This is a genomic window from Rhodovulum sp. HP10 (assembly GCF_047553435.1).
Classification (GTDB): Bacteria; Pseudomonadota; Alphaproteobacteria; order Rhodobacterales; family Rhodobacteraceae; genus Rhodovulum.
Map to the genome: position 1 here is coordinate 2,200,937 of NZ_CP180201.1, position 54,064 is coordinate 2,255,000.

A 54,064-nucleotide genomic window follows, 5' to 3' on the forward strand; every position below is an offset into this window, starting at 1 on the left:
CGATTGCTGGTTCCAGCTTTCGGAGGCCAGCGTCGACGGGTTCCGCTCGCTCAACGCGACCATCTCACTGGCGCTGATCCTGGCCATCCGGGCCGGGACGCTCTGCGCCGAACTGCGATCCGACAACGAAGACTGAGGAAGTCCCATGTCCAGTCAGCCCTCTCCGATCTACGACATCATCACCATTGGCCGGACCTGTGCGGATCTTTATGCCGACCAGGTCGGCTGCAGCATGGAAGACGCCCGGAGCTTCTCGAAATATGTGGGCGGTTGCCCGACCAATATCGCGATCGGCGGGGCCCGGCTGGGGCTGAAGACCGCGCTTCTGAGCCGGGTCGGCAATGACCAGATGGGGCGCTTCGTGCGCGAGACGCTCGAGGCCGAGGGGGTCGAGACGCGCGGCCTTGCGACCGACCCCGAGCGGCTGACGGCGCTGGCCTTTCTGGGCCTCGAGGACGACCGCAACTTCCCGCTGCTCTTCGTGCGCACCGATTGCGCCGATGCGGCGCTGACCGAGGCCGATATCGACCCCGATTTCATCCGCTCGGCCGCTGCCATCGTCGTCACCGGAACGCATTTCTCGAAGCCCCATCTCGAGGCCGCCTCGTTCAAGGCGATGCGGATCGCGCGCGAGGCCGGGCGCAAGGTGATCTTCGACATCGATTACCGCCCCAATCTCTGGGGGCTGCTGGGCGCGGGCGACGGCGATATCCGCTTTGTCGCCGATGCGGCGGTGACGGCACGGGTCCAGAGCATCCTGCCCGGCTGCGATGTGGTCGTGGGCACCGATGACGAGGTGCGCATCGCCGGAGGCGCGACCGATACCCGCGAGGCGCTGGTCAATATCCGCAAGCTCACGGCGGCGATGATCGTGCTCAAGACCGGGCCGAAGGGCTGCCTCGTCTTCCCCGACGCCATTCCCGAGGATCTCGAGGAGGGCATCTCCTCGCAGGGCTTCCCGGTCGAGGTCTTCAACGTTCTGGGGGCCGGAGACGGCTTCATGGCGGGCTTCCTGCGCGGCTATGTGCGCGGTCTGGCCCTTGAGGAATGTTGCCGCATCGCCAATGCCTGCGGTGCCTTCGCGGTGTCGCGGCATGGCTGCGCGCCCGCCTATCCCAGCTGGGAGGAGCTGCAGTTCTTCCTCGAGCGCGGCGTCGTCAACCCGCGGCTGCGCGAGGATGCCGATCTGGAACATGTCCACTGGGCGACAACGCGGCGCGGCCACTGGGACAATGTCTGCGCCTTCGCCATCGACCATCGCGTCCAGCTCGAGGACATGGCCGCGCAATGCGGCGCCGATCCGGCGCGGATCGCCCGGCTCAAGGATCTCGCGCTTGATGCGATTCTGGCGGCGCGTCGCCCGGACATCATGCTCGGCACCCTGCTCGACAGCACCCATGGTCGGCAGGCCCTGTTCCGGGCCGAAAAGGAAGCCGTCTGGATCGGCCGCCCGGTCGAGCTGCCCGGCTCGCGCCCGCTGAAATTCGAGGGCGCGGCCTCGCTTGGCGCCGAGGTCGCCTCCTGGCCCCGCGATCACGTCATCAAATGCCTCGTCTTCTACAATCCCGACGACCCCGAGGTCCTGCGCCGGACCCAGCTCGACCAGCTGCACCGCCTGGCCTCGGCCGCGCGGCTCAGCCGCCACGAATATCTGATCGAGGTGATCGGCACGGCCGAAGGCAAGCGCGGCGAGACCGCCACCGCCGAGGCGATGCAGCAGATCTATGACGAGGGCATCCGCCCCGACTGGTGGAAGCTGCCCGACCAGAGCGCGGCCGGATGGGCCGGGGTCAGCGCGGTGATCGAGCGCAATGACCGCTGGTGCCGGGGCGTGCTGCTCCTGGGCCTGGATGCCCCGGCCGATGTCCTGACCCAGAGCATCGCCCGTGCCGCAGCCTGCAGCCATGTGCGCGGTTTCGCGGTCGGCCGCACCATCTTCGGCGCCGCGGCCCGGGCGTGGCTGGCGGGCGAGATCGACGATGACGTCGCGAAGGCGCGGATGCAAAGCCGTTTCGAGGAACTCATCGACTGCTGGCAGGCTGCGCGTCAGGCGAAGGCCGCCTGAGCCCTAGGCCCTGGACCCTGAGCCCTGGGCAAAGGCGGCAACCGGGCCCCGCAGATCGGACAGGGACAGCGAGCCATGCGCTGCCTTTGGTCATCGGGATGAATGATGCCCTTTCTCCGCCCGGAGCGCCGTTCCGGTTGGGGGGCGCGCGGGATTGCGAAAGGGAATCCATTTTCGGATCGCGGCCTTCGCCTCTGATCCTGCCTGCCCGGCCTGCAGCCAGATGCCTCCCAATGTCGGGGCGGCGGGTTGAAAAATGCTCCGGGGGACAATCCCTTGCCTCCATCGCGATGCTGAGGCTGGATCGGCGCAACCCGCCGGTCCGCGCTTTGACGGAGACCTTCCCTCCAGCAGCGCAAGAAATGCAAGCGGAAGGCGCAATATAGCCGCGGGCTCCACCGCAAGGATACCCGGATCGGCACCCGTTTCGCCGCCCTCAGGGATCGGCTTTCCCGGCAACGCGGCGCGACCGTTGCGGCGGTCCAGTCCCATTTGCAGCCTGCCTTGCCGCGACCGTCATCCTCTGACCGTCAAGATGAGCTCTGGCCCTGGAGGTGACGCCCGGGGGCTTTTGCAACGCCTGCTGTCGTGGAGGGCCCCGCGCGATCGTTGGCTGACGTGTGCCGAGGCAGCACGGCTGCTGCGGGCGGCGAGGAACCATCCGAAATCCCGGCACCTCGCACCCTTCATCCTCGTGGCGCTCTATACCGGCACCAGGAAAGAGGCGATCCTGGCACTGCGCTTCGCGCCCCACACTCTCAAGCACACCGCGGTCACATGGGCGATGCACAAGGGCGTCCCGCTCGCGGATGCTGCGGGCTTCTTCGGGACCACCGTCGCAACGCTCGAATCGGTATACCTGCACCACCACCCGAGCTTCCAGGAAGCCACAGCAAAGGCTCTGGATGGCTGGAAATGAGGGGGTTTCTTTGCAGCGGGAATTTTCGTGAAACTCTAAACCGCTGATTTTATTGGTCGGAGTGAGAGGATTCGAACCTCCGGCCCCTGCCTCCCGAAGACAGTGCTCTACCAGGCTGAGCTACACTCCGACCGCGTGACGGGGGACTTAACGCGGTCCGCAGACTTTGGCAAGAGCTCATTCCGGGGTCTCTTCGAGAGGCAGAAGCACCGGGGCCGGAGCGAGCCAGGCGCGGTCGGTGGCATCTGACGCGGCCAGGGCCGTGAAGACCCGCATGCGGCCTTTGCCCTGGAGCCCGACCGCGCCATCGCCGGGCGGGGTGCACGGGGTTTGTCTGGAATAAAAGGGTGCCGCGCAGTCCGGCGAGGCGCGCCCAAGGCGAGCGCATGGGGCTGTCACTACCGCGCTCGGGATGCGAATGACTGTCCGTCAGGTTCGGCCCGCCCCCGGCCCGGGCAGCGGCGGGGTGCCCCGGTCGTTTAGGGGGGCGCCGGGGCCGAGGCGGGAAGGGGCCGGTGTCGGTCAGGGAGGCGTTGCGAAGCCCCGGTCGGCCAGCAGGATGTCCGGCATCGATGCGACGGGGCGTGGCGCCATCCGGCCCTTGCGAAGAGGAGCCCCTCACCCTGACCGATGAGGAGAGGCATGATCCAGCGAGCCGCATTGCGCCGTAGAAGACCAGGATCTCTGTCGCATTTTCATGGATGCGGAGGCGCGTCGGCAGATCACTCCAGCGGACACAGATCGCGAACCGTTAGCGCGATTCCCGCCCCGGGGCGGGCGAGGCTGGGGAAACGTTGCGCAGGAAGCTGCGATGCCCGCCCTGCGCCCGCATTTGCGGCGCCCGGGGCGGCGGGGCAGGGCGCGCGCAAGCAGGCGCGCGCCCCGTGTCGGGTCAGAGGCTCGCGTCAAGCGCGGCGAGGATCGCGTCGCCCATCTGAGAGGTCGAGACAGGGGTGCCGCCCTCGGACTGCATCAGGTCGGCGGTGCGGACGCCATCGGCCAGCACCTTCTCGACCGCCTTTTCCAGACGGGTTGCCTCGGCGCCCTGATCGAAGGAATAGCGCAGCGCCATGGCAAAGCTCAGGATGCAGGCAATGGGGTTGGCCTTGCCCTGGCCCGCGATGTCGGGGGCCGAGCCGTGAACGGGTTCGTACATCGCCTTGGGCCGGCCGTTCTCCATCGGCGCGCCGAGGCTTGCCGAGGGCAGCATCCCGAGCGAGCCGGTCAGCATCGCGGCCACGTCCGACAAAAGGTCGCCGAAGAGGTTGTCGGTCAGGATCACGTCGAACTGCTTCGGCCAGCGGCAGAGCTGCATGCCGCCGGCATCGGCATACATGTGGCTCAGTTCCACGTCGGGATAGCTTTCGTCATGGACCTTCTGGACGACCTCGCGCCAGAGGATGCCCGATTCCATCACATTGGCCTTCTCCATCGAGCAGACCTTGTTGCCGCGCTTCCGCGCCAGCTCGAAGGCCGAGCGCGCCACGCGGTCGATCTCGGCTTCGGTATAGCGCTGGGTGTTCAGACCGACGCGCTGGCCGCCTTCCTCGATGATGCCGCGCGGCTCGCCAAAATAGATGCCCGAGGTCAGCTCGCGCACGATCATGATGTCGAGGCCCGAGACCACGTCGCGTTTCAGCGACGAGAAATCGGCCAGCGCATCGAAGCATTGCGCTGGGCGCAGGTTGGCGAAGAGATCCATCTCCTTCCGGAGCCGCAGCAGGCCGCGCTCGGGCTTCAGGCTGAAATCGAGATTGTCGTATTGCGGGCCGCCGACCGCGCCCAGCAGGACCGCGTCGACCTCTTGCGCCTTGGCCATGGTGGCGTCCGACAGCGGCTTGCCATGGGCGTCATAGGCCGCGCCGCCCACCAGATCCTCGGTCACGTCGAAGCTGAGACCGCGCTTGTCCCCGAACCAGTCGATGATCCGGGTGACCTCGGCCATCACCTCGGGGCCGATGCCGTCGCCGGGCAGGATCAGAAGGGTGTTGCTCATGAGCGGATGTCCTTGTCTTGAAGGGTTATGGGTGGGGTAGCGGGCCGGTCCGGAGGCGTCAAGGCAGGGCCAGATCGGCCCAGACGAGACGGTGGCGCGAGGCGGTGCGCACGGTCTCGGCCAGCGGGCCATCGGCGGGCCAGAAGACGCCCGCGCCGGTAACTTCGATCCCGGAAGAGGGCAGAACGTAATCGACGCGAAGATTTCCGGGGGCGTCCCCCTCGGGGGTATCGTCCCATTCGGCGGTGTCGCGCGCCGGATCGCCCCGCTGGGTGGCATTGGCACCGGTCTGCGGGGCTGCGGCGGCGCCCGGGCTCGTGGGCCGGGGATCGGTCAGGCGCGGATCGGCGAGGAAGGCACGCATCGCGGCGCTGCGCCCGTCGCCATCCTCGGGGTCGAGATTGGCATCGCCCAGCACCACGAAGGGGCCTTCGGGCGGCGGCACATCCAGCGCGCCATCGATATAGAGCGTCCAGAGCCGAAGCTCGTCGCGGTTCCTCAGCCCGTTCCGGTCCTCGGGGCCGTCGAAGACGGGCGGGCTGGCATGGAAGGTCAGCAGATGCAGGACGGTGCCGCCCAGATCTACCGGCACATCCCAATGCCCGGTGGTCGAGAGCCGCTGCACCGCCTGCGCCCCGGCCGAGGGAAAGGGGGTGCCGTCCATCTCGGGCAGGGTCGCGCCGGGCAGGTCGCGCCAGAGCATCGCCGAGAAATCGCGGACCTCATCGGTCAGGATGGGAAAGCGCGACAGGATCGCCATGCCGTCCTGCCCGGCGAAATAGCCGAAGCCCTGGGCATCGCCCGACCCGCCCACGCGGCCGTCGCCATCGAGATCGAGCCCGGTGCGCAGGCCGGTATTGGGTCTCAGCGCCAAGCGATGGGGATAGTCGAGATCGCGGGCGCGGAGCCGCTCGGCCAGCGCCGTCAGCGCCAGACCGTCGAGATCGTAATCGATGCCCTGCAGCGCAAGGATGTCGGGGCGTGCAGCGGCGATCACGTCGAGCACGGCCGCCACCTGCGGGTCCTTGTCCGAGAGGATGTCGCGCAGCATGAGGCCGGGGCCCTTGCGCGACAGATCTGTATTGAAGCTTGCCACGCGCAGATCGGCGGCGGCCGGAAAGGCGCAAAAAGCGGCAAGCAGGCCCGGCAGCAATGCGGCGGGCCTGCGCATCCGGGTCAGACCCAGGGCCGTTCCTGGGCCATCTTCGACTCGAATCCGTCGATGGCGGTCGCCTTATTCAGGGTCAGGCCGATATCGTCGAGCCCCTCCAGCAGGCAATGCTTGCGGAACGGGTCGACCTCGAAGGCGATCTCGACCCCGTCCGAGGTGGTGATCGTCTGGTTCTCGAGGTCGATGGTCATGCGGGCATTGGCGCCCTTCTCGGCATCCTTCATCAGGATGTCGACCTGCTCCTGCGGCAGCGGGATCGGCAGGATGCCGTTCTTGAAGCAGTTGTTGAAGAAGATGTCGGCAAAGCTGGGTGCGATCACGCAGCGGATGCCGAAATCCTTGATCGCCCAGGGGGCGTGTTCGCGCGAGGACCCGCAGCCGAAATTGTCGCCCGCGACCAGGATCTGCGTCTCGCGATAGGCGGGCTTGTTCAGCACGAAATCGGGGGTCTCGTTGCCGTCCTGATCATAGCGCATCTCGTCGAACAGGTTCACCCCCAGCCCCTCGCGCTTGATCGTCTTGAGGTACTGCTTGGGGATGATCATGTCGGTGTCGATATTGACCAGCGGCAGCGGCGCGGCGATACCGGTGAGTTTCTCGAATTTATCCATTCGTTTCAGGTCTCCTAGGGCCGGACGCGCCGCATGCGGGCGGCAGGGTCAGGCAGGTGTTTCAACATGGCGCGGCCGCCGCGCGACGATCCCGAAGGCGATCAGGCCGATCCCGTCCACGATCAGCTCGATCCCCAGCAGCAGCCCCAGAAGCGTGGTGGCGGCAGCAAAGAAGTTCGAGAAGATCAGGACCCCGATCAGGACCGAGGCGGCCCCGGTCAGAAGCAGCAGCCAGAACAGGTTGGTATGGCGGAAGGTGAAGGACAGCATCGCCCGCATGACGCCCATGGCCATGAAGAGCAGGCCAAGCAGAAGCGTCATCCAGGCGGCTCCGACCAGCGGGTTGATCAGGATCGACAGGCCCGCCAGCAGGAACAGAATGCCGACGAAGCCGTTGAGCCAGCGGTGACTGTCAGGCCCGCCTCGCATCACCGTGATCGTCTGGAGCAGACCGGCAATCAGGAACACGAGCCCGACGATCTGCGTTGCCGCGATGGTGGCGGCGAAGGGGTTGGCCAGCGCCACCACTCCGCCGATTAAGAGCGCGAGGCCGATGAGCGTGTAGATGAGCCAGTTTTTCATGGGAACCTCCTTGATGTAAGATTGTGTCGCCAGATCAACAGCCAGGGCGACCGATGGGTTCCCACGCGCGGATCCCGCCCGGCGGCCGCCCGGGCCGCCTTGAAACTGGGAGGAATCCGGCGCTTCATTGCCTTCGACGCCTTTGGTTCAGACAGTCTCGGCCAGCAGCTCGCGCACGTCGGTCAGGTGCCCCGTGACCGCCGCAGCGGCCGCCATGACCGGGCTCATCAGATGGGTGCGCCCGCCCCGGCCCATGCGGCCCTCGAAGTTGCGGTTCGAGGTGGCGGCACAGCGTTCGCCCGGCGACAACTGGTCGGGGTTCATGCCAAGGCACATCGAACAGCCTGCAAGCCGCCATTCGAAGCCCGCCTCGGTGAAGACCTTGTCGAGCCCCTCTTCCTCGGCCTGCGCCCGCACCAGGCCCGAACCCGGCACGACCATGCCGCGCACGCCCGGCGCCAGTTTCTTGCCCTTCAGGATCTCGGCCGCGGCGCGCAGATCCTCGATCCGGCCATTGGTGCAGGAGCCGATGAAGACGGCATCGACCTTGATCTCGGTCAGCGGCGTGCCGGGTTTCAGCCCCATATAGTCGAGCGAGCGGCGCGCGGCCTCGACCTTGCCGCCCTGGAAGTCCTCGGGCGCGGGCACGGCGCCGGTGATCGGCAGCACGTCCTCGGGCGAGGTGCCCCAGGTCACCACTGGGGCGATGTCTTCGGCGCGGATCGTGATGACCTTGTCCCAATGGGCATCGTCGTCGGATTTCAGCGTCTTCCACCAGGCAAGCGCGGCTTCCCATTGCGCGCCCTTCGGCGCATGGGGGCGGCCCTTGACGTATTCGAAGGTGGTTTCGTCAGGCGCGATCAGGCCCGCGCGCGCGCCGCCCTCGATCGCCATGTTGCAGACCGTCATTCGGCCTTCCATCGACAGCGCGCGGATCGCCTCGCCGCAATATTCGATGACATAGCCGGTGCCGCCCGCTGTGCCGGTCTTGCCGATCACCGCAAGGGTGATGTCCTTGGCCGTGACGCCCGGCGGCAGCGTGCCGGTGATCTCGACCTTCATGTTCTTCGACTTCTTCTGGATCAGCGTCTGGGTGGCCAGAACATGTTCCACCTCGGAGGTGCCGATCCCGTGCGCGAGCGCCCCGAAGGCGCCATGGGTCGCGGTATGGCTGTCGCCGCAGACAACGGTCATGCCGGGCAGGGTCCAGCCCTGTTCGGGGCCGACGATGTGGACGATCCCCTGCCGGATATCCGAGACCGGGTAATAGACCACGCCGAAATCGCGCGCGTTCTTGTCGAGCGCCTCGACCTGGATGCGGCTTTCCTCGTTGTCGATCTTCGTCTCGCGCCCTTCGGTGGTGGGCACGTTGTGATCGGGCACGGCGATGGTCTTTTCGGGCGCGCGCACGGTGCGGCCCGTCATCCGCAGCCCTTCGAAGGCCTGCGGGCTCGTCACCTCATGCACGAGATGGCGGTCGATATACAGAAGGCAGGTGCCGTCCTCGGCCTGGTCGACCAGGTGGGCATCCCACAGCTTGTCATAGAGGGTCTTGCCGGTCATGGAATTCTCCGCGGCTATGTCACTTGGCAAATGGAGAAACGGGTGCTGACGCCGCCTCAAAGGCGGGCGAGCACCGATCGGGTCGCGCCGAAGAATCGCCAGGGCAGGCGCGCGCGGTCGTCCATGTCGAAGACGCGTTTCATGAGAGCGGGATACTCCTTTGCCCCGCGTCGATCAAGGGCATGCGCTTGTCGGGGCGGAGGAGCATCCTGACGATGTCGATGCATCCTCTGCCGCATATCTTGCGGCGATGACGGAATGCAGTCGTTCACGCCTGGTGCGCCCCATATCTCTGTTGCCCCCGCCCGACGCCCACCAGCGCCGCCGAGGCCCGGCGTTTCCATCCGGGGGCAAGGCTTCCGCCTTTGCGACGCCGTGCGGGCATGTCGTGATGCCGAAGGGCGACAAGGGCACTATCCCGACGGGGCCCGGTCGCCTGCGATCCCTGTGCCGCCTCGAACTCCACGCCTGAGAGCCGTTGCGGGAAGCCTTTGGCTTTCTGTCCTCCTGACCTAAGCTAGGACAAAAGGAGGCCCGATGGAGAGCGATCCCTCCCCGATCCTGCAGGAATTGCAGATGCTGGCCGAGCAGGCCCGGGGCTTCGGACAGAGCCTAACCCGCCCGGGCTGGCGGATGTATCAGATCGGCATCCTGCTGGGGCTTTTCGTAGTGGCGCAGCTGGGGACCTGGGCGTTTTACGGGCGGCTATATGGCTGGCTCCGGGCGCGCGAGGGCTGGCCGATCTGGCGTTTCCGTACCGCGCTGATCCTGCTGCGTCGGCTGCGGATCATCCTTCTGGTATGTCTGGCCTGGATCACGGTCTGGGCCATGCGCGAGCTGACATGGCCCTCGCGCAGCTATCTGGTGGCCATCAGTGCGACGCTGGCCACGGCCTGGCTTTTCGTCGGTCTGGCCGCGCGGCTGGTGCGCAACCCCTTCCTGCGGCGGCTCGTGACCTGGGGGCTCTGGGTCTATGTCACGCTTTACGTCATCGGCCTGGACGACGAGGCGGCGGCGCTGCTCGATTCGCTCCGGCTCGGCATGGGCGATCTGCACATTTCGGCGCTGACCCTGATCAGGGCCGCTGTGGTGACCGGCGTGCTCTTCACCGGCGCCCGCCTGATCGCCACCACCTCGGCCGCACGCATCCGGCGCGATGACGACATCTCGCCCTCGATGCGGGTTCTGATCGTCAAGATCCTGCAGATGAGCCTTTACGGCGCCGCGGTCTTCCTCGGGCTCAAGCTGGCCGGGTTCGACCTGACCGGCCTCGCCGTGCTGTCGGGCGCCATCGGCGTCGGGCTCGGCTTCGGCTTGCAGAAAGTGGTCTCGAACCTTGTCTCGGGCGTCATCATCCTGCTCGACAAGTCGATCAAGCCCGGCGACGTGATCTCGCTTGGCGACACCTTCGGCTGGATCAACGCGCTTGGTGCGCGCTATGTCTCGGTCGTCACCCGCGAGGGCAAGGAATACCTCATTCCGAACGAGGATCTGATCACCAGCCAGGTGGTCAACTGGTCCCATTCCAACGAATTCGTCCGGCTCGACATCTTCTTCGGCACCTCCTATGGCGACGACCCGCATCTGGTGCGCAGGCTGGCCATCGAGGCCGCCGCCGGCGTCGACCGGGTGCTGGCCGAGCGCCCGCCGGTCTGCCATGTGGTGGGCTTCGGCGACAGCTCGGTCGATTTCATCCTGCGATTCTGGATCGTCGATCCGAGCGAGGGCCTGACCAATGTGCGCGGCGCGGTGTTCCTCGCGCTCTGGGATGCGTTCAAGGCCAATGGCGTCACCATTCCCTTCCCGCAGCGCGAGGTGACGGTCCTGCCCGGCAGCCGACTTGCCGCAGAGCCTTTGCCCGACACCGTTTCCGACCAGTCTCTGTCGTCGAAATCATCGAAGGAGTCCTGACCGATGCGCCTTTCCGTCCTTCTGGCCGGGCTTGTCCTGGCCACTGCGTTATCCGGGGGCCTTGCCCGCGCCGAGACCTATCGCGGCTACCCGGAAGTTCCCTATACCGCCGAGCGCCTTTCCGGCGCGCTCGAGCTGCGCCATTACCCTGCGCGCACCATTGCCGAAGTGGTCGTCGACGGCACGCGATTTGCCGCCATCAATCGCGGCTTCAGCGAATTGGCGCATTATATCTTCGGCGAGAATGCCGCAGGCGAGAAGATCGCCATGACCGTTCCGGTTGGCCAGACCCGTACCGATCTGGGCTGGGCGATCCGCTTCACCATGCCCGAAGGCTCTGTTCCCGAAACCCTGCCCGAACCCGCGAAAACCTGGGTCAGGCTGCGTCGGCTGCCGCCCGAAACCCTTCTGGTGACGCGTTTTTCCGGCCGCGCCACGGCCGGGAAGCTGAATGCCGCCGGGCGCGAGCTGGTGGCCGAGGCCAGGGCGCGGGGGCTGCGCCTGAGCGGCGCCGCACGGCTGATGTTCTACGACGATCCCTTCACCATGCCCTGGAACCGCCGCAACGAGGTCGCCTATCTCGTGGCGCGATAACGCCGTCCGGCTGCCGTGCGCATTGAGATTTTAACCGCCCGATGCTAAATAGGACTCATGCCCAGCGCCGGGGCACCGACGGCGCGCCACGTAGGAGGACAATGTCCTGTCTCACAATCTTGAGGTGGCCTTTGACGGGGCCGCAGCAAACGCAGCCATGAGCGCGCTGCTTCCGGATGTGTCGAGCGAAGAGCTCCTCGAACGCATTCTCGCTTCTCTCGACGACGACAAGGCCGAAGACGTGGTCCGGATCGACCTGCGCGGCAAGTCCAGCGTGGCCGATTACATGGTCATCTGTTCGGGCCGCTCGACCCGCCAGGTCTCTGCCATCGCGCAAAAACTGAAGGACCGGCTTAAGGAAGAGCTGGGCCGCAGCTGCAAGATCGAGGGCGAGGATCAGGGCGACTGGGTGCTGGTCGATATCGGCGACGTGATCGTGCATGTCTTCCGCCCCGAGGTCCGCGAGTTCTACCAGCTCGAGAAAATGTGGATGCCCGCCGCGGCAATGGCCCCCGCCCGGGCCTGATGCGGGTTCATGTCTGCGCCGTGGGGCGTCTGCGCAAGGGCCCCGAGCGCGACCTGATCGAGGATTACACCGCCCGCTTCGACCGGACCGGCCGGGGCCTTGGCCTCGGCCCGCTGAGCTTTGCCGAGGTCGAGGACCGCAAGGGCGGCGGCGCTGCTGCCGAGGCCGCGCTCCTGAGCCGCGCCGTGCCACAGGGCGCGGCGGTTTGCGCCCTCGACGAGCGCGGCCAGACCCTCGGCTCGCCCGATCTCGCGGCGCTGCTCGCGCGCTGGCGCGATGCCGGGCGCGGCGATGCGGCCTTCGTGATCGGCGGCGCCGACGGGCTCGATCCGGCGCTGGTCGCCCGGGCGGATGCGGTGCTGTCCTTCGGCCCGATGGTCTGGCCCCATATGCTGGCCCGGACCATGCTGAGCGAACAGCTCTACCGCGCTGCCACCATCCTCGCCGGCCTGCCCTATCATCGCGCCTGAGCGTCTTCCCGGCCCGGATCCCCCTGAAACCGCAGCCGAAAGGCGCCACCTTCGGAAGATGAACCGCCCGGGGTCGCCGGTCCTGTGGCGCCCTGGCATCGAAGCCCGCTGTTGTTCTCTCGCCCCGTGCCTTTTAGAAGGGGCGCAACCGCAGAAGGGCCCCTTGCCATGACCACACCGAAACCCGTCGTTCTTTGCATCCTAGACGGCTGGGGCATCGGCCCCACCCATGACGACAATGCCCCGCTTCTGGCCGAGACGCCGAATTTCGACCGGCTGATGCAGATCTGCCCGCATGCCGTCCTGACGACTTTCGGTCCGGATGTCGGCCTGCCTACCGGGCAGATGGGCAATTCCGAGGTCGGACATACCAATATCGGCGCCGGCAGGGTGGTGGCGATGGATCTGGGCCAGATCGACCTGTCGATTGAGGATGGCAGCTTCTTCGCCCGGCCCGCCCTCACCGAGTTCATCGACAAGATGAAGGCCTCGGGCGGCACCGCGCATCTGATAGGTCTGGTCTCCGATGGTGGCGTGCATGGCCATATCGCGCATATCCTCGCGGCCGCCCGCTGCATCGCCGAGGCCGGGGTTCCGGTCGCGATCCACGCCCTGACCGATGGCCGTGACGTGCCGCCGCAATCGGCCGACCGTTTCATCCCCGAGCTTGCCGGGGGCCTGCCCGAGGGCGCCCGCATCGCCACCGTGATCGGGCGTTATTACGCCATGGACCGCGACAATCGCTGGGAGCGGGTGAAGCTGGCCTATCACGCCATGGCCAACGGGCTCGGCGAAGAGGTGGCCAGTGCCGCAGAGGCGGTGCAGAAGGCCTATGACCGGGGCGAAACCGACGAGTTCATCCACCCCTCGGTGGTTGCCGGCCATGAGGGAATGAAGGATGGCGACGGGCTGTTCTGCCTCAATTTCCGCGCCGACCGCGCCCGCGAGATCCTGCGCGCCTTCGTCCAGCCCGATTTCGACAATTTCGACACCGGCACCCGGCCGGATTTCGCGGCGGCGCTGGGGATGGTCGAATATTCGGTCGAGCATAACGCCTGGATGTCCACGGTCTTTCCCAAGCGCAAGATCGTCAACACGCTCGGCGAATGGGTGGCAAAGCAGGGGCTCAGGCAGTTTCGCCTCGCCGAGACCGAGAAATACCCGCATGTCACCTTCTTCCTGAATGGCGGCAAGGAAGCGGCCGAGACCGGCGAAGACCGCTTCATGCCCTCGAGCCCCAAGGTCGCGACCTACGACCTGGCGCCCGAAATGTCGGCCGAAGCGGTCGCCGACAACCTGGTCGAGGCGATCGAGGCGCGCTACGATCTGATCGTGGTCAATTTCGCCAATCCAGACATGGTCGGCCATACCGGCATTCTCGCCGCGGCGATGAAGGCCTGCGAGGTGGTCGACAAGGGGCTTGGCCGGGCACTTGCCGCGCTTGAGGAGGTCGGGGGCGCCATGATCGTCACCGCCGATCACGGCAATTGCGAGACGATGATCGACCCGGCCACCGGCGGTCCGCATACCGCCCATACGCTGAACCCGGTGCCGGTGATCCTGTTCGGAGGTCCGGAAGGGGCGCGGCTGCGCGACGGCCGGCTCGCCGATCTGGCCCCGACCGTGCTTCAGCTCATGGATCTGCCGAAACCGCCCGAGATGACGGGCGAGACCCTGATCGAGCGGTGAGACGGGCGGGCGGTCCGGGGCGTGCCCTTCTGATCGCCGGGGCCGTGCTGGCCATGCTTTCCGGCCCGTTCGGGTTTGCCCCGGCTCTGGCCGCCAGCGCCGATCCGGCCGAGACCGCCCGCGAGGCCGCCGGCGCCCTTCGCGACGCGACGGAACGGCTGCGGGCTGCGGGTGGCGCCCGGGACCGGGTCGCGGCCCTGACCGAAACCGTCCGTGCCTATGAGGAGGGGCTGGCCGCGCTGCGCGAGGGGCTGCGGCGTGCGGCCCTGCGCGAGCAGACCATCGCCGCCGTGCTCGATGCCCGGCGCGAGGAGATCGCCCGGCTGGTCGGCGTGCTCGCCGGGCTCGAACGCAATCCCGAGGCTCTGGTCCTCTTGCATCCGACCGGGCCGCTCGGCGCGGCGCGGGCGGGCATGATGCTGGGCGAGGTGACCCCGGCGCTGCAGGCCGAGGCCGAGGCGTTGCGGCGCCAGCTGGACGAGATCGCGCTGATCCGCGCCCTGCAGGAAAGCGCGGCCGAGGATCTGGCGGCGGGGCTTGCAGGGGTGCAGACCGCGCGCACCGAGCTCAGCCAGGCCATCGCCGACCGCCGCGACCTGCCGCAGCGCTTTGCCGCCGATCCCGGGCGGCTGGCCCATCTCGCGCTGAGCAGCGAGACGCTCGATGGCTTTGCCGAAGGGCTGGCCGAAGTCGGGGGGATGGCGCCCGAAGGCAGCGCGCGCCCGGGCTTCGAGGCCTTGCGCGGGAGCCTGCCCCTGCCGGTCGAGGGCACCCTGCTGCGCGGCTTCGATGAGGCCGACGCGGCGGGTGTGCCGCGCCCCGGACTGGTGCTGGCGACCCGGCCGCTGGCGCTGGTGACGACGCCCGTCGCGGCCACGATCCGCTATCGCGGACCGCTGCTCGACTACGGAAATGTGATGGTTCTGGAACCCGCCGAGGGATATCTGCTGGTGCTTGCCGGAATGGCGCAGGTCTATGGTGGCGAGGGCCAGGTCCTGCCCGGCGGCGCGCCGGTCGGGCTCATGGGCGGCGCCGATCCCAACAGGGCGGCGTTTCTGGACGCGGCGGCAGAAGGCGGTGGCAATGACCGGCCGGAAACGCTTTATATGGAATTGAGACAGGGCGGCAGCCCCGTGGACCCGGCGCCGTGGTTCGCGCGACAGTAAGGATTGAGGATGCCGATGAAGAAATTCGTGGTTGCCGCACTGGGCGGCGTGGTTGCCGGAACGCTCGTCGCCACGCAGGTGGCCGGCCCGCTTCTGGCCGATGAGGCCAAGTCGAACGGCTCGGTCTATGAACAGCTCGATCTCTTCGGCGATGTGTTCGAGCGGATCCGCTCGCAATATGTCGAGGAGGTCGACTCGACCAAGCTGATCGAAGCCGCGATCAACGGCATGCTGACCTCGCTCGATCCGCATTCGAGCTATCTGCCGCCGAAGGATTTCGACGACATGCAGGTGCAGACCCGCGGCGAATTCGGCGGCCTCGGGATCGAGGTCACCCAAGAGGACGGTTTCGTCAAGGTCGTCTCTCCGATCGACGGCACCCCGGCCGAGGAGGCGGGCATCGAGTCGGGCGATTTCATCACCCATGTGAACGGCGAGAGCGTGCTCGGGCTGACGCTGGACGACGCGGTCGAGAAGATGCGCGGCCCGGTCGGCAGCGAGATCGTCATCACCGTGGTCCGCAAGGGCGCCGACGAGCCCTTCGATGTCACCATCACCCGCGACACCATCAAGCTGACCGCGGTGCGGTCGCGGGTCGAGGGCGACACCGTCGTGCTGCGCGTCACCACCTTCAACGACCAGACCTATTCGAATCTCGAGAAAGAGTGGACCAAGTCGGTCGACGAGCTTGGCGGGATCGAGAATGTCGACGGCGTCGTGCTCGATCTGCGCAACAATCCCGGTGGGTTGCTGCCGCAGGCGATCAAGGTGTCGGATGCTTTCCTCGATGCGGGCGAGATCGTCTCGACCCGGGGGCGCGATCCGCAGGACAGCGACCGCTACAATGCCACCAAGGGCGATCTGACCGGCGGGCTGCCGATGGTGGTCCTGATCAATGGCGGCTCGGCCTCTGCCTCGGAAATCGTGGCGGGTGCGCTGAAGGACCATCGCCGCGCCATCGTCGTCGGCACCCGCAGCTTCGGCAAGGGCTCGGTCCAGACCGTGATCCCGATGAAGGGCGAGGGCGCGATGCGGCTGACCACGGCACGCTACTACACCCCCTCGGGCCGGTCGATTCAGGCGCTGGGCGTCGCCCCCGACATCGTGGTGGAACAGCCCCGGCGTGACCCGGCCGCCGCCGAGAAGACCGAGGATCAGCCCTCGTCGGCGCTGCACATGCGCTCCGAGGCCGATCTGCGCGGGGCGCTCGACAATGACAGCATGACCGAGGACGAGCGCAAGCAGGCCGAGGACGAGCTGGCCAAGGCCGAGGCTGCGGCGAAGCTGCGCGAAGAGGATTACCAGCTGGCCTATGCGGTCGACATCCTCAAGGGCCTCGCGGCGCTCGACCCCGAACACAAGTGACAGGAAGGGAGGGGGCCGGGTCGCACCGGCCCCGAAGGTATCGGATGACTCGCGAAGAGATCGAGAAACTGCCCTATCGCCCCGGCGTGGGGATCATGCTTGTGAATGGCGCGGGCCGGGTCTTCGTCGGCCAGCGCAAGGACTGGGCCGAACCGGCCTGGCAGATGCCACAGGGCGGGATCGACAAGGGCGAAGAGCCCGAAGAGGCGCTGTTGCGCGAGCTTTGGGAAGAGACCGGGGTGACCGCCGATCAGGTCGAGATCCTGGCCCGCACCGCCGACTGGATCGAGTACGACCTGCCGCCCGAGCTTCTGGGCAAGGTCTGGAAGGGAAGATATCGCGGCCAGAGGCAGCTCTGGTATCTGCTGCGCTTCCTCGGGGCCGACGATCAGGTGAACATCGCGACCGAGCATCCCGAATTCGAGGCCTGGACCTGGATCGACGCCGAGGCGCTGGTCGATCATATCGTGCCCTTCAAGCGCGCGCTCTATGAACGCGTGGTGGCCGAGCTCGCGCCGCGCATTCCAACGCAGGAAGGGGCCGCCTGAGGCGTTTCCGGCTGATCCGGGGCACATGCGGGGATGGGCCTCGCCCGCGCGCCTTCAGGCGTTGATGTCAAAGCCGGTGCAAGGCCGTCCTCCGATCCTCGAAAAGGCGACGGATCGCTCCGGGGGGGGCTCCTCGGGGCGCTTTCATTCAGCCGGCACGGGACGCCCCGGTGCCCCTCTCGAGGGACGAAGGGGCCTTCAGGCTTTAGATCTCTCGGCCGGATGTGTCGCGACCGGCCTGTCTGGCCGCCCGCGGGCCGCGCTAATCGCCTCTCGAGGCGGGGCCGACGGACGGTTCGGGGCGCCGGTCCGACGGCCGCCAACTGCTTGTCTCCGCGGTTCGAGCCGCGCACCAGGCGCTGGAATGGGGGCAAGGCCCATGGAACAGCTCTGTACGGCAGACCGGCGCAGCCATGAGCGCCGATCACAAGCTTCAACCGCAGCTCCGAGCCGGGCATTCGCGAGAGAGCCGGGTGGGACAGGGATCCGCCGGATCCTTGCAGGGCCAGACCCGAAGACCATCGTGAAAGCACGCCGGTCGTGGGCGCGCTCCAGTGAACAGGGTCGCATCATCCGGACGTCCGGGCCGGACAGAGCTGCCGTCGCTCCGATCCACCGGATGCCGGGCCCGTCCGCAGTTTCCTTCCGCAGGCAGCCCGGAAAGAAGGTTAAGCGGGCAGGTCGAGGTCAACGTCATCTCCATACACATGAGCAATTGTGTCGGCGTAGACGTCAGCCGCCGTGACGGGCACCAGACAGCCTCTCCAACGCTGATATCTTCCCTGAATCGCTGCGACAGCTTGCGGGCGCCTCATGGCCTTCATCAGATCTGTCACCGCCCCTATGCCGCCCGGTGTTCCGGCGCCTTCGCATCATTCGCCGACCTCGCTGGGCAGCAGCCCATTCATGGGCATTGTCCCATTGCACGGCGCTGGGTCCACAACTCCATGTCACGAAGTGCCCATCCCTTCATATGCAAAAGGCGCCGGAGCATCCGTCCCGGCGCCTCAATCAGCGTCTGTCAGAGATCACCACAAGGGCACCGGGTGACAGGTTTCACCCCTGATACCACTCGCGCAGACCTATGCTTTCGTTCGTGAATTCATGAGCTTACTCTGACCGAGACCCGCACCGGCCGGCAGGCGCTGCCCTTGGAGCCGCCACTCGGCGAAGGCGCCGCGGGCGAAGCGGGCGCCGGCGGCGGAACCATCGCTGCCGTCACCGGTATTGAGCGCGGGGGAAAGGTGATATACTAGAATGTCAGTTGCAACGGGGCTCGCATCCACCGCAGTCGTGTCCGACATCGCAGATGGCGGAGCGAGGACCCGGACGGTTTCAGGGAGTATTTCATGGCGCCGTGCAACCCCGGCAAGTTCTTTGCGCGCGATCCCGGCGCCCGGAAGATCGTTTCCGAGATCGCAGCCGAACCCGAGACCACCCCCGAACCGTCGATTTTCCCTGTTTCTCCGCATCGCGGCGGTCGTGGCGCGGAGCTGAATGCAGATGGAGGCAGGCTTGTCCGCTGACCGAATGACCCGTACCGCGAAGGCTCCCGATCCCGGCATCGTCCATCTTGGCCTCGGTGCCTTCTTCCGCGCGCATGGCGCGATCTATACCGAAGAGGCCATGGCCCGCTCGGGCGGCGCCTGGGGCATCATCGGCGTCTCGCTGAAATCGCCCGGCACGCGCGACGCGCTGGCACCGCAGGGCTGCGCCTATACCGCGCTCGAACTGGGCGCCGAGGGGGCCATCGCCCGCCAGGTCGAGATCATCCGCGAGGTGCTGGTCGCGCCCGAGGATCCGCAGGCGGTGCTCGAGGCGATGGCCGATCCGGCGATCCGCATCGTCACGCTCACCATCACCGAGAAGGGCTATTGCCACGACCCGGCGACCGGGGCGCTGAACCTCGACCATCCCGACATCGTGCACGATCTGGGCGCGGCCCATCCGCTCTCGGCGCCGGGCTATCTGGTGCGGGCGCTGCAGCTTCGCCGCGACCGGGGCCTCCGGCCCTTCACCGTTCTGACCTGCGACAACCTCCCCGAGAACGGCCGCCTGGTGCGGGGCGTGGTGCTGGCGCTCGCCGCGCGGATCGATCCCGCGCTTGCCGACTGGATCGGCAACGAGGGCCGCTTCCCCGCCACCATGGTCGACCGGATCGTGCCCGCCACCAGCGCCGAGGACATCGCCCGGGTCGAAGCCCTGACCGGATACCACGACGCCGCCCCGGTGATGCACGAGCCGTTCCGGCAATGGGCGATCGAGGATGATTTCGTCGATGATGCGCGGCCCGACTGGGGCGCGGTCGGCGCCGAGCTGGTGGCCGATGTCACCCCCTACGAACACATGAAGCTGAGGATGCTGAACGGCGCGCATTCGGCGCTGGCCTATCTGGGCTATCTGGCCGGGTACGAGACCATCTCGGACAGCGTGGCCGATCCGGCGCTGGGAGGCTTCGTGCGCCATCTCTGGGCCAAGGAGATCACTCCGTCGCTGACCCCGCCGCCCGGCGTCTCGCTGTCGGCCTATGCCGAGGCGCTGGCCGCGCGCTTCGCCAACCCCGCGATCCGTCACCGCACCTGGCAGATCGCCATGGATGGCAGCCAGAAGCTGCCCCAGCGCATCCTTGCCACCCTGTCTGACAATCTCGTCGAGGGCCGCGCGAGCCCCGGGCTGATCCTGACCGTCGCGGCCTGGATGCGCTATGTCGGCGGCATCGACGAGGCGGGCCAGCCCATCGATGTGCGCGACCCGCTGGCCGAGCGGCTGCGCGTGCTGAGCGACGGCGCCGACACGCCCGAAGGCAAGGTCGAGGCGCTGCTCTCGGTCCGCGAGGTCTTCCCGCAGGCGCTGTCCCTGACCCTCAAGCGCCAGCTTGCCGAGGCCTATTCCCGGCTTCTGAGCGAGGGCGCGCGGGTGGCGGCCAGCGCCGCTTGTGCCGAAACGGCAGAGGCGGACTGACAGGGCGGGGGGCCAGCGGCCGTGCCGGCCCCCGAATGCCCGCCGCATCTAGATTGTTCCGTCGCCTGATCGGGGTTGCCAAAGATCCGGAGCGCGCAGGCCCGCCCGCCTGCGCGTCAGGGCTGCGCCCGGCCCCGGACAGGAGGACCCGCAGATGACCGACTTCTTCCACGGTATCGACAAGATCGCCCATGAAGGCCCCGACAGCCCCAATCCGCTGGCTTTCCGCCATTACGATCCCGACGCGCTGGTGCTGGGCAAGCGGATGGAGGATCATCTGCGCTTTGCCGGGGCCTATTGGCACAGTCTCTCCTGCGCGCGCCGCCGTCATCCGTTCATCGCGAGGGCTTGGTGGGGGGGCGTTCCGCTCCGGCGACCCCGTCCCGGCGCCTCCCCTGCGATGCGCCGCCGCGCGATGGCGGACGGCGTGATGCCCGACATGATGGGCAAGCTGTGATGATGGGCAAGCGGCGCCGCGAGCTGGCCCGGATACTCAGTGCCACTGACTTGCGGCTCCGGCCCCAGATCCCGATCAGCGGCCATCTTGCCAGGGCGTCCCGCCTCTCTGACCATTGGGGCGACCGGGGCTGCCGGTGATGTCGTCGCCCGGCGCTCTCCGCGAACCTGTTCGGGGTCGACAGCGGGGGCCGGCCCGAACCGGGCTCTGGCCATATCGGAGGTCATGGCCGGAAGAGGGCGGCTGCCGCGGAAGCGATGGCTGACAAAAAGCGCTTCGGGCATCTGTCCTCGCGGGCGTTTTGGTCACGGGGGGGCCTGCCGGGGTTGCTGGGCGTCTTCTCTTGCCTTTCGACGCGGCCCGAAACCCGTTGGCATTATCGCCCCGATCTGCGATCACCCGGTCGACAGAGGCCGGAGCCCCCGAGATCGCGCACACGTAGCGCTGGTCGTTGAGCAGAGCGGGACAGGATCGTCGCTCGGGCCAATCGCGGTCCGAAACATGGGGCTGCGAAGGCGCGCGCCCGAGCAGATGCTTCGGGATCTTCCATGTGGTGCGCCGATGGCCTTCCTGACGAGACGGTCGGTGGCAAATCGGCCGGTGTGGTCGAAGATCGCGAAGAGCTTCGCCATGGCGCTGGCAACTGTCCGAGGCCCATGGTGGGCGCGTGCCTTCAGGGTCTGCATTTCGGCCTTCACGACTGGGTTCAAACCGGCGGCGCCTTCGATGGCGTGCCGCTGGACGCGTTGTCGCCTGGGGTGTTCCCTTCGACATCCGGCAGTCGCGAAATGCCGTGGCGACGAGATGCAGTGGCGATTGCGTCAGATCCGGAATTGCGTGCTCAGGCGCCTATGCCCGGGGGGCCGGTTGCGCGTGTCGGTCGGCGTGTCCCGTGCCATGTGCCAGCGCTGCGAGCGCGCGGCGCATGGCTGGCGCCAGCGGGCAGGGCGCTGGGGCGCGGCATCGATATGAACGAAGACGCCCTCGTCATCGCGGAAAAGCCCGATCTCGCAGCGCATCGGGCCTCGGCCCAGATGGGCGACCCTGATCGCGGCCCTGAGCCGGTCTGGAAAGGCTATCTCGGAATGATGGTGGCCGTCGGTCTCTGCCACGCGCCCGATTTTTGCGCCGCTCCGGATGTCGAGCCCCCTGCTTCTGACCGCCATCCGCAGACCGCGGTGGCGAGCCGCGCAGGATGCACCAAATTGCTCATGTGGCGGTAAATGTCCTTGTCTTTCCTGCGGGTGGCCATGCTGCGGAAGATCTTGAAATCGGCGCGGCCGGCAGGAGGCTCTCGGTCGGTCGTCGGTTGGGATCCTCCTGATCCTGCGGCTTCGCTCGTCTGCCAAGAACTTCTCCGGGGGGCTGAAATCGGCCGCCTCCGGTCCGGGATAAGGCGTTGTCTTCGCCCGGTTTCGGAGATCGGGGTGACGACCCCGCGGAAATGTCGCGAGGAACGCAGCCGCAATTCGCGGGCGCCCCGGTCATGGCCCGGCGCTGGTCCGAAGGCCCGAGTCCCCGGCCGCCGAAAGCGTATCCGCGCGGGATAGCACCTCTTCCGGCGGCCCGGCAACGCCACCGGCTGCCGGGATACGGGGAAGACGCGCGGGGCCATGTGCTTAGCGGGGTCAGGCGCAGGATGCGGCGCTGCCGGGGCCGTCTTCGGTCCTGTCGGGTTCGAACTCGGCGCGGAGCGCCTTGCGGCGGATCTTGCCGAAACCGTCGCGGGGCAGGGTGCGGCGCAGCTCGAAGCGCTTGGGCACCTCGGCCGGGGCGAGATGGGCGGCGCAGAAATCATGCAGTTCGGCCGGGTCGGGGCTGACGCCTTCTGCCGGCACGATGCAGGCCAGCACGCGCTGACCCCAGTCGCGATCCGAGATCCCCAGCACCACCGCATCGGCGACCTGCGGATGGCGCAGCAATTCGGCCTCGACCACCTCGGGATGGACCTTGACCCCGCCGGTATTGATCACGTCATCCGAGCGGCCCGCGAGATAAAGATAGCCCTCGTCGTCGAGCCAGCCCATGTCGCCGATGCTCTGGAACCCGTCCTCGTCGCGGCGGGGCTCGGGCGCGTCTGGGCCCAGATAGCGGCTGCGGCCGGACAGATCCTCGGGCCGCATGAAGATCTCGCCGCGCGCGCGCGGGCCCAGCCGCGCGCCCTCGGGGTCATAGATCCGGATCTCGGTCTCGAAGCCGCGCCCGACCGAGCCCTTGCGCGCCAGCCATTCGGTGCCCGTGATGACGGTCTGCCCGGTATTCTCGCCCGAGCCGTACATCTCGAAGACGCGCTCGGGTCCCAGCCGCTCGATCCAGGCGGCCTTGAGCCAGGCCGGGCAGGGCGCACCGGTGTGATAGAAGGCATGCAGGCTGTCGAGGGCCGCGCCGGTGGCCTCGAGCCGGTCGAGCATCCGCACCATCATCGTCGGCACCACCATGGCAAAGCCGACCCGGAAGCGGTCGATGGCCAGAAGTGCCCGGTCGGCGTCGAACTTCTCCATCAGGATCAGCCGGTTGCCCTCGAAAAGTCCGTTCTGTGCCCAGGTCTGCGGCGCGTTATGGGCAAGCGCCCCCGCGACCAGCTGCACCTGATCGGCGCGGAACCCCAGCGCGGGCGCGATCCGGCCCCAGCTGGCGCCGGGGATGCGGGTATGGGGCCGGTCGTCGGCCATCATCTTGGGCAGCCCGGTCGAGCCGCCCGAGAGCACGATCTTGCCCGGGCAGGACACCGCGTCCGCGACCGGGGTCGCGGGGGCGAAGGCGGCCAGCCGTTCCAGCGCGGCGCGGTCCAGATCGCCCCGGCCCGGGGTCTCGGCAATCCAGAGCCAGGCGCCGATCCGGGCCTTCAGCGCGGCGGCAAGCTCGGGCGCCAGATGCGGGTCGGCGACCAGCGTCGTCGCGCCCAGCCGCCAGACCGCCAGCGAACTCGCCAGATGGGTGGGCGTGTTGGCCAGCCCGATGCCGACCACATCGCCCTGAGCGACCCCGCGTGCCGCCAGCACATGGGCGATGCGGTCGACCGAAGCGTCAAGCGCATCCCAGCCGATCGCCTCTTCCTGCCCGTCGGCGGCCAGAAAACGGACGGCCTCGGCCGCGCCGCGCGCCTGCGCGAGCTGGCGCAGACGGGCGCCGAAGGCGATGGGCCGGGAGGCTGTCACGCGTCGACCTCTTCGAACAGGATCTCCTGGGCGCCTTCATACAGCACCTTGGGCCCGAGCTCGGCCAGTTTGTCGGTATTCGAGGTCAGGGTGATGAAATGATTGCCCGCAAGCTGGCCGAGCTTCGAGGCGAAATGCACGCCGCCATAGGCCAGCAGGATCTCGGTCTCGCTGATCCCGCCCGGATAGAGGATGATCTGGCCCGGCGCCGGGTAGCTGGTGTGGTTCTCGTAGCCGAGGCCGAAATCGGTCTCGCCCAGCGGGATCCAGACACCCTCGCCCGACCAGCGGACATGGACGACCTGGCCCTTGAAGGGCATCCTGGCGCGGAAGGCGGCGACGGTCTTTGGCGCGGCATCCTCGAAACGGGCGTCGAATTCGATCCCGGCGATGGTGACCTTGAGTTTTGTCATGGCAGTCTCCTTCAGTCGATGAGGCCGGCAAGGCGCGGCAGGAAAAGCGGAAGATCGGGGATCAGCGTCACCGCGACCAGCACGGCGAACAGCCCGGCCAGCGGCAGCGCGAGTTTCTTCGCCACCGACAGCACCGGTCGTCCGGCGACGCTGGAGGCCACGAAGAGCGACACGCCATAGGGTGGCGTCACCGTGCCGATGGCGCAGTTGAGGATGATCAGCAGCGAGAAGTGGATCGGGTCCACCCCCATCTGGGCGGCGATGGGCGACAGCACCGGCACGATGATCAGGATCGCGGCGATGGTCTCGAGGAACATGCCGACGAAGAGGAACAGCAGGTTCGCGATCAGGAGGAACATCAGCGTCGAGGAGGACACGCTGGCGATCCAGTTGCCGAGAAGCTGGGGCACGTTGGCATTGGCGATGAGCCAGGAAAAGACGCTGGCGGTGCCGATGATCAGCATTACCGCCGAAGACAGCGAGACGGTGCGCAGGATCAGGTCGGGCAGGCGCCTGAGGTCGAGATCGCGGTAGAGGAAGGCGCCGACCAGAAGCCCGTAAAAGCCCGAGACGGCGGCGGCCTCGGTCGGCGTGAAGACGCCCCCGAGAATGCCGCCGAGGATCAGCACCGGCATGCCGGCGGCGGGCAGCGCGGCCCAGCTGGTGCGGGCCAGCCGGGCGAAGGTGAAGGGCTCGGTCTCGCGATAGGCGGGGCCGCCCTTCCGGGCATGGAAATAGGCGATGACCATCAGGATCGCGATGCACATCAGCCCCGGCACCACGCCCGACAGGAACAGCGCGCCGATCGACACGTTCGACACGACCGCGAGGATCACCATGGTCAGGCTGGGCGGGATCACCTGGGCGATGGACCCGGCCGAGGCGATGATCGCGGCGCCGAAATCGACATCATAGCCGCGGCGTCGCAGCTGCGGCTGCATGATCGCCGAGATCGCCGCCGTGTCGGCCGAGCCCGAGCCCGAGATCGCGGCCAGCCCGGCGGCGGCAAGGCAGGAGACCTGCAACAGGCTGCCCACCACCCAGCCGATGACGGCCGAGGCGAATTCGACGATCCGGCGCGAGATGCCGCCCGCATCCATGATCACGCCCGCGAAGACGAAGAACGGGATCGACATCAGCGTGAAGGTGTTCAGCCCGGCAAAGACCCTCTGGCTGACGATGGCGACAGGGACGTCGGTCGTGGTGACCAGCGCCAGCACCGCCGAGGCGCCCAGAACGAAGACGACCGGCACGCCCGCGAGCAGCAGGAAGACGAAGGCAACGGCAATCACCAGCATCAGATCGCCTCCTCTTCATGGTCGAGGCTGGGCGGCGGGAACGGGTCGTTCCAGCGCAGGATCACCGAGAGCAGCAGCTCCAGCGCGATATAGCCCGCGCCCACCGGCAGGCAGAGATACATCCAGGCCATCGGCATCTGCAGCGACGGCGAGGTCTGGAACGCGCCCATCCGCAGGAGCGGCTGGCTGCCCCAGGCGAGAACCGCAAGGAAGGCGGCAGAGACGAGCGCGATGAAGATCAGCGCGGCCCGCGCCCAGGGCAGCGAGAACCGCGCGGGCACCATGTCGATCGCGACATGCTGGCCCCGGGCCATGGCGACGCCCGCCCCCAGCAGCACCAGCCAGATCTGGCAGAAGGTCGCGATCTCCGAGGCCTGGGCGATGGAATAGTTGAAGATGTAGCGCCCGGCGATCTGGATCAGGACGGCTGCCATCATCACCGAGAACAAGAGGATCACCGCGGCCGAAACAAGCCGGCGCAGCATGAGAAGGGTGCGTTCGATCAGCGGCAGCATGACGGTCCTCCGGGAAAAACGGGAAAGGCCCGGCCGCGCAAGGCGGCCGGGAGGTCGGGGAGGGAACGGTCAGTTCACCGCCTGCAGCAGCTCGAACAGCTCTTTCTGCGCATCGGTCTGGATGTATTTCTCCTGGATCGGGGCTGCGGCGGCGCGGAAGGCGGCATCGTCGGGATGCGAGATCCTGACGCCCACTGCCTCGAGATCGGCAAAGCGCGCAGTGTCGCTGTCGCGATAGGTCTGGCGCTGGAACCGGCCGGCCTCGATCCCGGCTTCGTCCAGCGCGGCCCGGACATCGGCGGGCAGCGCCTGATAGGCGGCCTCGCCCATGATCACCGGCGCCACCAGTTCCAGCCAGCCGATCACCGCCCAGTCGGGGGACACCTCGTAGAACTTCTTGGCGTAGTAATTGGTGTTGGCGGCCTCGGCCCCGTCGACGACACCGGTTTCGAGCGCGCCGTAAAGCTCGGTATAGGCCAGCGGCGTCGGGTTCGCCCCGAAGGCCTTGAAGGTGTCGACATGGGCCGGGTTCTGCATGGTGCGGATCTTCAGCCCCGCAAGGTCGTCCAGGGTCTCGATCGGGGTCTTGGTCATGATGTGACGGGTGCCCGCCGAGAAGAAGCTGACGAGGTGAAAGCCCTTCTGGTTCAGGATCTCCTGGGCCTTGGTGATGACCGCCGGATCGCTCAGAGCGCGGTCCATCTGATCGGCATCCCTGAACAGGAAGGGCAGGCTGAAGACGGCCAGATCGGGCACGAAATTGGCCAGCGTCTCATTCGCGGTCACGGCCAGGCCGACCGTGCCCATCTGGGTGCCCTGGATGCTTTCCATCTCGTCGCCGAGCTGGGCATTGTCGAAGACCTGGATGGTGGCCTTGCCGCCGGATTTCTCTTCGAGAATCTCGGCCATCTTGCGCATGCCGACGCCATAGGGCTCTTCGGCATTGGCGTTATGGCTGGCCTTCAGCACGATCTCCTGGGCGAAGGCGGGCAGCGCGGCCGAGGCGCCGAGGGCAAGGCAGAGCGCGAGGTTGGTCAGTTTCATGGGGCGTTTCCTTTCGGGGGTCTCTCTGTCGGGGCGGATGTTCGTGCGGGGCTTCTGGCGGCCCCGATTCAGGCTTCCGCCAGAAGCCCGAGATCGTCGAGGATGCGGCGCAGCTGGTCCTGCCTGTCCTGCGGCAGCGGCAGCCGCGGCGGGCGCGGCGCGCCCATCGGCCGGCCGATCATCGCCATCGCGGCCTTGGTGGCCGAGACGTAGAGATCGCCGGCCAGCGCATTGATCAGCGGCAGGCATTTCACGTAGATCTCGCGGCCCTTGGCGGCATCGCCGTCGAGGGCTTCGGTGAACATTTCGGCCGAGAGCCGCGGCGAGATATTGGCCATGACCGAGCTGTAGCCCATCGCGCCGCAACGATAGCTTTCCCAGGGGTAATAGCCCGCGAAGACGGTCAGACGGTCGCCGCACAGCTCGATCAGTTCGGTCACCCGGTGGACGTTCTTCGAGGTGTCCTTGATCGCGACGATATTGTCGATTTCCGAGAGCCGCGCGACCAGCGGCGCGGTCAGGTCGACATTGGCGGTGAAGGGGTTGTTATACAGCATGACCGGGATCGACAGCGCCTCGGCCACGCGGCGGAAATGGGTGAACAGCTCGTCATCGGTGGGCGAGGAATAATAGGGCGGGACCAGCATCACCCCGTCGGCGCCCAAGGCCTCGGCATCTCTGGACAGCGCGATCGCCTCGTCGGTCCATTCGGCAGACGTGCCGATCAGCACCGGCACCCGGCCCCCGGCCTGGCCGATCACCGCCTCGGCGACCTGCCCCCGTTCCTTGCGCGTCAGCGACAGGAACTCGCCGGTCGAGCCCAGCGGCACCAGCCCATGCGCGCCCTCGGCGATCTGCCAGTCGGTATAGCTGCGCATGGCGGGCAGGTCGATCCGACCCTCGTCGTCAAAGGCCGTGACGCAGACCGTGTAGCTTCCCCTGAATCTCATTCCGATTCCCATTTTAGATCTCAAACTGTTTGTTGCAGAATTGATATGATCATGTATCCGGTCAACATCCGGCCCCGCTCCGGGCGCCGGGCGCCCCCGTCACGACAGGAGATCGCCATGCCCTTCATCGAAGTCTTCGACCGCGAACCCGTGCAGGAAACACGGGCACTTGCCACCTCCCTGATGACCGATGGTCTCTGCGCAGCCTTCGGAATCAAGCCGGAAATCGTCACCGTCTATTATTTTTCGACCCCCGAAAATTCCTACGGACATGCCGGAAAATATAGCAAAAATGCTGAAATATTCCGCATTTTTGCAAAGGTGCATGCCTTCCCCAGGTCGACCGGGGCCAAGGCCGAGGCGGCGCGCGCCCTGACCGGCGCGCTCTGCCGCGCCTATGGTGCGCAACCCAAGGACGTCATCGTCTACTTCTTCGACCGGGATCCGGGCGATGCCTTCCATGGCGGTGTCGCTTCGGCTTGACCCGCGCCTTGCGTCACGGAATGCTTGTGATCAGATTTATACAGATAGACCTCAAAGGAGATCGCTCTTGGATCAGTTCTTCACCGAAGAGCAGCGCATGGTGCGCGATACCGCGCGCAAGCTCAGCGATCAGGTGATCGCGCCCGCCGCTGCCGCCATCGACCGCGACGACGTCTTCCCCCGCGCCATCTACGAGACCCTTGCCGAACAGGGGCTGTTCGGCGTCGCCCTGCCCGAAGAGGCCGGGGGCGTCGGGCTCGACGCCATGGCCGCCTGCATCGTGATGGAGGAAATCGCGCGCGGCTCGGGCGCGGTCGGCAATGCCTTCGCGATTCCGGTCGAGGCGGCGCTGTTCCTGAACCACCATGGCAGCGACGAGACCCGCAAATGGATCCCCGGCATCGTCGAGGGCCGGGTCATTCCCGCCACCGCCGTCACCGAACCCGATTGCGGCTCGGATGTCGCGGCGATGAAGACCACCGCCCGGCGCGATGGCGACGATTACGTGATCAAGGGCGGCAAGGCCTGGGTCACCTTCGGCCAGATTGCCGATGTCATCATGGTCTTCGCCAAGACCGACCCCGAGGCCGGGCATCGCGGCATTTCCTGCATCCTGGTCGAGACCGACCGTCCCGGCGTCCATCGCGGCAAGTCCGAGGAGCTTCTGGGGATGCACGGGCTTGCCGATTGCATGCTCAGCTTCGACGAGGTGCGGGTACCGGTGGCGAACCGGATCGGGCCCGAGCATGGCGCCTTCAAGATGGCGATGGAGAATTTCAACTTCTCGCGGCTGATGATGTCCTCGATGGCGCTGGGCATGGCCCAGGCCGCGATGGAGGATGCCGTCGCCTATGCCAATGACCGGCGGCAGTTCGGCAAGCCGATCTTCGATTTCCAGGCGATCCAGTTCATGATCGCCGACATGTCGAAGGATATCGCCGCCGCGCGCCTGCTGATCCATCACGCCGCGAAGCTTTACGATGCGGGCCATCCGATCGCGCTGGAGGCGGCGCAGGCCAAGCTGTTCACCACCGACATGGCACAGGTCCATATCTCGAACGCGCTGCAGATCCATGGTGGCAACGGCTATTCCCGCGAATACCGGATCGAGCGGCTGTTCCGCGACGTGCGGCTCAGCCAGATCTACGAGGGCACCAACCAGATCCAGCGCATGATCATCGCCCGCCAGGTGCAGAAGGCCTGCGCATGAGCCTGTATTACGAGGATATCGAGATCGGGGCGCGGTTCACCACCGCCTCCCATGTCATCACCGAGGCCGACATCGCCGATTTCTGTCGGCTGACGCGGGACCATCACCCGCTGCATACCGACGAGGCCTATGCGAAACAGGCCGGGTTTTCCGGCATCATCGCGCATGGGCTTTACGGGCTGGCGCTGATGGAGGGGCTGAAGACCGGGCTGAAGCTTTACGAGGACAGCTCGATTGCCTCGCTCGGGTGGAACGCGGTGCGCTTTGTCCGGCCGATGGTGGTGGGCGACGAGGTGCATGTCGAGATGGCCTTCACCGACCGGCGCGAAAGCCGGTCGCGGCCCGCGGGTGTCGTGACCGAGGCCGTCGATCTGATCCTGGCCGATGGCAGCCCCGCGATCACCGCCGAACATGTCTCGTTGATCCGCAAGCGGGGCTAGGCCATGGTCGCGCCCGGACCCGGACCGCTGAAGGACAGAAAACTGGAACCCGCCGCCAATTCGGTCGATCAGGCCACCCGTCAGATCCGCGAGGCGATCCTTGCGGGCCGGTTCGCGCCGGGCGAACGGCTGAAGGTGGCCGAACTGGCGGCCTCGCTGGGCTTTTCGACCATGCCGCTGCGCGAGGCGCTCAGAAAGCTCGAGGGCGAGGGGCTGGTCGAGATCGAGCCCAATCGCGGTGCCACCGTGCGCCGGCTCGACCGCGCCTATATCTCGGACCTGTTCGAGCTGAACACCGAGCTTCGGATCTTTGCGCTGAGGCGGGGCATGCGGAATCTGACGCTGGAGCGGCTGAAGGAACTCGAGGCCCTGGCCGAGACCTATGCCGCGCATCTGGCGGCGGGCGCAGAGGTCGAGGCGCTGGAGATCAACCGCCGCTTCAACGGGCGCCTGGTCGAGTTCGGCGGCAATCGCGAGGCGCTGCGGATGTTCCTGCGTGGCTGGGAGCTGATCTTCGCCTTCCGTCGCAGCTTCGGCTACGGGCCGGGGCGGCAGGCGGTGCTGGCCGAGGAGATGACGCTGATGGTCGAGGCGCTCAGGCGTCAGGACCTGCCCGCGGCCGAGGCGATCCTGCGGATGCAGAATGCGGCGATGATGGAAGACCTCGCCGCCCGGGTCGATCCCGAGGGCAGCCGGCTCTGAACGCCTGCGGGGCGGAGGGAAGGGGCCGGGGGCAGGCGGCTGCCGCCCGGCCGTTTCATGCCCGGCTCAGCCGGGGAAGGCCTCGCCGCTGATCTTGCGGGGGAGGTACTGGCCCTCGGCCGGGCTGCCGGTCACCTTGCCATCGGCCGCGACCGTCTTGCCGCGCAGGATCGTCCGGACCGGCCAGCCCTTCACCGCCATCCCCTCATAGGGGGTGTAGTCGCAGCCGTGATGCATCTTGGCCTGGGTGATGGTGGTCTCCATCTCGGGGTCCCAGAGCGCGATATCGGCATCCGAGCCGATGGCGATGCTGCCCTTTTTCGGATAAAGCCCGTAAAGCTTCGCCGGGTTCGTCGCCGTCAGCGCCACGAAGCGTTCGGCCGTGATCCGGCCCTTCGACACGCCCTCGGAAAACAGCACGGGCAGCCGCGCGGCGACGCCCGGAATGCCGTTCGGCACCCATTTGAACGAGGTTCGCGCTCCCTTCACATCCTTGCCGGCCGAGTCTTCATAGCGGAACGGGCAATGGTCGGACGAGAAGATGTCGAAGGTGCCGTCCCGCAGCCCTTCCCAGATCGCCTCCTGGCTGTCGGTATCGCGCGGCGGCGGCGAGCAGACATATTTGGCGCCCGAGAAGTCCATGTTCAGACCCTTCAGATCGTCCCGGGTCAGGGCGATATATTGCGGGCAGGTCTCGGCGAAGATCTTGCGGCCGCGCCGCTTGGCCCACTGGATCTGTTCCATCGGCTCGCGGCCCGAGACATGGACGATGACGATCGGCACATCGGTCAGCTCGGCATGGCTGATGGCGCGGTGGGTGGCCTCGCGCTCGGCCACGGCGGAATGCGAGATCGCGTGGTAATAGGGCGCGGTCCTGCCCGCCTCTTCCAGCTTGCGGGTCATGAACTTGATCGCGTCATGGCCCTCGGCATGGACCATCACCAGCGCCTTCTCGCGCTGCGCGGTATCGAAGACCTCGAGCAGCTCGGCATCGTTCAGGATCAGGTCGTCATAGGTCATGAAGACCTTGAACGAGGTATAGCCGTCCTTGATCAGCGCGGGCAGCTCCTGGCCCAGAACCTGCGGCGTCGGGTCGGTGATGATCAGGTGGAAGGACACGTCGACATGGCACTTGCCCTCTGCCTGTTCGTGATAGGCCTGCACCGCCTCGCGCAGCGTCTGGCCCTTCTGCTGCAGCGCGAAGGGCAGGACGGTGGTGTTGCCGCCCGCCGCGGCCGAGCGGGTGCCGGTCTCGAAATCGTCGGCCATGACCACGCCGCCGCCCTGGGGTTGGGCCAGATGGACATGGGCGTCGATGCCGCCGGGCATGGCCCAGAGACCGGTCGCGTCGATCTCTTCGCGGGCCTCGCCCACGCGCTCGGCGATTTCGACGATGCGGCCGTCGCGGATGCCGATATCGGCGACATAGCGGTCGGCGGCGGTGACGATCTGGGCGTTTCGGATGGCGAGGTCGAGCATGGCAGGATTGCTTCTTCTGTTGGAAAAGAGGATGCCGCGTCCCGCAAGGGGCCGCGGCAAGGCAGGCAGGGCGGGCCCTATTTCGCGGTCAGCGCCTTGAACAGGGCTTTCTGGCCGGGGGTCTTCAGCTCGCTCTCGTAAAGCGGCAGCGAGGCCTCGCGGAAGGGCTCGGTATCGGGGGTGGTGATGGTCACGCCCTCGGCCCTGAAGCTGTCGATCAGCGGCTGTTCCTGATCCTCGACATAGCTCCGTTGCCATTGGGCGGCTTCCTGTCCCGCCTCCATCAGCGCGGTCCGGATGGTCTCTGGCAGCGCGTCGAAGGCCGCCTTCTGCATCACCACCGGGGCGGTCATGTTCAGCCAGCCGACAAGGGCGAAATCGGGCGCGACCTCGTAGAATTTCATGCCGTCATAGCCGCTCGAGGCGGCCTCGGCCCCGTCCACCACACCCGATTGCAGCGCGCCGTAAAGCTCGGAATAGGCCATCGGTGTCGGGTTGGCGCCATAGGCGCGCCAGGCCTCGACATGAACCGGGTTCTGCATGGTGCGGATCTTGAGGCCCTGGACATCGTCGATGCCCGTGACCGGCTTCGAGGTCATCAGGTGGCGGATGCCCGAGGAGAACACGCCCAGCAGCTGAAAGCCCGACCCGTTCGCGCTGTCTTCCATCAGGCCCCAATTGGCATCGACCTTCTCGCCCAGCGCCGAGATCGAGGGGAAGAGGAAGGGCATGTCGAAGACGCGGAAATCCTCGATATAGTTCGACAGAAGCGAATTCGAGGTCATCGACATGTCGAGCGAGCCCAGCATCACGCCCTCGATCAGCTGCGCCTCGTCGCCGAGCTGGCCGCCCGGATAGATGTCCAGCGTCGCGGCGCCGTCGGTCTTCTCTTCCAGCAGCTCGCGCATCTTCTGCAGGCCCTTGTCCTGCACCTCGTCGGCGGCGTTGGTATGGGCCACCTTGAAGGTGAAATCGGCGGCCAGCGCCGGCAGGCCGGTCAGCATGGCCAGAAGGGCGATGGCGGGGAGGGCTCTGTTGGACATCAGGGGATTTTCCTTGTTTTTTAGGGGCGAAGTCGGGTCAGTTCATCATCAGCGCGGGCAGCCACAGCGAGACGGCCGGCACGAAGGTCACCAGCATCAGCGCGAGAAACATGCACAGGAAGGGCAGCCAGATCCGGCGCGAGACCTGCTCGATCCGCCGTCCGGCCACCGAGGCGGCGACGTAAAGGCAGATGCCGTAGGGCGGCGTGATCAGCCCGATCGACAGGTTCAGCGCGGTGATGATGCCGAACTGCACCGGGTCGATGCCGTAACTGCGGGCGATGGGCAGAAGGATCGGCAGGAGGATCAGCACCGCCGAGATGCTTTCCATGAACATGCCGACCACCAGCAGCAGAAGATTGACGATCAGCAGGAAGATGATGGGGTTTTCGGTGATGCCGGTCAGCCAGCCGCTCAGTATCGCGGGCAGGCCCTGGGTCGCGATGATCCAGGTGAAGACAGAGGCCGTCGCAATGATGATCAGCACCGTCGCCGACAGGCTGATCGCCTTCAGCAGGATCCGGGGCAGATCGCGCGGTTTCAGCTCCTTGTAGATGAACATGGTCACGATCAGCGTGGTGAAGAGCGCGACGCAGGCGGCCTCGGTCGCGGTGAAGACTCCGCCGACGATGCCGCCGATGATGACCACGGGCACGATCATGCCGGGGGCCGCGTCGCGAAAGGCATGGGCGAGCCGGGCGAAGGTGAAGGGCGCGCCGTCGCGATAGGCGTCGCCGCCGCGGCGCGCGAACAGCCAGGCGCCCAGCATCAGCCCGAGCATGACGATCAGGCCCGGGACGATGCCGCCGAGGAACATCGCGCCGATCGACTGGTTCGCGGTGACGGCGATGACGATCATCACGATCGAGGGCGGGATGATCGAGGCCAGCGAGCCCGAGGCGGCGATGATCGCCGCGGCCAGGTCGATGTCGTAACGGCGCTTCTTCATCTCGGGCACCATGACCGCGCTGATCGCGGCGGTATCGGCCGAGCCCGAGCCCGAGATCGCCGCGAGCCCGGTGCCGGTGACGACCGAAACCATGTAGAGGCTGCCGGTGATCCAGCCGACCATGGCGCCCGCGAGATTGACGAAGCGCCGGGCGATGCCGCCGGCCTCCATCAGCAGACCCGCGGCCACGAAGAAGGGAATGGCCATCAGGGTGAAGGACTGGATGCCGCCATAGACGCGCTGGGCCACGATCGAGATCGGTGCCGAGGTCGACAGCTCGATCGCCGCCAGCGCCGCGATGCCGAGGGCCAGCACGATCGGAATGCCCGAGATCAGAAGCAGGAGAAAACCGCCGATGGCCCAGATCATATGCCGGTCTCCCCGGCCGCGTCATGGCCGGGCCGCAGGATGCGCGGCAGGCTCGAAAGCGCGAATTCGAGAAGGAAATAGGCAAAGCCCACCGGCAGCGCCGAATACGGAATGGCCATCGGGATGCGCAGCGCGGGCGATTTGACGATCATGCCGATGCCCACCATCGAGACCGAGCCGACCACGACGACGCCGAGAAACCAGGCGCCCAGCGCGAAAGCCGCGATGCTGAACACCCGCTGCACCGGCAGCGGCGCCTTCAGGATCAGGAAATCGACGCCCACATGCTGGTTGTGGCGCATCGCGATGCCCGCGCCCAGCAGCGCCAGCCAGATCTGCGCGAAGGTCGCCGTCTCCTCGCTCCAGGCGATGGAATAGTTGAAGACGTAACGCCCGACGATCTGCACCATCACCGCCAGCGCCATGTATCCCAGAAGCAGCAGCGCCGCGCCGTCGACAAGGCGCCGCAAGGCCCAGAGCGCGGCCGAAAGGGCTTTCGGGACGGGGCCGCGAAGGGTCGAAAAGGGGGGCTGTCCGCCCGGTCGGTCCGACACCGGCGCATCTCCTTTCGTCGCTGGCGAGGGGCGAAAGCCCGCCGCGCATCTGCCTGTTGCAATCAGGTTATCCGTAAAGCTCTGGGGCGAAAGGAAATGGTCTATTATTAAAGTGATGCGTAGTATTCGTTCCTGCGTTTTTGCGAATACTCAAGCGTGTTTCACGGTAGGATCGGCAGGGTCAAAACATGAACCGTGCAGTTCGGAAGCAGCCGGTTTGCCGCAAGGGATAATTTCTGTGCAGTCGAAAAACGCCGTTCTTCCGGACATCGGGCTGGCATTCTGCCTTACGGGGCGTGCCGAGGCCGTGCTTCTCGCCAAAGGTGCAGGATTCGGTTTCGCGGTCATGGACATGGAGCACGGGCCGATCGGTCTGTCCGAGCTGGGGCAGGCCGCCGCGGTCGGCAAGGCGGCCGGGTTTCCTGTCTATGCCAGGGTGACGGGACCGGGTTCGCCCGATCTGGCGCGGGTGCTCGATTGCGGCGCGGCGGGGGTGATCGTGCCCCATGTCGACAGCGCCGATCAGGCCCGCGCGGTGGTCCGGGCCTGCCGTTTCGCGCCGGTCGGGCAACGGGCCTTGCCGGGGCCGCTGCCGGTGGCCGATTATGTGCCGCTGCCCGCCGATGCGCTGGTCGAGGCGGCCGGGGGCGGGCAGGTGATGGCGATGATCGAAAGCGCCGGGGCGCTGGCCGCGGTCGAGGAGATTGCCGCCGTGCCCGGGCTCGATGCGCTGATCGTCGGCACCAACGATCTGGCCGACGGGATGGGGCTGCGCGGTCAGGTCGGGCATCCCGAGCTCCATGCCGCCTTCGGCCGGATCGCGGCGGCGGCACGGGCCTGCGGGCTGGCCTTCGGGGCGATGGGGCTGCCGCCTGCGCTGGTCGGAAGCCATGCGCTGGCGCTGGGCGCGCGCATCCTCGTGGCGACCAACGAGACCAATCTCATCGTCGAGGGCGGGGCCGCGCTGCTGGCCGACTTGCGTGCGCGGGCGGGATCATGACGGGTCGCGCCGGGCCTCGGTGCGCACCTCGGCGATCTGGGCGCGCACCTTCTCGGCGAAGGCGGTGATCAGGCGGCGGGTCTGGCGCGAGGTGGTCTTGGCGCGTGAGGTCGCGGCCGTCAGTTCGAAGCTGAGCGCAGGTTCGTAGGCCCGCACCACCAGCCCGGGGCGCAGCACGGTATGGGCGGACAATTCGTCGATCAGGGTCACGCCGCAGCCTTCGCGCACTACCCGCGCGGCGGCGTTCATGAAGCGGGTCTCGATGACGGGACTGTAGACATGGCCGCTGGCGCGGAAGCTGTCGGCGATCATCAGCCCGATCCGGTTCGAGACCTGTGGCCCCACCATCTGTCGCCCGATCAGATCGCGCGGCGTCACCGCGTCAAGCCGGGCCAGAGGGTCGTCGGCGGGGCACAGGCAGACCGCGCGCAGCTCGACCAGGGTTTCGTAATCGAGCGCCTGCCGCTCATAGGCGGCAATGACGAAGGCGACATCGGCCAGCCCGTTCTCGACCACCTGCAGCACGCTGTCGAGCGGCCGGGTCTCGAGCGAGATCTGCACCTTGGGATAGGCCCGCGCGTAACCGGCGATCACGCCGGGCAGAACCGCCTCGGACAGTTCCGCGGTCGAGGCGATCCGGATCCGGCCGATCTGCCCGCGCCTCAGATCGGCGGCGCGCTGGTTCACCGCGTCGCGCAGCAGGAACAGCGGGTCCGCCTCTTCCAGCAGGATCAGCGCCTCTTCGGTGGGCACCAGCCGGTTCGAGACCCGCTCGAACAGCGGAAAGCCCAGAACCGTCTCGATATGGCGGATGGTGTTCGAGACCGAGGGCTGGGACATGCCCAGCCGCTCGGCGGCGCCCACGGTGGTGCGATACTGCACCACCGCACGCAGGATCTCGAGCTGTCGCAGGTTCAGCATCTGTCGGGCGTTCCCTCTTGCGGGCACGCGTTCAGTTCTTGGTCAGACGCACCCGCCGGAAGTTGCGGATCCTGTCGGTGAACGGCCCGAAGCCCTTGATAGCGTCGAACTCTGGCGTTTCATAGGCTTCGGGGCCGGTGATCGTGTAAATCGCGACATGGCGCGGCCCGCCTTCCAGGCACTTCTCGCGCCGGGCATCCAGCCAGCCGGGGCAGGCGAGGATCTGGGGCAGGTGGGTGTTGTCGTACCAGTCGTCGAAGGCGGCCTCTTCTTCGGGGTCGATATCTACGAAGACCATGTGGGTCTGGCGGGGCTCAGTCATCTCGGGGCTCCAGGCAGGGGGCAAGCGCCGCGGCCAGACGGTCGGCTTCGGCCGGGTCGATCCTGGGCGTCGGGGCGCGGCAGGCCGGGCTGTCGATGCGGCCAAGCCGGGCGAGGCAGTTCTTGAGCCGGGCGGCGGCCAGATGGCCGGGCCGGGCATAGATCGCCTTGGCCAGCGGATAGAGCTTGCGGTGGATCGCCAGCGCGGCGTCGGTATCCTCGGCGCGGACGGCGGCATCGAGCGCCACGATCAGCCCGGGCACCACGGCGGCGAGGCTGACGGCGGAGCCGTCGCTGCCGAACTGGTAGCAGGCAAAGAGATGCTCGTCGCCCGAGGCCATCACCGCCACATCGGGCCGGAGCGTCCGGGTCAGGCGCAGCGTGTCCTCATAGGCGCGGGTTTCCCACGAACCTTCTTTGATGCCGACCACCGCTTCGATGTCCAGAAGGGCGGCGAGGGTGTCGGGCCCGTAATGCAGCCCGCCCGAGCCGACCGAGCCCTGAAACAGGTAGATCGGTCCTTCGGCGGCCTCGGCGATGCCCTTGTGATGGGCGACGATCGCACGCGGATCGGCGCCGAGCGCCCAGGAGAACGGCGCGAAGACCATGATCGCGTCGGCCCCGGCCGTGCGCGCGGCGCGGGCATCGGTGGCGGCTTCGGCGGTCGCCTCGGCGCTGACCGCCGCCAGCACCTTGCGGCCGGGCGCGATGGCCCTGGCACGGCGCACCACGGTCGCGGCCTCGTCGCGGCTGAGGAAAACCCCTTCGCCCGCATGGCCGTTCAGCAAAAGGCCGTCGAGCCCCCCGGTCGCCAGCACGGCCTCGAAATGCCGCTCGAGGCTGTCGAGATCCAGCGCGCCGTCTTCGCGCATGGGGCAGATGGTGGCGGCATAGAGCCCGCCATGGGGATGCGCGGCCATCACAGCAACTCCGCCTCGGTCAGTGCGCGGCGGACGCCTTCGACGACGGCCCCGGAGGGCGGCAATAGCGGCAGGCGCGGGGTGGCGCATTTGATGATGCCCATCATCTTCAGCCCGTCCTTCATGCGGGTATGCATGTCGACGACCGGCGCGGGCCCGTAGATCGCGCGCACCACCGGGTAAAGCCGGTCGTTGACCGCGCGCATCCTTGCCAGGTCCCGGGCCTCGGAAGCCTGCCACAGTTCGGCCAGCAGGCCCGGCGTCAGCGAGGCAAGCCCCGACAGGATGCCGTCGCCGCCCAGCGCCAGCTGGGCGAAGAACCAGTGGAAGTTCGAGGGCAGGATCGCGACATCGGGGGCCACGGCCTTCACTGCGCGGCGGTTCTCGTCATAGGCCAGCATCGTGGCCGAGCCTTCCTTGATCGCGACGATCCCGGGGATCTGCGCGATCTCGGCCAGTGCCCCGGTCGAATAGCCGAAGCCCGAGGCGATCGGGAACTGGAAGACCGAGATCGGCATCGCGAGCTCGCGGGCGAGCTTTTCCATGAAGGCGACGGGAGCCCTGGTCGCGGCATTGCCGCCGCCCAGAGCCTCGGGCGGGAAGATCACGGCGACGTCGGCGCCGGCCTCGCGCGCGGCCTCGGCCTGGCGGATGGCGTCCGGGTAGCCCGTGGGCACCACGCCTGCCAGAAGCAGAAGGTCCTTGTCGATCTGGTCGCGGGTCCGGCGGATCACCTCGTCGCGTTCGGCCTCGGTCAGGGCGGTCGCCTCGCCGGCATGGCCGTTGACGAAGACGCAATCGGTCGTCTCGGGCCGGGCGCAATGGTCGAGGACGGCCGCGTAGCCCTCCCAGTCGATGGCGCCCGTCTCGTCGAAGGGCAGAACGGTCGCGACCGTGATGCCGCGCAGGTCTTTTCCGGTCAGGCTCATGTGGTCACCTTCTTGCGGGGGAATTTCAGGGAGGCGTCGACCTTCAGCACCTCGGTGCCGTCCTCGTTGCGGGCCGAGGCCTTCCAGTCGACGGTGCGGGTCTCCTCGTCCTTGGCGCTGATCCAGATCTCGAAGGTAAGGGTGTCGCCGTAGCGGACCGCGCCGGTGAACCAGAAGCTGTCGCGGACCGAGATGCCCAGCGTGCCCACCAGTTCGGCGGTCAGGACCGAGGTGCAGATGCCCGCGACCAGAATGCCCGGCGCAAGGCGCTCGCCGAAGCGTGTGCCCGAGGCATAATCTTCGTCGACATGCACCGGGCCGAAATCGCCGGTCGCGGCGATATACATCGCGCCATCGGCCTCGGTCACGGTCTTGGTGACGCTGATGCGGTCGCCGACGCTCAGCTCGTCGATCTGACGGATGTCATACATCTGGGCTCAGCCCTCCCGCAGGACGAGCACCGCCTCGCCGGTCACGACGGTGTGGCCGTCGATCTCGCCCGCCAGATGGCAGACCAGAGACTTGCCCTCGGGGCCGCCGCTGGTGGCGGTGGCGGCCAGCGTTTCGCCGACGGTCACGGTGCGGTGGAACGAGAAGGAAATCGTGCCGATCCGGTAGTCGGGTCCGGCAAGCCGTGACAGCGCGGTCGAGAACAGTGCGCCTGCCGCCAGTTCGAACACGGCCATGTCGGGCAGGCCCAGCGCCTGCGCCTTGACGCGGTCCACATGGGCCGGACCCAGATTGCCCGAGATGCCGGTGAAGAAGCCCTGTTCGGCCACGGTCATGGTCTTGCGGAAGGTGACCGACTGGCCCCGTTCGATGGTCATCGATGCCTCCATCGGCTCAGAGGGTCAGGCCGCGCTTGATCACCGAGCGGGCGATCAGCATGCGGTGGATTTCCGAGGTGCCGTCATAGATCCGGGTCACCCGCGCATCGCGATAGATGCGTTCCAGCGGCAGCTCCTTGGTGAAGCCGTAACCGCCGAAGGTCTGGATGCCGCGATCGGCGACCCGGCCCAGCATTTCCGAGGCCTGCACCTTGACCATCGATACCTTGTCGCGCGGGTCCATCCCTTGGTCGATCTCCCAGGCGGTGTTCAGCACCATCATCCGGGTCGCGAAGATCTCCATCGCGCTGTCGGCGATCATCTGCTGGACCATCTGGAACTCGCCGATGGGCTGGCCGAACTGCTTCCGCGTGGCGGCATGCCCGCGCATCATCTCGAGCACGCGCGAGGCCATGCCGACCGCCCGCGCGCCGATATGGCCAAGGCGAATGCCGCCGACATTGGCCATCATCACCCTGAAGCCCTCGCCGACCTCGCCGAGGATATGGTCCTTCGGGATGCGCACGTCGTCGAAGGTCATCTCGGCATGGCCATAGCCGCGATGGCCCATCATCGGCTGGTTCCGCGTGACCCTGAAGCCGGGCATGTCCTTGTCGACGATCAGCAGCGTGATGCCGCCCCGCGCGCGCTTCTCGGGATCGGTCACCGCCATGACGATGATGTAATCGGCGATGTCCCCGTCCGAGATGAAATGCTTGCTGCCGTTCAGCACCCAGTGATCGCCGTCGAGCACCGCCCTGGTCTTGATCGCGGCCGCGTCCGAGCCCGCGCCCGGTTCGGTGATCGCCATGGCGCAGATCTTGTCGCCCCTGACGGTGGGATAGAGGTACTTGTCGCGCAGATCGCCCTTGAACTGTTCGAGCATCGGATAGACCTGCCCGAAGATCCGCCGGATCAGCGCGTCCGAGGTCTGGCCCAGCTGTTCCTCGACCAGGCACATGTCGAGAACCCCGAGCCCGCCGCCGCCGACCTCCTCGGACATGTTCAGCGCGTAAAAGCCCAGCGCCTGTGCCTCGGCCTTCACGGCCGCCAGCTTTTCGGGCGGGATCTGCGCATTGGCCTCGGTCTCCTGCTCCAGCGGCTGGACCTTCTCGCGCACGAAGCGGCCCACCGCCTCGGTCACCATCTTCATCTCGTCGGAAATCGTGAAATCCATGTCTCTTACGCCCGCATCCGGTCGGTCTGGGCCGCGGCTCCGGCGGCAAGGAGCGCTTCGATTTCATCGGAACCAAGGCCCGCCTCGGCCAGCACCTCGCGGCTGTGTTCGCCCAGCGCGGGCGGCGTCATCCGGACGGGCGGCGTCTCGCCGTCATAGCGTACCGGATGGGCCAGCATCACCATGGGCGAGCCGCCCCGGGTCTCGGCCTCGACGAAGGCGCCCAGATGCCGGACCTGCGGGTTCTGGGGCAGGGCGTCGTAATCCTCGACCGGCGTGTGCCAGACCCCCGCGGCCTCCAGCAGGGGCAGCGCCTCGGCCATGCTCAGCCCCGCCATGCCCTGCTGCACCAGCGTCGCGATCTCGCCGCGTCTCGAAAAGCCGTCTTCCTCGGTGAAGGCGGCCAGTTCGGGCAGGTTCAGCGGTTCGGCCAGATCGGCGGGCTTGCACATCGAGATCATGACATGGCCGTCGCTGACCGCGTAGATCCCGTAGGGCGCCGGGCTGAACCAGTTCGCCAGCCCCGCCTCGCCGCGCGGACCCTTGCGGCTGGCGCCGTTCATCCAGGCGGTGATCGATTCGCCCTGCAGGTCGAGTGCCGCCTGCAGCATGTTGACCTCGACCTTGCGGGCGACGCCGGTGCGCTCGCGCTCGAACAGGGCCGCGACGATGCCGCCTGCGGTCAGCGCCGCGGCATGGTGGTCGATCGGCACCGTGCCGATGGCGACCGGCCCGCCCTCGAGGCTGCCTGTATGGGCGGCAAGCCCCGTCATCGCCTGCAAGAGCACGTCCTGGCCGGGGCGCTTGGCATACGGGCCGTCGGCGCCATAGCCGGTGGTCGCGGCATAGATGATACGGGGATTGATCCGGCGCAGCTCGGCCTCGCCAAGCCCGAGCTTGTCCATCGTACCGGGGCGGAAATTCTCCATCACCACATCGGCGGTCGCGATCAGCCGCCTGACCGCCTCAAGGGCCGCCGGCACCTTGAGGTCCAGCGCGAGCGAGCGCTTGTTGCGGCCGGTGGTCATGTGGTTGACGCTGGTCTCGTCGACGAAGCGGTTGGCGACGGCCCAGTTGCGCTGGAAGGCGCCGCCGATAGGCTCGATGGCGATCACGTCGGCACCCATGTCGGCCAGATGCTGCGCCGCCGCAGGGCCCGAGAGGAAATGGTTGAAACTGAGAATCCGAATACCGTCGAGCGCGCCCATATCTTTCCCCATGCAAAAGCCGGGATCAGAGTAGCGCCGGGCCGGGGTCAGCCGGAATATGCGTTTCTATCGTATTTCTTCGGGCGAAAATTCGAAAAGGCTATAGTTGGCCCGGATCGGCCCTTAGGTCTTGCAAGATCCGTGAGGCGGATGAAAGTCCGGCCGACCGGCCGACCGGCCGTCAGCCGCCTTCGTGCCGGGCCGCGGCAGGTCCATGGCGGGACCGGTGTCGCCGGGCGCTCGTGACGGCGGCGGTCAGGAGATGCGGGTATGGTCGGTGCTGCAGAGTGCGTGATCGCCGATCGATTCCAGCACCCGGCATTCGGCCGCGCTGCCCCCGGCGCATTGCTCGATCATCCGTTCCAGTTCGGTCTTGAGCGCGGTCAGCCGGGCCAGCCGCGCCTCGACCGCGGTCAGTTGCCGCCGTGCCACGGCATCGGCCGCCGCGCAGGGGCGCTCGGGATGATCGGCAAGGTCGAGCAATTCGCGGATCGCATCCAGCGGAAAGCCCAGCTCGCGGGCATGGCGGATGAAGGCCAGTCGCTGAAGGGTGGCTGTCGGATAGAGCCTCTGATTGCCGCTGCTGCGCTCGGGGGCGGCCAGCAGTCCGATCTGCTCGTAATACCGGATCGTGGGCACCTTCACGCCCGCGGCCTTGCCGAGCTTGCCGATGGTGAGCATGAAAATGCCTCTTGAAGCTATAGCCTCTAGAGACATTAGGGTGCGAATCGGCAACGGGCAACAGGCCCGTCGCAGGTGTTTCAATTGTTTCACGAGGCCGCCATGACTGCCCTGACATCTCTGCGAACCTTCGAATGGACCGTGACCGGCATGGATTGCGGGTCCTGCGCGGGCAAGGTCCGCGGCGCGGTCGAGCGGTTGCCCGGGGTCGACGAGGTCGAGGTGTCGCTGATGCGCGAGAAGCTGCGGCTGCGGCTGGAGGCGGGAACAAGCTCGCCCGCCGAGGTCGAGGCCGCGGTGCGGGCGGTGGGCTTCGGGATCGGACCGGCCGGGCCGCAGCCCGGGCAAGGCTCTGGGCAAGGGGCCGGGCAGGGGAATGGCGGTGAGTGCGGCTGTCATTGCGGCTGCGGTGGTTCCGGGGCCGAGGCCGGGCTGGCGGAGCCTGCCGCCGCGCCCGAGCAGGCAGCCAAGCCCTGGTACCGGACCGGGCGGGGCGGATTCGTGCTGGCCACGGGCGCGCTTCTGGCAGCGAGCTGGGCGGCGGGGCTGGTCTTGCCCGCCGCGCTGGCCGGGCTGCCCTTCGTGTTGGCCTGCCTGATCGGGCTGGCGCCGGTGGCGCGCCGGGCATGGTCGCTTGCGCGGGCGGGCATGCCCTTCACCATCGAGATGCTGATGACGCTGGCCGCGACCGGCGCGCTGGTGATCGGGGCCGCCCAGGAAGCGGCGATGGTGGTGTTCCTGTTCGCGGTGGGCGAGTTGCTCGAGGCGGTGGCGGCCGACCGCGCGCGGGCGGGCATCCGCGCGCTTTCGGCGCTCGTTCCGCGCCGGGCCCGGATCGAGGAGGCGGACGGTCGGCTGCGCGAGGTCGCGGCCGCCGATCTGCTGCCGGGGCAGCGCATGCTGGTGCGGCCGGGCGACCGGATCCCGGCCGACGGGACCATTGTCGAGGGCGTCTCGGGGATCGACGAAAGCCCCGTCACCGGCGAGAGCCTGCCGGTGACGCGCGGCCCCGGCGATACCGTCCGCGCGGGGTCGATCGCGACCGAGGCGGCGCTTCGGGTCGAGGTCACGCGGGCCGGGGAGGACAGCACCATTGCCCGCATCGTCCGGCTGGTCGAGGAGGCCGAGGCGGCCCGCGCGCCGACCGAGCGGTTCATCGACCGCTTCAGCCGCTATTACATGCCGGCCATCGTCGGACTTGCGGCGCTGGTCGCGGTGGTGCCCCCGCTGGCCTTCGGGCAGGACTGGGGCACCTTCTTCTACCGGGCGCTGGCGCTGCTGCTGATCGGCTGTCCCTGTGCGCTGGTGATCTCGGTGCCCGCGACCATCGCCTCGGCGCTGTCCTCCGGTGCCCGGCGCGGGCTTCTGATCAAGGGCGGCGCGGTGATCGAGACGCTGGCCCGGGTCGAGACTGTCGCCTTCGACAAGACCGGCACGTTGACCGAAGGCCGGCCCGAAGTGACCACGATCCTGCCGCTGGAGGGGCGCGGGGCCGATGAGGTGCTGGTGCTGGCCGCTGCGGTCGAAACCGGGTCGTCGCATCCTCTGGCCCGGGCGATTCTCGCGACGGCCGAGGCCCGCGGGCTGGAGCTGCCGCAGGCGCGCGGGGCCCGCAGCCTTCCGGGGCGCGGCGCCGAGGCCGAGGTCGCGGGGCGGTCTGTCTGGGTCGGGGCCCCGGATCATGCCCCCGGTATCGTCCCGGGCGCCGTCTCGGGCGATGGCCCGGACGAAGGCGGCGCGGGGCAGGAGGTGGCGGCAGCCGTGGCCGGGATCGAGGAAAAGGGCGGCTCTGCGGTGCTGGTGGCCGCGGAAGGGCGCGCGCTTGGCGTGATCGGGCTGGCGGATGCGCCCCGCGCGGATGCGGCCGAGGCGGTGGCCGCGCTTGCGGAAATGGGGCTCCGCTCGGTGATGCTGACCGGGGACAACCCCCGCGCCGCCCGTGCCATCGCCGAACCGCTCGGGCTCGAGCCGCGCGCCGGCCTCTTGCCCGAGGACAAGCTCGAAGCGGTCGCGGCGATGGCCGGCCGGGGCGGCGTGGCGATGATCGGCGACGGCATCAACGATGCGCCCGCGCTGAAACGGGCCGCTGTCGGCATCGCCATGGGGGCGGGCAGCGATGTCGCGCTCGAGACCGCCGATGCGGCGCTTCTGCGCAACCGCGTGACCGATGCCCCGGCGATGATCCGGCTCTCGCGGGCCGCGATGCGCACCATCCATCAGAACGTGGCGCTCGCGCTTGGGCTCAAGGCCCTGTTCCTCGTGACCTCGGTCACCGGCCTCACCGGCCTCTGGATGGCGGTTCTGGCCGATACCGGGGCGACCGTTCTGGTCACCGCGAATGCCCTGAGACTGCTGGCTTTCGATCCGCATCGTGCGACGCGCGGCTGATGGCAGAAACGCGCCGCCATGCGGCGGCGGGACTTCCGTTCCGCCGCGGCGCAGGGCATAGTCCAGGCGCTTTCACGAAAGGATTTACGAATGCCTCTGTCCGAACTTCTGGCGACCTTCATCGGCAGCAATCTCGTGGTCTTGCTGCTGGGCGGTCTTATCCTGCTGACGGTCTTCCTCGGGGTGCGGATCGTGCCGCAATCCGAGAAGCATGTGGTGGAGCGGTTCGGGCGGCTGCGTTCGGTGCTTGGGCCGGGTATCAACTTCATCGTGCCCTATCTCGACCGGGTCGCCCACCAGATCTCGATCCTGGAGCGGCAGCTTCCCAATGCCAGCCAGGATGCGATCACCGCGGATAACGTGCTGGTGCAGGTCGAGACCAGCGTCTTCTACCGCATCCTCGAGCCGGAAAAGACCGTGTACCGGATCCGCGACATCGATGCGGCCATCGCCACCACCGTTGCGGGCATCGTCCGGGCCGAGATCGGCAAGATGGAGCTTGACCAGGTGCAGTCGAACCGCTCGGACCTGATCGCCACGATCAAGGAAAGCGTCGAGGATGCGGTGGTCAACTGGGGCATCGAGGTCACCCGTGCCGAGATCCTCGATGTCAATCTCGATGCCGCCACCCGCGAGGCGATGCTGCAGCAGCTCAATGCCGAACGCGCCCGTCGCGCCCAGGTGACCGAGGCCGAGGGCAAGAAGCGCGCGGTCGAGCTGCAGGCCGATGCCGAGCTTTACGCCGCCCGCCAGGCTGCCGAGGCGCGCCGGGTTTCGGCCGATGCCGAGGCCTATGCGACCGAAGTCGTGGCCAAGGCCATTGCCGAGAACGGGCTTGAGGCGGCGCAGTATCAGGTGGCGCTGAAACAGGTCGAGGCGCTGACCAAGGTCGGCACCGGCACGGGCAAGCAGACGATCATCCTGCCCGCCCATGCGATGGATGCCTTCGCGGACGCGTTCAAGATGCTCAAGGGCCGCGGCTGATGCTCGAGACCTGGTGGGTCTGGCTCGCGGGGGCGGCTGTTCTGGGGATCCTCGAGATGCTGGCCCCGGTCCAGATCTTCTTCGGCGTCGCGGTCGGCGCAGCAGCCGTCGGGGTCGCGCTCTGGCTGGGGCTGGCTTTGGCCTGGCCCTGGCTTGTCGTGATCTGGGGACTGGTCGCGGGCCTGTCCTGGCTGGTGCTGCGCCGGGTGCTGGGCGTGCGCAAGGGCCAGGTCAAGATCTGGGATGACGACATCAATGAGGGATGAGCCCTTCGGCGGCGCAAAGCTTGCGCTGCTGACCGGGCGCGGGCTGGTCTCGATCCTCAGGGACGATGTGCCCCGTATCGCCTGGCCCGGGCATTGGGATTTCGCGGGCGGCGCGCGCGAGGGGCGGGAAAGCCCGTCCGCCTGCGTGCTGCGCGAAACCCGCGAAGAGCTGGGCCTTGAGCTCGATCCGGGGCGGCTGATCTGGCGCCGGACCTATCTCAACAGCCATGGTCGTCCGGTCTGGTTCTTCGTGGCCCGGATCGATGCGGCCGAGATAGCCCGGATCCGCTTCGGCGATGAGGGGCAGGGCTGGGCGGTGATGCCGGTGGCCGATTATCTGGCCCATCCGAAGGGGATCGGCCAGCTCAAGGAGCGACTGGCCGATTACCTGGCGGAGCAGCCCGGCGCCTGAGCCCGCGCCGTCAGGCGCGCCCGGCCTCGGGCGCGGCCAGCTCGGCCTGAATGGCCAGCGCTGCCGCGCGCGGGTCCTCGGCCTGCCAGACCGGACGTCCGACCACGATGTGATCGGCCCCGTCTGCAACCGCCCGGGCCGGAGTCGCGACCCGCTTCTGATCGCCAAGCGCCGCGCCCGCGGGCCGCACGCCCGGGGTCACGATGAGGCGGCCCGCAGCTTCGGGCAGGGCGCGGATCATCGCGGCTTCCTGCGGGCTGGCAATCACCCCGTCGGCCCCGGCCGCGAAGGCGCGCCCGGCGCGTTCGGCCACGAGATCGGGCAGATCGCCCGCGCGGATCAGGCCGGCATCCAGATCGGCGCGGTCGAGCGAGGTCAGGAACGTCACGGCAAGGATCTTCGTCTGCGACCCGGCCGCACCCTCGCGCGCGGCGCGCACCACATGGGGGTCGCCATGCACGGTCAGGAAATCCAGATCGAAGCGGGCGAGGCCCCGGACCGCCGCCTCGACCGTGGCGCCGATGTCGAAAAGCTTCATGTCGAGGAAAATCCGCTTGCCGTGCTCGTCCTTCAGCTCGTGCGCGAGCGCCAGCCCGCCGCCCGTCAGCATCCCCAGCCCGATCTTGTAGAAGGAGACGGCATCGCCGATCCGGGTGGCGAGCGTCAGCCCGGCATGGGCATCGGGGACGTCGAGGGCGACGATCAGGCGGTCATCGGTCATGGGGGCGCTCCTTGGCGGACGTGGATCGGGTCGGGCCGGTTTCTACGGGGCCGCGCCAGCCCCGTCCAGCACGACAAAGCGTGGGCGTGGTCTTGCATCCGCCCCGCACCCTTCCCAGATTGCGAAACAAGGCCCGCAAAGGAGGATGCGCTGTGGGGCAGGCATCCCGGAGGCGGGCGCTTCTAGGAAAGGAGAACCCGATGAACCTCGAGAAGTTCACGGAACGGTCGCGTGGCTTTCTGCAGGCCGCCCAGACCATCGCGATGCGGGAAAGCCACCAGCGGCTGGCGCCCGAACACCTTCTGAAAGCGCTGATGGACGATGAGGAGGGCATGGCCTCGAACCTCATCCGCCGGGCGGGCGGTGCGCCCGAACGGGTGCTGGAGGCGGTCGAGGCCGCGCTTGGCAAGATGCCCAAGGTCACCGGCGATGCGGGTCAGGTCTATATGGACCAGGCCACCGGCCGGGTGCTGGACGAGGCCGAGACGCTGGCGAAAAAGGCGGGCGACAGCTTCGTGCCGGTCGAACGCATGCTGATGGCGCTTTGCATGGTGCCGTCGAAGGCCAAGGACGCGCTCGATGCGGGGGCGGTCACGGCGCAGAACCTCAACACCGCGATCAACGACATCCGCAAGGGCCGCACTGCCGATACGGCAAGTGCCGAGGATGGCTATGAGGCGCTGAAGAAATATGCGCGCGATCTGACCGAGATGGCCGAGGAGGGCAGGATCGACCCGATCATCGGCCGCGACGAGGAGATCCGCCGCGCCATGCAGGTGCTGAGCCGCCGGACCAAGAACAACCCGGTCCTGATCGGTGAGCCCGGCGTCGGCAAGACCGCGATCGCCGAGGGGCTTGCGCTTCGGATCGTCAATGGCGACGTGCCCGAGAGCCTGAAGAACAAGCGGTTGATGGCGCTCGACATGGGGGCGCTGATCGCGGGCGCGAAATATCGCGGCGAGTTCGAGGAACGGCTGAAGGCGATCCTGAACGAGATCTCGGCCGCGGCGGGCGAGGTGATCCTGTTCATCGACGAGATGCACACGCTGGTCGGCGCGGGCAAATCCGAAGGCGCGATGGATGCGGCGAACCTGATCAAGCCCGCGCTGGCGCGGGGCGAGCTGCACTGCATCGGCGCGACCACGCTCGATGAATACCGCAAGCATGTCGAGAAGGACGCGGCGCTGGCGCGGCGGTTCCAGCCGGTCTTCGTCGACGAGCCCACGGTCGAGGACACGATCTCGATCCTGCGCGGCATCAAGGAGAAATACGAGCTGCACCACGGCGTCCGGATCTCGGATGCGGCGCTGGTTGCGGCCGCGACGCTCAGCCATCGCTACATCACCGACCGCTTCCTGCCCGACAAGGCCATCGACCTTGTCGACGAGGCCGCCAGCCGCCTGCGGATGGAGGTCGACAGCAAGCCCGAGGAACTGGACGCGCTCGACCGCGACATCCTGCAAAAGCAGATCGAGGCCGAGGCGCTCCGGAAGGAAGACGACGAGGCTTCGAAGGACCGGCTTGAGAAGCTCGAGGCCGAACTGGCCGAGATGCAGCAGCAATCGGCCGAGATGACCGCGAAATGGCAGGCCGAACGCGACAAGCTGGATCGGTCCCGTCAGCTCAAGGAACAGCTCGACCGGGCCCGGGCCGAGCTTGACCAGGCCAAGCGCGAGGGCAATCTGGCCCGTGCCGGGGAACTGTCCTACGGCATCATCCCGCAGCTTGAAAAGGCGTTGTCCGAGGCCGAGAGCCGCGAGGATGACGTGATGGTTGCCGAGGCGGTGCGGCCCGAGCAGATCGCCCAGGTCGTCGAACGCTGGACCGGCATCCCGACCTCGAAGATGCTGGAAGGCGAGCGCGACAAGCTTCTGCGCATGGAAGAGGAACTCGGCCGCCGCGTGATCGGCCAGAAAGAGGCGGTGAAGGCCGTCGCCAATGCGGTGCGGCGCGCACGCGCCGGGCTGAACGACGAGAACCGGCCGCTGGGCTCGTTCCTCTTCCTCGGGCCGACCGGCGTCGGCAAGACCGAGCTGACCAAGGCGGTGGCGGAATACCTTTTCGACGACGATCAGGCGATGGTCCGGATCGACATGTCGGAATTCATGGAGAAACACGCCGTCGCCCGGCTGATCGGGGCTCCGCCCGGATATGTCGGCTATGACGAGGGCGGCGTTCTGACCGAGGCGGTGCGGCGCCGGCCCTATCAGGTGATCCTGTTCGACGAGGTCGAGAAGGCGCATCCGGACGTCTTCAACGTGCTGTTGCAGGTGCTCGATGACGGGGTGCTGACCGACGGGCAGGGCCGCACGGTCGACTTCAAGCAGACGCTGATCGTGCTGACCTCGAATCTCGGGTCGCAGGCGCTGAGCCAGCTGCCCGACGGGGCCGATGCCGAGGCGGCGCGGCGCGAGGTGATGGAAGCGGTGCGCGCCCATTTCCGGCCGGAATTCCTGAACCGGCTGGACGAGACGGTGATCTTCCACCGCCTGACCCGCGAGGACATGGACGGCATCGTGACGATCCAGCTCCGGCGGCTGCAGAAACGGCTGGATCCCCGCGGTATCGTGCTCGATCTCGACGAGGCGGCGCGGAAATGGCTGGCCGATGCGGGCTATGACCCGGTCTATGGCGCGCGGCCGCTGAAACGGGTGATCCAGCGCAGTCTGCAGGACCCGCTGGCCGAGGCGCTGCTGGCCGGCGAGATCCGCGACGGCGGCAAGGTCGGGGTGACGGTGGGGACCGAGGGCCTGATCATCGGCGACCGCGTGGTCGGGTCGAACCGGCCGAAGCCGGAGGATGCAGTCCTGCACTGATCGGGCCTGCACTGATCGGAAGCGCGGGACCGTAACGCGGCGAGATGGGGCGCCCGGGTCTGACGATCCGGGCGTCTTTTGCTGCCTGTCAGTCCAGCCCGACGACCTCGCGCACGATGGAGTCGAGCAGCGCCTCGACCTCCTTCATCGGCCCCTCGGGATAGGTGTTGTAGCCGATCGTCGTCTTCTCGGGCGATTGTGGATATTGCAGCACGAAGATGCCGTAAGGGCAGAACCGGATGTTGAGCGGGTCGATCTCCATCACCTTGCGCGAGAGCGAGGCCGGACAGAAGCTGTAGATATCGGCCTTGAGAAAGATCGTCTTGTCCGAACCCAGATCGGCCCGGGTCCGTTCCAGCATCTCGCCCGGATGGCTGACGCTGTCGATCACCAGGCCGCGATCGGTGATCGCTGCTTCAAGTTCGAAGGCGACGTCCTCGAAACTCTGGCTGGTGGTGTAGGTGACCGGGGCCGCCGCGACAGCCTTCGCCGCAAGAAATGCGGCAAGTATCGTCGCGGTAAGTATTGCTTTCATCTTTTCCTCCGAGGCTGGTGCCGCGCGGGGTTGTATCCGTTCTATTGTCCGCGCAGGTTATCCGAAACGGCGGGGCCGGCATCGTCCGCCCGCGCAGGCATACGAGGGCAGGATGGGCTGGGCCTATTACGCATTGCAAGTGCTGGCGGGTGCTTTTGCGCTGGTCATCGGTACCCTTCTTATGGTCAGCCTTGCGCTTTTCATCATCGACCGGACCCAGACCGGCGACGCGATCCGCCGCAACTACCCGGTGATCGGTCGGTTTCGCAATATCTTCACAAAGCTGGGCGAGTTCTTCAGGCAATATTTCTTCGCGATGGACCGCGAAGAAATGCCTTTCAACCGGGCACAGCGCGATTGGGTCGCACGGGCCGGGGCAGGCAAGAGCAATACCGTGGCTTTCGGGTCGACCCGAAATCTGAGCATTCCCGGTACGCCGATTTTCGTCAACGCGGCCTTTCCGCCGCTCGAAGGTCAGTTCGCCAGTACCGCGCCGATGAAGATCGGCCCCTTCGCCCGCATTCCCTATGTCACCTCGTCCTTTTTTCATATCTCGGGCATGAGCTACGGCGCGATTTCGAAACCTGCGGTGCAGGCGCTGTCGAAGGGCGCGGCCCAGGCGGGGATCTGGCTCAATACCGGCGAAGGCGGCCTCTCACCCTATCATCTCGAGGGCGGTTGCGACATCGTCTATCAGATCGGCACCGCCAAATACGGCGTGCGCGACGCCCATGGCCATCTGTCGGATGAGAAGCTGGCGGCGCTGGCGGCGATCCCGCAGGTGAAGATGTTCGAGATCAAGCTGAGCCAGGGCGCCAAGCCCGGCAAGGGCGGCATCCTGCCCGCAGCCAAGATCAACGAAGAGATTGCGCGTATTCGAGGCATCCCGTTGGGCGAGGACAGCTATTCGCCGAACCGCCATGCCGAGGTCGGCAATTGGGAGGAAATGCTGGACATGATCGGCCATGTCCGCAAGGTCACCGGCAAGCCCGTGGGCTTCAAGGCGGTGGTCGGGGGGCCCGAACCGTTCGAAGAGCTGTTCGATGTGGTGCGTGCCCGGGGCGCCACCTCGGCGCCCGATTTCATCACCATCGACGGCGGCGAAGGCGGCACCGGCGCCGCGCCGATGCCGCTTATCGACCTTGTCGGGCTGCCGATCCGAGAGGCGCTGCTGATGGTGTCGGACCTGCGCGACGCGGCGGGGCTGCATGATCGGGTGCGGCTGATCGCCAGCGGCAAGCTGGTCAATCCCGCAGATGTCGCCTGGGCGATCGCGGCGGGGGCCGATTTCGTCGCCTCGGCCCGCGGCTTCATGTTCGCTCTGGGTTGCATCCAGGCTCTGAAATGCAACCGTAACACCTGTCCGACCGGCATCACCACCCACCAGCCGCATCTGCAGAAGGGGCTGGTGGTCGAGGAGAAATACCACCGCGTCGCGCGTTATGCCGGGTCGGTGATTTCCGAGGTTGAGACCATCGCTCATTCGGTCGGCGTGTCCGAGCCCCGGCAGATGCGTCGCCGCCACGTCCGGCTGGTGCTGCCCGATGGCAGCACACGGCCGATGAACGAGGTCTATCCCCGCTCTGACCTGATCAACGAACTCGTGAGATGACGTTGTTTTGCCGCGCGGCGGCTGCGGTCTAGGTTTTCGCGCGGGGAACCGCGGAAAGGGAACGATCATGGCAGGGCGCTGGCGAAATCGGCTGAGCTGGTCCGAGGTGACGGCCGAGACGGTCTGGCTCGATCGTCGCCGGATCCTGGGCGGCCTCGCGGCTGCGGGGCTCGGGACTGTAGCCGGCGCCGCGAGTGCCGGGTCCGGGGATATGGCCCCGAACAGCTGGGACGAGATAACCAGCTACAACAATTTCTACGAATTCGGCACCGGTAAGGACGATCCCAGTCGCAAGGCGGGGGCGCTGACCACCAATCCCTGGACGGTCGAGATCGGTGGTCTGGTCGAGCGGCCCGGCCGCTACGATCTGGGAGACATTCTGGCGAAGGTCAGTATCGAGGACCGGCTTTACCGGCTGCGCTGCGTCGAAGCCTGGTCGATGGTCGTGCCCTGGCAGGGATTCGAACTGTCCGATCTTCTGAACATGGCCGGGGTGCAGCCTTCGGCGAAATACGTCGCCTTCGAGACGCTCTACCGCCCCGAGGAGATGCCCGGTCAGCGCAGCCGCATTCTCGACTGGCCTTATGTCGAAGGGCTGAGGCTCGACGAGGCGATGCATCCGCTCACGATCATGGCAACCGGTCTCTATGGCAAGCCGCTGCCGAACCAGAATGGCGCACCGCTGCGACTGGTCGTGCCGTGGAAATATGGTTTCAAGTCGATCAAGTCGGTGGTCAGGCTGACCCTGACCGAAAAGCAGCCGCCGACCAGCTGGAACCGCTATGCCCCGCGCGAATACGGGTTCTACGCCAATGTCAATCCGACGGTAGACCATCCGCGCTGGTCGCAGGCGACCGAACGCCGGATCGGCGGCGGCTTCTTCGCGCCGCGGGTGCCGACCTTGATGTTCAACGGCTATGGTGACGAGGTCGCCGGCCTCTATGCGGGCATGGACCTCACGGCCCAGTTCTGATGACGAGGCTGCAGCGGGTCAATGTCGCCCTGGCCCGGTTTCCAACCTGGCCGGCCTATGTCGCGGGAACGCTGCCTGCGCTTTGGACGATCTGGCTCGGTGCAACCGGGGGGCTCGGGGTCGAGCCGATCAATGCCCTGGAAAACCGTCTGGGGCTGCTCGCGCTGCAATT

Annotated in this window: 52 protein-coding genes, 1 tRNA gene and 1 pseudogene (2 of these 54 cut by a window edge); 26 read left to right on the forward strand and 28 right to left on the reverse strand. The window is 67.3% G+C overall.

Going from position 1 to position 54,064, the window contains the following annotated elements:
- The 3 genes from ACK8CO_RS10345 to ACK8CO_RS10355 all read left to right on the forward strand — a co-directional run.
- Positions 1-136: the final stretch of a MurR/RpiR family transcriptional regulator gene (locus ACK8CO_RS10345; RefSeq protein ID WP_414896567.1), read on the forward strand. The gene continues 719 nt to the left of window position 1, outside the view; 136 of the gene's 855 nt are visible here — the last part of the coding sequence; the start codon falls outside the window, past its left edge; its stop codon occupies positions 134-136.
- A 9-nt stretch (positions 137-145) separates the two neighbouring features.
- Positions 146-2,065 (forward strand): bifunctional 5-dehydro-2-deoxygluconokinase/5-dehydro-2-deoxyphosphogluconate aldolase, encoded by a 1,920-nt coding sequence (locus ACK8CO_RS10350; protein ID WP_414896568.1) that lies wholly within the window; start codon positions 146-148, stop codon positions 2,063-2,065.
- A gap of 571 nt (positions 2,066-2,636) precedes the next feature.
- Complete coding sequence (locus tag ACK8CO_RS10355) at positions 2,637-2,984, forward strand: hypothetical protein (protein ID WP_414896569.1); 348 nt, start codon at positions 2,637-2,639, stop codon at positions 2,982-2,984.
- 53 nt (positions 2,985-3,037) lie between these two features.
- On the opposite strand, the gene ACK8CO_RS10360 is transcribed toward ACK8CO_RS10355, so the two are convergent.
- The 6 genes from ACK8CO_RS10360 to leuC form a co-directional block, all read right to left on the reverse strand.
- A tRNA-Pro gene (locus tag ACK8CO_RS10360) sits at positions 3,038-3,114 on the reverse strand.
- A gap of 762 nt (positions 3,115-3,876) precedes the next feature.
- Positions 3,877-4,980, reverse strand: coding sequence for a 3-isopropylmalate dehydrogenase (gene leuB / locus ACK8CO_RS10365; protein WP_414896570.1), 1,104 nt, complete (start codon positions 4,978-4,980; stop codon positions 3,877-3,879).
- A gap of 58 nt (positions 4,981-5,038) precedes the next feature.
- Positions 5,039-6,151 carry an endonuclease/exonuclease/phosphatase family protein gene (locus ACK8CO_RS10370; protein ID WP_414896571.1) on the reverse strand — a complete coding sequence of 371 codons (1,113 nt, stop codon included), beginning with the start codon at positions 6,149-6,151 and terminating at the stop codon, positions 5,039-5,041.
- A 5-nt stretch (positions 6,152-6,156) separates the two neighbouring features.
- The gene (leuD, locus tag ACK8CO_RS10375) at positions 6,157-6,762 is read right to left on the reverse strand and encodes a 3-isopropylmalate dehydratase small subunit (protein ID WP_080617722.1); all 606 of its coding nucleotides are present in this window, start codon (positions 6,760-6,762) and stop codon (positions 6,157-6,159) included.
- A 48-nt stretch (positions 6,763-6,810) separates the two neighbouring features.
- A complete protein-coding gene (locus ACK8CO_RS10380) occupies positions 6,811-7,344 on the reverse strand; it encodes an HdeD family acid-resistance protein (RefSeq protein ID WP_080617721.1) in 534 nt (177 codons plus the stop codon).
- Positions 7,345-7,491: 147 nt separating this feature from the next.
- Positions 7,492-8,907, reverse strand: a complete 1,416-nt coding sequence (gene leuC / locus ACK8CO_RS10385) for a 3-isopropylmalate dehydratase large subunit (RefSeq protein ID WP_414896572.1) — start codon at positions 8,905-8,907, stop codon at positions 7,492-7,494.
- A 537-nt stretch (positions 8,908-9,444) separates the two neighbouring features.
- Here leuC and ACK8CO_RS10390 point away from each other — a divergent pair.
- The 10 genes and pseudogenes from ACK8CO_RS10390 to ACK8CO_RS10435 all read left to right on the forward strand — a co-directional run.
- Entirely contained in the window at positions 9,445-10,818 is a 1,374-nt protein-coding gene (locus tag ACK8CO_RS10390) for a mechanosensitive ion channel family protein (RefSeq protein ID WP_414896573.1), read from the forward strand.
- 3 nt (positions 10,819-10,821) lie between these two features.
- A complete protein-coding gene (locus tag ACK8CO_RS10395) occupies positions 10,822-11,412 on the forward strand; it encodes an SOUL family heme-binding protein (protein ID WP_414896574.1) in 591 nt (196 codons plus the stop codon).
- A gap of 157 nt (positions 11,413-11,569) precedes the next feature.
- Positions 11,570-11,938: a ribosome silencing factor gene (gene rsfS / locus ACK8CO_RS10400; protein ID WP_080617717.1), complete on the forward strand. Its 369-nt coding sequence runs from the start codon at positions 11,570-11,572 to the stop codon at positions 11,936-11,938.
- The gene (gene rlmH / locus ACK8CO_RS10405; protein WP_080618097.1) at positions 11,938-12,408 is read left to right on the forward strand and encodes a 23S rRNA (pseudouridine(1915)-N(3))-methyltransferase RlmH; all 471 of its coding nucleotides are present in this window, start codon (positions 11,938-11,940) and stop codon (positions 12,406-12,408) included. Before rsfS ends, rlmH begins: the two co-directional genes overlap by 1 nt.
- Positions 12,409-12,576: 168 nt before the next feature.
- Entirely contained in the window at positions 12,577-14,097 is a 1,521-nt protein-coding gene (gene gpmI / locus ACK8CO_RS10410) for a 2,3-bisphosphoglycerate-independent phosphoglycerate mutase (RefSeq protein ID WP_414896575.1), read from the forward strand.
- A gap of 29 nt (positions 14,098-14,126) precedes the next feature.
- Positions 14,127-15,263, forward strand: coding sequence for a murein hydrolase activator EnvC family protein (locus ACK8CO_RS10415; RefSeq protein WP_414899015.1), 1,137 nt, complete (start codon positions 14,127-14,129; stop codon positions 15,261-15,263).
- A 15-nt stretch (positions 15,264-15,278) separates the two neighbouring features.
- Positions 15,279-16,628, forward strand: a complete 1,350-nt coding sequence (locus tag ACK8CO_RS10420) for a S41 family peptidase (protein ID WP_080618096.1) — start codon at positions 15,279-15,281, stop codon at positions 16,626-16,628.
- A 44-nt stretch (positions 16,629-16,672) separates the two neighbouring features.
- On the forward strand, positions 16,673-17,176 hold the full coding sequence (locus tag ACK8CO_RS10425; RefSeq protein WP_414896576.1) for an RNA pyrophosphohydrolase: 504 nt from the start codon (positions 16,673-16,675) through the stop codon (positions 17,174-17,176).
- 1,503 nt (positions 17,177-18,679) lie between these two features.
- Positions 18,680-20,137, forward strand: a complete 1,458-nt coding sequence (locus ACK8CO_RS10430) for a mannitol dehydrogenase family protein (RefSeq protein WP_414896577.1) — start codon at positions 18,680-18,682, stop codon at positions 20,135-20,137.
- Between the two features lie 154 nt (positions 20,138-20,291).
- Positions 20,292-20,504, forward strand: a pseudogene (locus ACK8CO_RS10435) (hypothetical protein); the annotation flags it as partial.
- Positions 20,505-21,415: 911 nt separating this feature from the next.
- Here the strand turns inward: ACK8CO_RS10435 and ACK8CO_RS10440 are convergent.
- The 7 genes from ACK8CO_RS10440 to dapA all read right to left on the reverse strand — a co-directional run bounded on the left by ACK8CO_RS10440 (position 21,416) and on the right by dapA (position 27,972).
- Positions 21,416-21,706, reverse strand: a complete 291-nt coding sequence (locus ACK8CO_RS10440; RefSeq protein WP_414896578.1) for a hypothetical protein — start codon at positions 21,704-21,706, stop codon at positions 21,416-21,418.
- A gap of 516 nt (positions 21,707-22,222) precedes the next feature.
- Entirely contained in the window at positions 22,223-23,752 is a 1,530-nt protein-coding gene (locus tag ACK8CO_RS10445) for an AMP-binding protein (RefSeq protein WP_414896579.1), read from the reverse strand.
- Entirely contained in the window at positions 23,749-24,165 is a 417-nt protein-coding gene (locus tag ACK8CO_RS10450) for a DUF3830 family protein (protein WP_080617711.1), read from the reverse strand. The genes ACK8CO_RS10445 and ACK8CO_RS10450 overlap by 4 nt, the downstream gene beginning before the upstream one ends.
- A gap of 11 nt (positions 24,166-24,176) precedes the next feature.
- The gene (locus ACK8CO_RS10455; protein ID WP_414896580.1) at positions 24,177-25,463 is read right to left on the reverse strand and encodes a TRAP transporter large permease; all 1,287 of its coding nucleotides are present in this window, start codon (positions 25,461-25,463) and stop codon (positions 24,177-24,179) included.
- Positions 25,463-25,978, reverse strand: a complete 516-nt coding sequence (locus ACK8CO_RS10460; protein ID WP_080617709.1) for a TRAP transporter small permease — start codon at positions 25,976-25,978, stop codon at positions 25,463-25,465. The genes ACK8CO_RS10455 and ACK8CO_RS10460 overlap by 1 nt, the downstream gene beginning before the upstream one ends.
- Positions 25,979-26,047: 69 nt before the next feature.
- Positions 26,048-27,022: a TRAP transporter substrate-binding protein gene (locus tag ACK8CO_RS10465; RefSeq protein ID WP_414896581.1), complete on the reverse strand. Its 975-nt coding sequence runs from the start codon at positions 27,020-27,022 to the stop codon at positions 26,048-26,050.
- Positions 27,023-27,090: 68 nt separating this feature from the next.
- The gene (gene dapA / locus ACK8CO_RS10470) at positions 27,091-27,972 is read right to left on the reverse strand and encodes a 4-hydroxy-tetrahydrodipicolinate synthase (protein WP_414896582.1); all 882 of its coding nucleotides are present in this window, start codon (positions 27,970-27,972) and stop codon (positions 27,091-27,093) included.
- Between the two features lie 117 nt (positions 27,973-28,089).
- Here dapA and ACK8CO_RS10475 point away from each other — a divergent pair, with 117 nt between their 5' ends.
- The 4 genes from ACK8CO_RS10475 to ACK8CO_RS10490 all read left to right on the forward strand — a co-directional run bounded on the left by ACK8CO_RS10475 (position 28,090) and on the right by ACK8CO_RS10490 (position 30,807).
- Positions 28,090-28,455 carry a tautomerase family protein gene (locus tag ACK8CO_RS10475; protein WP_414896583.1) on the forward strand — a complete coding sequence of 122 codons (366 nt, stop codon included), beginning with the start codon at positions 28,090-28,092 and terminating at the stop codon, positions 28,453-28,455.
- Positions 28,456-28,522: 67 nt separating this feature from the next.
- The gene (locus ACK8CO_RS10480; protein ID WP_414896584.1) at positions 28,523-29,665 is read left to right on the forward strand and encodes an acyl-CoA dehydrogenase family protein; all 1,143 of its coding nucleotides are present in this window, start codon (positions 28,523-28,525) and stop codon (positions 29,663-29,665) included.
- Positions 29,662-30,105, forward strand: coding sequence for a MaoC family dehydratase (locus ACK8CO_RS10485; RefSeq protein ID WP_414896585.1), 444 nt, complete (start codon positions 29,662-29,664; stop codon positions 30,103-30,105). Before ACK8CO_RS10480 ends, ACK8CO_RS10485 begins: the two co-directional genes overlap by 4 nt.
- Before the next feature lie 3 nt (positions 30,106-30,108).
- Positions 30,109-30,807: a GntR family transcriptional regulator gene (locus tag ACK8CO_RS10490; RefSeq protein ID WP_080617703.1), complete on the forward strand. Its 699-nt coding sequence runs from the start codon at positions 30,109-30,111 to the stop codon at positions 30,805-30,807.
- Positions 30,808-30,873: 66 nt separating this feature from the next.
- On the opposite strand, the gene hydA is transcribed toward ACK8CO_RS10490, so the two are convergent.
- The 4 genes from hydA to ACK8CO_RS10510 all read right to left on the reverse strand — a co-directional run bounded on the left by hydA (position 30,874) and on the right by ACK8CO_RS10510 (position 35,201).
- Positions 30,874-32,286 carry a dihydropyrimidinase gene (gene hydA, locus ACK8CO_RS10495; protein ID WP_414896586.1) on the reverse strand — a complete coding sequence of 471 codons (1,413 nt, stop codon included), beginning with the start codon at positions 32,284-32,286 and terminating at the stop codon, positions 30,874-30,876.
- 77 nt (positions 32,287-32,363) lie between these two features.
- The gene (locus ACK8CO_RS10500; RefSeq protein WP_414896587.1) at positions 32,364-33,329 is read right to left on the reverse strand and encodes a TRAP transporter substrate-binding protein; all 966 of its coding nucleotides are present in this window, start codon (positions 33,327-33,329) and stop codon (positions 32,364-32,366) included.
- A gap of 37 nt (positions 33,330-33,366) precedes the next feature.
- Positions 33,367-34,647, reverse strand: coding sequence for a TRAP transporter large permease (locus ACK8CO_RS10505; RefSeq protein ID WP_414896588.1), 1,281 nt, complete (start codon positions 34,645-34,647; stop codon positions 33,367-33,369).
- Positions 34,644-35,201, reverse strand: a complete 558-nt coding sequence (locus tag ACK8CO_RS10510; protein WP_414896589.1) for a TRAP transporter small permease — start codon at positions 35,199-35,201, stop codon at positions 34,644-34,646. Before ACK8CO_RS10510 ends, ACK8CO_RS10505 begins: the two co-directional genes overlap by 4 nt.
- Before the next feature lie 238 nt (positions 35,202-35,439).
- Here ACK8CO_RS10510 and ACK8CO_RS10515 point away from each other — a divergent pair, with 238 nt between their 5' ends.
- The gene (locus ACK8CO_RS10515; protein WP_414896590.1) at positions 35,440-36,201 is read left to right on the forward strand and encodes an HpcH/HpaI aldolase family protein; all 762 of its coding nucleotides are present in this window, start codon (positions 35,440-35,442) and stop codon (positions 36,199-36,201) included.
- Here ACK8CO_RS10515 and ACK8CO_RS10520 read toward each other — a convergent pair.
- The 9 genes from ACK8CO_RS10520 to ACK8CO_RS10560 all read right to left on the reverse strand — a co-directional run bounded on the left by ACK8CO_RS10520 (position 36,196) and on the right by ACK8CO_RS10560 (position 43,185).
- A complete protein-coding gene (locus ACK8CO_RS10520) occupies positions 36,196-37,122 on the reverse strand; it encodes a LysR family transcriptional regulator (RefSeq protein ID WP_080617698.1) in 927 nt (308 codons plus the stop codon). The genes ACK8CO_RS10515 and ACK8CO_RS10520 overlap by 6 nt on opposite strands.
- A gap of 31 nt (positions 37,123-37,153) precedes the next feature.
- Entirely contained in the window at positions 37,154-37,444 is a 291-nt protein-coding gene (locus tag ACK8CO_RS10525) for a DUF4286 family protein (RefSeq protein ID WP_201152490.1), read from the reverse strand.
- A complete protein-coding gene (locus tag ACK8CO_RS10530; RefSeq protein WP_414896591.1) occupies positions 37,437-38,363 on the reverse strand; it encodes a dihydrodipicolinate synthase family protein in 927 nt (308 codons plus the stop codon). Before ACK8CO_RS10530 ends, ACK8CO_RS10525 begins: the two co-directional genes overlap by 8 nt.
- The gene (locus ACK8CO_RS10535; protein ID WP_414896592.1) at positions 38,363-39,292 is read right to left on the reverse strand and encodes a dihydrodipicolinate synthase family protein; all 930 of its coding nucleotides are present in this window, start codon (positions 39,290-39,292) and stop codon (positions 38,363-38,365) included. Before ACK8CO_RS10535 ends, ACK8CO_RS10530 begins: the two co-directional genes overlap by 1 nt.
- The gene (locus ACK8CO_RS10540; protein WP_080617694.1) at positions 39,289-39,723 is read right to left on the reverse strand and encodes a MaoC family dehydratase; all 435 of its coding nucleotides are present in this window, start codon (positions 39,721-39,723) and stop codon (positions 39,289-39,291) included. Before ACK8CO_RS10540 ends, ACK8CO_RS10535 begins: the two co-directional genes overlap by 4 nt.
- Before the next feature lie 6 nt (positions 39,724-39,729).
- Complete coding sequence (locus ACK8CO_RS10545) at positions 39,730-40,119, reverse strand: MaoC/PaaZ C-terminal domain-containing protein (protein WP_414896593.1); 390 nt, start codon at positions 40,117-40,119, stop codon at positions 39,730-39,732.
- Between the two features lie 16 nt (positions 40,120-40,135).
- Positions 40,136-41,296 carry an acyl-CoA dehydrogenase family protein gene (locus ACK8CO_RS10550; RefSeq protein WP_414896594.1) on the reverse strand — a complete coding sequence of 387 codons (1,161 nt, stop codon included), beginning with the start codon at positions 41,294-41,296 and terminating at the stop codon, positions 40,136-40,138.
- Positions 41,297-41,301: 5 nt separating this feature from the next.
- The gene (locus ACK8CO_RS10555; protein WP_414896595.1) at positions 41,302-42,504 is read right to left on the reverse strand and encodes a CaiB/BaiF CoA transferase family protein; all 1,203 of its coding nucleotides are present in this window, start codon (positions 42,502-42,504) and stop codon (positions 41,302-41,304) included.
- A 255-nt stretch (positions 42,505-42,759) separates the two neighbouring features.
- A complete protein-coding gene (locus ACK8CO_RS10560) occupies positions 42,760-43,185 on the reverse strand; it encodes a MerR family transcriptional regulator (RefSeq protein ID WP_080617690.1) in 426 nt (141 codons plus the stop codon).
- Positions 43,186-43,287: 102 nt separating this feature from the next.
- On the opposite strand from ACK8CO_RS10560, the gene ACK8CO_RS10565 reads away from it, so the two are divergent.
- The 4 genes from ACK8CO_RS10565 to ACK8CO_RS10580 all read left to right on the forward strand — a co-directional run bounded on the left by ACK8CO_RS10565 (position 43,288) and on the right by ACK8CO_RS10580 (position 47,235).
- The gene (locus tag ACK8CO_RS10565; RefSeq protein ID WP_414896596.1) at positions 43,288-45,573 is read left to right on the forward strand and encodes a heavy metal translocating P-type ATPase; all 2,286 of its coding nucleotides are present in this window, start codon (positions 43,288-43,290) and stop codon (positions 45,571-45,573) included.
- Positions 45,574-45,663: 90 nt separating this feature from the next.
- Entirely contained in the window at positions 45,664-46,557 is an 894-nt protein-coding gene (locus tag ACK8CO_RS10570; protein ID WP_080617688.1) for an SPFH domain-containing protein, read from the forward strand.
- Entirely contained in the window at positions 46,557-46,823 is a 267-nt protein-coding gene (locus ACK8CO_RS10575) for an NfeD family protein (RefSeq protein ID WP_080617687.1), read from the forward strand. The genes ACK8CO_RS10570 and ACK8CO_RS10575 overlap by 1 nt, the downstream gene beginning before the upstream one ends.
- On the forward strand, positions 46,813-47,235 hold the full coding sequence (locus ACK8CO_RS10580) for an NUDIX hydrolase (RefSeq protein WP_414896597.1): 423 nt from the start codon (positions 46,813-46,815) through the stop codon (positions 47,233-47,235). The genes ACK8CO_RS10575 and ACK8CO_RS10580 overlap by 11 nt, the downstream gene beginning before the upstream one ends.
- Positions 47,236-47,245: 10 nt before the next feature.
- On the opposite strand, the gene pyrF is transcribed toward ACK8CO_RS10580, so the two are convergent.
- Complete coding sequence (pyrF, locus tag ACK8CO_RS10585) at positions 47,246-47,956, reverse strand: orotidine-5'-phosphate decarboxylase (protein ID WP_414896598.1); 711 nt, start codon at positions 47,954-47,956, stop codon at positions 47,246-47,248.
- A gap of 200 nt (positions 47,957-48,156) precedes the next feature.
- Here pyrF and clpB point away from each other — a divergent pair, with 200 nt between their 5' ends.
- Complete coding sequence (clpB, locus tag ACK8CO_RS10590; protein ID WP_080617684.1) at positions 48,157-50,772, forward strand: ATP-dependent chaperone ClpB; 2,616 nt, start codon at positions 48,157-48,159, stop codon at positions 50,770-50,772.
- An 88-nt stretch (positions 50,773-50,860) separates the two neighbouring features.
- Here clpB and ACK8CO_RS10595 read toward each other — a convergent pair whose 3' ends face one another.
- Positions 50,861-51,307 carry a DUF302 domain-containing protein gene (locus tag ACK8CO_RS10595; protein WP_414896599.1) on the reverse strand — a complete coding sequence of 149 codons (447 nt, stop codon included), beginning with the start codon at positions 51,305-51,307 and terminating at the stop codon, positions 50,861-50,863.
- Positions 51,308-51,419: 112 nt separating this feature from the next.
- On the opposite strand from ACK8CO_RS10595, the gene ACK8CO_RS10600 reads away from it, so the two are divergent.
- From ACK8CO_RS10600 to msrQ, 3 genes are all read left to right on the forward strand, one after another.
- Positions 51,420-52,919, forward strand: a complete 1,500-nt coding sequence (locus tag ACK8CO_RS10600) for an FMN-binding glutamate synthase family protein (protein ID WP_080617682.1) — start codon at positions 51,420-51,422, stop codon at positions 52,917-52,919.
- A gap of 67 nt (positions 52,920-52,986) precedes the next feature.
- The gene (gene msrP / locus ACK8CO_RS10605; protein WP_414896600.1) at positions 52,987-53,892 is read left to right on the forward strand and encodes a protein-methionine-sulfoxide reductase catalytic subunit MsrP; all 906 of its coding nucleotides are present in this window, start codon (positions 52,987-52,989) and stop codon (positions 53,890-53,892) included.
- Positions 53,892-54,064: the 5' portion of a protein-methionine-sulfoxide reductase heme-binding subunit MsrQ gene (gene msrQ / locus ACK8CO_RS10610; protein WP_414896601.1), read on the forward strand. Its footprint extends 436 nt past the window's final position; the window shows 173 of its 609 coding nt (coding positions 1-173); it begins with the start codon at positions 53,892-53,894; the stop codon falls past the right edge of the window. The genes msrP and msrQ overlap by 1 nt, the downstream gene beginning before the upstream one ends.

What these genes read in the sequence shown, in the direction of transcription:
- ACK8CO_RS10350 (WP_414896568.1), top strand. Translation starts at nt 146, where the DNA reads ATGTCCAGTCAGCCCTCTCCGATCTACGACATCATCACCATTGGCCGG.
- leuB (WP_414896570.1), bottom strand. Translation starts at nt 4,980, where the DNA reads ATGAGCAACACCCTTCTGATCCTGCCCGGCGACGGCATCGGCCCCGAG.
- ACK8CO_RS10370 (WP_414896571.1), bottom strand. Translation starts at nt 6,151, where the DNA reads ATGCGCAGGCCCGCCGCATTGCTGCCGGGCCTGCTTGCCGCTTTTTGC.
- leuD (WP_080617722.1), bottom strand. Translation starts at nt 6,762, where the DNA reads ATGGATAAATTCGAGAAACTCACCGGTATCGCCGCGCCGCTGCCGCTG.
- ACK8CO_RS10380 (WP_080617721.1), bottom strand. Translation starts at nt 7,344, where the DNA reads ATGAAAAACTGGCTCATCTACACGCTCATCGGCCTCGCGCTCTTAATC.
- leuC (WP_414896572.1), bottom strand. Translation starts at nt 8,907, where the DNA reads ATGACCGGCAAGACCCTCTATGACAAGCTGTGGGATGCCCACCTGGTC.
- ACK8CO_RS10390 (WP_414896573.1), top strand. Translation starts at nt 9,445, where the DNA reads ATGGAGAGCGATCCCTCCCCGATCCTGCAGGAATTGCAGATGCTGGCC.
- ACK8CO_RS10395 (WP_414896574.1), top strand. Translation starts at nt 10,822, where the DNA reads ATGCGCCTTTCCGTCCTTCTGGCCGGGCTTGTCCTGGCCACTGCGTTA.
- rsfS (WP_080617717.1), top strand. Translation starts at nt 11,570, where the DNA reads ATGAGCGCGCTGCTTCCGGATGTGTCGAGCGAAGAGCTCCTCGAACGC.
- rlmH (WP_080618097.1), top strand. Translation starts at nt 11,938, where the DNA reads ATGCGGGTTCATGTCTGCGCCGTGGGGCGTCTGCGCAAGGGCCCCGAG.
- gpmI (WP_414896575.1), top strand. Translation starts at nt 12,577, where the DNA reads ATGACCACACCGAAACCCGTCGTTCTTTGCATCCTAGACGGCTGGGGC.
- ACK8CO_RS10420 (WP_080618096.1), top strand. Translation starts at nt 15,279, where the DNA reads ATGAAGAAATTCGTGGTTGCCGCACTGGGCGGCGTGGTTGCCGGAACG.
- ACK8CO_RS10425 (WP_414896576.1), top strand. Translation starts at nt 16,673, where the DNA reads ATGACTCGCGAAGAGATCGAGAAACTGCCCTATCGCCCCGGCGTGGGG.
- ACK8CO_RS10430 (WP_414896577.1), top strand. Translation starts at nt 18,680, where the DNA reads ATGGAGGCAGGCTTGTCCGCTGACCGAATGACCCGTACCGCGAAGGCT.
- ACK8CO_RS10450 (WP_080617711.1), bottom strand. Translation starts at nt 24,165, where the DNA reads ATGACAAAACTCAAGGTCACCATCGCCGGGATCGAATTCGACGCCCGT.
- ACK8CO_RS10455 (WP_414896580.1), bottom strand. Translation starts at nt 25,463, where the DNA reads ATGCTGGTGATTGCCGTTGCCTTCGTCTTCCTGCTGCTCGCGGGCGTG.
- ACK8CO_RS10460 (WP_080617709.1), bottom strand. Translation starts at nt 25,978, where the DNA reads ATGCTGCCGCTGATCGAACGCACCCTTCTCATGCTGCGCCGGCTTGTT.
- ACK8CO_RS10465 (WP_414896581.1), bottom strand. Translation starts at nt 27,022, where the DNA reads ATGAAACTGACCAACCTCGCGCTCTGCCTTGCCCTCGGCGCCTCGGCC.
- dapA (WP_414896582.1), bottom strand. Translation starts at nt 27,972, where the DNA reads ATGAGATTCAGGGGAAGCTACACGGTCTGCGTCACGGCCTTTGACGAC.
- ACK8CO_RS10475 (WP_414896583.1), top strand. Translation starts at nt 28,090, where the DNA reads ATGCCCTTCATCGAAGTCTTCGACCGCGAACCCGTGCAGGAAACACGG.
- ACK8CO_RS10485 (WP_414896585.1), top strand. Translation starts at nt 29,662, where the DNA reads ATGAGCCTGTATTACGAGGATATCGAGATCGGGGCGCGGTTCACCACC.
- ACK8CO_RS10490 (WP_080617703.1), top strand. Translation starts at nt 30,109, where the DNA reads ATGGTCGCGCCCGGACCCGGACCGCTGAAGGACAGAAAACTGGAACCC.
- hydA (WP_414896586.1), bottom strand. Translation starts at nt 32,286, where the DNA reads ATGCTCGACCTCGCCATCCGAAACGCCCAGATCGTCACCGCCGCCGAC.
- ACK8CO_RS10500 (WP_414896587.1), bottom strand. Translation starts at nt 33,329, where the DNA reads ATGTCCAACAGAGCCCTCCCCGCCATCGCCCTTCTGGCCATGCTGACC.
- ACK8CO_RS10505 (WP_414896588.1), bottom strand. Translation starts at nt 34,647, where the DNA reads ATGATCTGGGCCATCGGCGGTTTTCTCCTGCTTCTGATCTCGGGCATT.
- ACK8CO_RS10520 (WP_080617698.1), bottom strand. Translation starts at nt 37,122, where the DNA reads ATGCTGAACCTGCGACAGCTCGAGATCCTGCGTGCGGTGGTGCAGTAT.
- ACK8CO_RS10525 (WP_201152490.1), bottom strand. Translation starts at nt 37,444, where the DNA reads ATGACTGAGCCCCGCCAGACCCACATGGTCTTCGTAGATATCGACCCC.
- ACK8CO_RS10530 (WP_414896591.1), bottom strand. Translation starts at nt 38,363, where the DNA reads ATGGCCGCGCATCCCCATGGCGGGCTCTATGCCGCCACCATCTGCCCC.
- ACK8CO_RS10535 (WP_414896592.1), bottom strand. Translation starts at nt 39,292, where the DNA reads ATGAGCCTGACCGGAAAAGACCTGCGCGGCATCACGGTCGCGACCGTT.
- ACK8CO_RS10540 (WP_080617694.1), bottom strand. Translation starts at nt 39,723, where the DNA reads ATGTATGACATCCGTCAGATCGACGAGCTGAGCGTCGGCGACCGCATC.
- ACK8CO_RS10545 (WP_414896593.1), bottom strand. Translation starts at nt 40,119, where the DNA reads ATGACCATCGAACGGGGCCAGTCGGTCACCTTCCGCAAGACCATGACC.
- ACK8CO_RS10550 (WP_414896594.1), bottom strand. Translation starts at nt 41,296, where the DNA reads ATGGATTTCACGATTTCCGACGAGATGAAGATGGTGACCGAGGCGGTG.
- ACK8CO_RS10555 (WP_414896595.1), bottom strand. Translation starts at nt 42,504, where the DNA reads ATGGGCGCGCTCGACGGTATTCGGATTCTCAGTTTCAACCATTTCCTC.
- ACK8CO_RS10560 (WP_080617690.1), bottom strand. Translation starts at nt 43,185, where the DNA reads ATGCTCACCATCGGCAAGCTCGGCAAGGCCGCGGGCGTGAAGGTGCCC.
- ACK8CO_RS10565 (WP_414896596.1), top strand. Translation starts at nt 43,288, where the DNA reads ATGACTGCCCTGACATCTCTGCGAACCTTCGAATGGACCGTGACCGGC.
- ACK8CO_RS10570 (WP_080617688.1), top strand. Translation starts at nt 45,664, where the DNA reads ATGCCTCTGTCCGAACTTCTGGCGACCTTCATCGGCAGCAATCTCGTG.
- ACK8CO_RS10575 (WP_080617687.1), top strand. Translation starts at nt 46,557, where the DNA reads ATGCTCGAGACCTGGTGGGTCTGGCTCGCGGGGGCGGCTGTTCTGGGG.
- ACK8CO_RS10580 (WP_414896597.1), top strand. Translation starts at nt 46,813, where the DNA reads ATGAGGGATGAGCCCTTCGGCGGCGCAAAGCTTGCGCTGCTGACCGGG.
- pyrF (WP_414896598.1), bottom strand. Translation starts at nt 47,956, where the DNA reads ATGACCGATGACCGCCTGATCGTCGCCCTCGACGTCCCCGATGCCCAT.
- clpB (WP_080617684.1), top strand. Translation starts at nt 48,157, where the DNA reads ATGAACCTCGAGAAGTTCACGGAACGGTCGCGTGGCTTTCTGCAGGCC.
- ACK8CO_RS10595 (WP_414896599.1), bottom strand. Translation starts at nt 51,307, where the DNA reads ATGAAAGCAATACTTACCGCGACGATACTTGCCGCATTTCTTGCGGCG.
- ACK8CO_RS10600 (WP_080617682.1), top strand. Translation starts at nt 51,420, where the DNA reads ATGGGCTGGGCCTATTACGCATTGCAAGTGCTGGCGGGTGCTTTTGCG.
- msrP (WP_414896600.1), top strand. Translation starts at nt 52,987, where the DNA reads ATGGCAGGGCGCTGGCGAAATCGGCTGAGCTGGTCCGAGGTGACGGCC.